The following is a 57,671-nucleotide window of genomic DNA, read 5'->3' as shown; positions in this document are numbered from 1 at the left end:
ACCCAATCAATTGTAGCTCCTCATGATTCAACCTTTAAAGGCTTTATGAGCAAAGTGGATAATGCGCGGGATTTTTTTGAAGTCCATCTTCCTAATCGCATTAAGCACCTCTGCAATTTTGATACCTTGAAGTTGGCCAGTGCTTCATTTGTGGATAAAACATTGCGCTCTCGTTTCTCGGACATGCTCTATTCCGTTCAAACACTCAGGGGGAAGGGGTATTTTTATTTCTTGGTTGAGCATCAATCTTCCCCCGATAAGCTGATGGGCTGGCGGCTGATGCATTACGCATTTTGCGCAATGAATCAGCATTTGCAGCAAGGGCACCAAACTTTGCCGCTGGTGGTTCCCATCCTGTTTTATCATGGTAATCAATCTCCTTATCCTTACTCCCAGTCATGGACGGATTGCTTTGAGTGGTCTGATTTAGCGCATGATTTGTACTGTAATCCACTGCCATTAGTGGATGTCACGGTGGCAAGCGACGATGAACTTGTGAATCACCGAAAAGTCGCCGCGATGGAGCTAGTTCTCAAACATGCTTCTTTGAAAGATGACCTGATGGTTCTATCAAAGCGCTTAGCGCAGGTAATCAAGGAGAACGAAAACCACCGTGATGACGTTATTTTAATCATCAACTATCTGTTTAGTGTGATGGATACGCCGACATACAAGAAGATAGTCAAAACATTAATAGAGAAAACAGAAGGATATCAGGAGACCGTTATGACAATTGCTGATCGATTAAGAAATGAAGGGCGAGAAGAAGCTCGACAAGAAGAGCAGGAGAAGGCCAAACAACGCACTTATGCCCAAGTTTTGACCAGCTTAAGTTTAGGTTTAAACATTGATGTTATTAGTCAAATTACAGGCTTATCCCCGACAGAAATCGAAGCAATGTATTAATACATAAAGAAAACTGAGTTCAGTGAGAAATTGAACTCAGTCATATTTTTAGTCGAATTTTCTTAGCGAGATTAAGCGTTAGCTAACTGACCTTTTGCTATTACCGATTGACGGTTACGCTCAAGTTCCAATGCGCCTAAGTGGGACAGCACACAGAAGATAATGCAGCAAACAATCCCCCCTAAGAGCAGATAGAAACCTGCATGCCAACCCATACGGTCAACCACGAAACCAAATAAGCTAGTACCTAATGTTGCGCCAAGGATATAGCTCATAAAACCACGTAGGCCGACGGCTGAACCAACTGCGAAGCTTGGCACGATTTCCATTGTTTGTACTGATGCTAAGAACTGAGGCACATAGATTAAGCAACCAACGACTGCTGCAAAGAAGGTGACGACAGCTAATGATTGGCTCTGCCAGTAACCGATGAGGCAGAAGAAAATCAGTGTCATACAAACAATAGCTAACGGCATTCTACGACCTTTAAATAGTTTGTCCGTTAACCAACCAGCTAATAAAGTGGATGGAATCGCTGCCCATTCGAAGAATAAAAATGCAACGCTCATCTGATCTTTAGAGAAGTTTTTCTCTGTCAGCAGGTAGATTGGTAGCCAGCTGATCACGCCGAAACGTACCATATACACAAAGACGTCAACGAAAGAGATATACCACGCATTTTTGTTTTTCAGTACATAGGTACAGAAAATTTGGAAGGCGCTCATATTCTCCGGTGATTGTTCTTTTTGCGCTGAAGTCAGGATCACTTTTTCTTCTGGCATCATTTGGTCAAGCGCAGGTAAACCCTCTTGTTTTGGGGAACCTTTACCTAATACCAACACAATTCCTGCAAATAAAATCGCAATACAAGCGGGAACCATGTAGCTCGCACTTTGCCAGTGCTCAGTGCCTAATACGGCGAAAGCAGCACCGACGATTGGGGCAACAATACCACCACCCACGTTATGAGAAATATTCCAGAATGCACCGATACGGCCACGTTCACGACGCGGGAACCAGTTTGCAATGGTGATAAATGACGGACCCACACCCATGCCTTGGAACATACCATTAAGCACTACAAAACCAACGAATAACCAGAATGCGTTACTAAACCCCATTCCGAAGTTGACAATGGCGCACAGGATCAAACCAAATGCCATAAATGCTTTTGGGCTGGCTTTATCGGCAAGGCTACTCATCACGCCTTTACTGATCCCGTAAGCAATGAGCATACAGCTAGTTAGTAGACCAATTTGGGTGGTACTTAAATCTAAGTTTTCTTTCAAATACGGGGTAGAGAGCGTGAAGTTGTTACGGACAATATAGTAAGCCAAATAACCTAAGAACACGCTGAGTAGTGCTTGAACGCGATAGCGTTTATAGGCGGCAGGAACTTTTTCTGGTGCAATTTGTTTTTTTGCCGTGGCTGGCGTTAAAAATGACAGCATAGGTTCACCTGTGAAATAGAGTAAAAAGAAATTCCCTGATGTTTTTTGTCGTTTTATTTCTGACAGACTCATCATGTTCTTGTTGAAAAAATATCGCAATATGAAGGGTTTGGGTCAAAATTGACCCAATTTTGTATAGTGACGAGTCAAATTGACCCATTCATAAATTAACGGGAATGGATTTCAAAAAACGCGCAACTAAGGGTTGATTTAATCGCGTAACAATGAGAATAAAGCGGGTAAGTTTTGTCGTGTGCTCATAAATCCGAAAAGGGTAAAATTTGTCTCAAATGCACTTTTTGACAAACTCACATTATTGTTACTTTCTTTGATATGAATCACATCTACCCAGGGGATGACTACGCTTATGAGATTAATAACACCAATTCGTCCACTGATAATGCGGCTCTGTTTTTTTATTATCTTGCTAAACAGCGTGGGAATTAGCCATGCGAAAAATGATGAGTTGGTGATAGCGACAACATTCTCACCCGAAGCGACACAAGCGATAGTCACGAATTGGAATGTGCGAGAGGATGCAATACCCATCCGCACGATTAATCGAACCAGTGCCTCATTAGAGCGCTTGTTAGATACCGATGCTTTGGAAAATGTCGATTTAATTCTGACCTCCTCGCCGATGCTGATGCACCATTTGCAGCAGCATAATCGGTTGAGTGCATTGCCGGATATTCCTGAGTATTCCCAGCGCTTAATTCCTGAATCTTTAAAAGGTTCCGTTGCTGCGGTGGCATTTTCTGGATATGGCATTTTGACCAACCGAAAGTGGATGGAGCAAAACAAATTACCCATTCCTAAGACATGGGATGACCTGACAAATAGCCAATATCAAGGCTCGTTACTGATAAGCAGTCCATCTCGTTCTGATACCTATCATTTAATGATTGAGTCGTTATTACAGCAGCGGGGATGGGAAGATGGATGGCGCATTTTACTGGGAATGTCGGGGAATTTAGCCACTGTATCATCACGCAGTTTTGGGGTAGCCGATAAAATCAAAGTGGGGCTAGGTGGGGCTGCACCGATTATTGATAACTACGCGAATGTGCTATTAGCTGACCCTGAACTCGAGTTTCACTATCTGCCTGATTCAGCCACATCGCCGACGTTTATTGCGATCACTCGCCATAGTTTAGCGCCAGAGAATGCGCGAAAGCTGATTGATTTTTTACTCAGTGAACAAGGGCAAAAAGTGTTTGCAGACAGCAGCACAGGGAAATACCCAGTTACTCCTCTTGAGGATGACAACCCTCGAAAAGCGCAGCAAAGCCAGCTATTAGATTCGCCTAAACCGCTGGATGTCCAGTTGGTATTACAGCGCCAGCGATTAGTTCAACAACTGTTTGATGCGGCGATCACGTTTCGTTTAACGGAATCGAAAGATGCTTGGCGTGCGGTGTATATGGCGGAAGCTAAGCTAAAGCACTCTTTACCAGAGGTTCGAGCGCTACTGACGGCGATGCCAGTCAGTGCGAAAGAAAGTGAAGATCCTGCTTATTATTCGCGTTTTGAAGATAATCGCAAAGCGGAAGAGGAATATATGCGCTGGCAGCATTTCTTTCAGGAACAGCAACGTCAAGCCATCAGTGTATTGGAAGCGATTAAATGAAAACATCGATAGTGAAATTGATGGGGCGCTTCAGTATTACGGCTATTTTACGTGGCGCCTTTATCGCGGGCGCTTTGATGACACTGATCGTCAGTTGCGTCAGCTTATATGCATGGCAAGAGCAAAATAAGCAGATCCGCTACGCACTTGGAGACTATTTTCCCAAAATGCAGGCTTCATTTTTGATTGAAGGGCAGCTAAATACCTTAGTCAATGAATTGAACGAATTTTTAAAAGCGCCAAATACAGCGACGAGATTACAACCACGCAATCAGATCACCGCACATTTAGCGCAAATAGCCGCTTTTAATCAGCAATTGAATGGGCAGGATCAACAGCAAATCTCTGTCATTTTGACCCAAAGTCAGGATCTTTTACAGCGCTTGGATAAGGCACTATATGCCCTGTTTTTAGCACGGGAAAAAATTAATACATTATCTTCTCGGATCAACTGGTTACATGACGATTTTAGTACGGAGCTCAACTCGTTATCGCAAGATATTAGCCTACAACAAGGCTCTTTACTGGACAAAATTGAGCAAGATCCTCTTCAAGCCAAAGGGTTACAAAGTCGGCTACGTAACGTGCAAGGAGAGTTGCAGTTAATTTATACACTGGCGCGTTTGGAAGAGCAGATCACCAATATTTTGACGGGGCGCTTGAAGGATATTCAAGGGGATGATGCTTTTGATGAGCCCATCGATGTTAACGGCTATGCCCGTTATTTAGGGTACTTAAAAACGAATTTAGCTGCCAATGAAGAGGCGTTGAATTTATATCCAAGTTCAGTGACGCTGCGTCAAACCATCGATGAGTTGTTAGATATCGGTCTTTCGGATAACCAAATGCTTGAAGTCCTGCAAAATTATCAAACGGCGAAAAGAGCCTTAAATGAAGCGACGACCGAAAAAGAGCGAATTTTGGCTGATTTTCGCTCTCAGCTTGATTTGCAACTTGGGAGCAGCCACTTTCAGCTACAAACGCTAAACCAGCGTTTAGCGAACATTATGTCGTGGAGTGGCACAATTATTATTATTACCGCAGGGTTGGCATTACTGTTGGTATTGCTGTTCAATATGCTGTTTATTCGTCCTCGTTTGGTCAAACGTTTTACCGCATTAAACCAAGCAGTGGCTCGGATCAGTATTGGGGATTTGACGACCCATATTCCTGTCGAAGGTCGTGATGAGTTAGGGCGAATTGGCACGCTGTTACAGCGCAGTATTGCTCAAATCAATCAACAGAAAACCCAGCTAGAACAAGAGATTGCAGAACGTAAGGCAATAGAGGAAAACTTACGAACTACGCAAAACGAGCTGATCCAAACGGCAAAACTCGCCGTCGTGGGGCAGACGATGACCACCTTAGCTCACGAAATTAACCAACCGCTAAATGCGCTCTCTATGCACCTGTTTATGGCGAAAAAAGGGTTGCCAGAGCAAGATAATGACACCTCGTTGATGGCGATAAATAAGTCAGAGCAACTTGTGGCTCGAATGGATGGCATTGTGCGCTCACTGCGTCAATTCGCTCGTAAGCGTGATGATAATGAGCAATTACAACCTGTGAATTTACGCCAATCAATTCAAAGCGCTTGGGATGTTCTGAAGCTTCAACATAAAACCCGCAAAGTGATATTAAGTTATCCAGATATATTGCCTAAGGTGCTGGGAGATGAAATTGGTATTCAGCAGGTGTTGGTTAACTTGCTCTCTAACGCGCTTGATGCCAGCCCCACAGAAGCAGAAATCACCGTTGATTACAGTGAAACCGCGGATAAGTTGCTGTTGACCTTGTGTGATAACGGGACGGGTTGGCCATTGCATTTAGCGGATACATTAATGAAACCCTTTACGACAAGCAAAGAGATTGGGCTGGGGGTTGGGTTATCCATTAGCCAATCGATTATGCAGCAAATTGGTGGCGAGTTGAGAATCGCTTCTACACTGCGTGGAAATGGGTGTGTAATTTTAGAATTTAAAAAGGTACTTGAAGATGCTTGATGACAACCATGACATATTGCTGATTGATGATGATAAAGATGTATTGGAAGCGTATTGTCTGCTACTCGAACAAGCAGGGTACCGAGTTTATGCATGTGATAACCCATTGACAGCAAAAGAGTTAGTTCACCGCGATTGGTGCGGCATTGTTCTTAGCGATGTGTGTATGCCGGAATGTTCGGGCATCGAGCTGATGACACTATTTCTCGCTAAAGACAAACATCTCCCTGTGGTTTTGATCACCGGGCATGGGGATGTACCAATGGCGGTGGAAGCAGTCAAAATGGGGGCATGGGATTTTCTACAAAAACCCATTAACCCAGAATATCTTTTAGAGCAAGTTGCCAAAGCGCTGGCGGCACGGAAACAGCGTGTATTGCAGCGCCGGTGGGGCAAAAACCAATTGATGCTCAATTTTGTAGGGAGCAGTGAGTGGTCTTTACAAGTTCGCGGGCAGCTTCAAGGGTTATCGGAAACCCTTGCCGCAGTGTTCTTACAAGGAGAGTTAGGTAGTGGTCGCACTTACTTAGCGCGCTATCTGCATCAAATTAGCACACCACAGCAAGCGCCATTGGTGATCAAAACATTATTAAATGAGCAAGAAGTTCCTGTTGAAGCATGGGTCTCTGAGGCGCGCTCAGGCACATTGGTGATTAAGAATATTGAGTTACTCCCTGTGAACCAACAGCGTTATTTGGTTCAGCATTTACAGCAAGACCAACGGGAATTTCGCTTGATTGGGATCTCGGATCAGCCGCTGCTTACTTTGACTAAACAGCAGCAGATTATTGCAGAGCTTTATTATTATTTTTCATTAACTCAGGTGAATTGCTTACCGTTATCCCTGCGTAAAGCGGATATTCCGGTTTTATTCCAACACTATTTAGAGCTGGCTTGTACTCGATTGAATCAGAAATTGCCTGAACTGGATGAGTCTTTTATCAAAAAACTGAGTCGTCGTCATTGGCCTGGAAATGTAACGGAGTTAGCCAACGCAGCGGAGCTGTACGCGGTTGGCATTATGCCAATGGGGGAGACAGCGAATCCGTTATTAACGTCGGTAGCGCCAACGGCATTAGATCAACAAATTGAAAATTATGAACGGCAGATTATTACGGAAGCTCTGAATATTCATCAAGGACGAATTAACGATGTGTCGGAATATCTGCAAATGCCACGGAAAAAACTCTATTTACGGATGAAAAAGTACGGATTAGACAAGCACCATTATCGGACTTAAATTATTGGAGATAAATAGAGAGAAAGTTGCAGGGATTGACCTGCAACTTAAAATTTCAGTGAATTACAGAAGGGGAATGGTCTCTTCGATGGCTTTCAGCAGTAAGTTTCTATCGTGGCGATAAGGAATATCATCAGCCTCTAATACTCGCTGAGTCACTTTGCGTTCTTGGCGGATTGTCGTGACATCGGTGCGTGGCCCTACAATCACCGCATCGATTTTCTTGCGCCCAATATAACGCTCCATCATGACTAGTTTTTCAGGAAGTGTGAGGCTGGCAGCGGAGGTGCTAATTTCCTTCCCTAAATTACCGATATACACCATCGGCGCTTGGCTCTCTTTCAGGGCGCAGGCGATATCATCGAGTAATAACAGGGGCATTAAGCTGGTAAAAAAACTTCCGGGGCCGATTAAAATCAAATCTGCTCGATGGATAGCATCAAGGGCTTCGCTGGTCGCTTTAACGGGAGGGTATAAACGCAATTCTTGCGGTAACTCCTGCAAAGCATCCACGTTAACTTCACCGTAGACTTCATTTCCCATATCATCAATAGCCATCAGGTCTACCGGTGATTCAGACATCGGGATTAATTGCGCATCCACTTTCAGCATATTGCGGATTAAATTGATGGCTTCAGGTGGGCGAACACTTAAATGGTCAAGGGATTTCAGCATTAGATTACCGAGATTATGTCCTGATAATTCCCCTGTACCTGCAAATCGATATTCAAACATCTTAGAGGCAATAGATGGCTCAGTAATCAACTGATTCAAGCAATTACGCATATCACCCCAAGCAATTCCTCCTTCAGAGCGACGAATTCGCCCTGTAGAGCCACCATTATCCGTGGTGGTGACAATGCCAGTTAAACGGGAGCCTAAAGATGAGAGAGAAGACATCACTCGACCAAGTCCATGTCCGCCCCCAAGGGCGACGACGTGATTAAGATTTGTCAAACTACGGTTTGGCATAGTGTTCCTATTTAAACAATCAATCTATTTAAACTGTCAATCTAGCTAAATTATCAATCTAGAATCAGTGCTAAAACAAAATTGGCGCTAATCTATCATAAAACACCATCTGAAGTTTACTTGCTGTGATAAAAAACAACAAAAGAGAATATTCTCGATCGGTATCACAAATTTCTTGATTATGTAGCTAAGCGTAATTAACTAGAACGGTATGAAAATAAAGGATATAGATGGGAGATTATCAACGCTTTCTATAATCAGATTAAATAGCGCTGTTTATTGCGGGGTAACAGGAATTAATATTTTTTGAACTCGCGGAATTTAAGTGCGTATTTTACCCTCTAGGTGTCATTTTGATTCATTTCGATAATGATTCGATGGTGATGTAGTCATTTCAGTAATTCGAGACATCATATTTATGGATTCTTAGGGTTATCTATCAAAAAACGCGGGATAAAACTGATCTACAACAAACAATGTGCACAGAATTAACCTCATTTTGACGAGATATTGACAGATAGGCGTTTATCATCACATGGAAATAGCAAAAAATTATCCGTAATAATAAGGACTTCTGAGCATAGCGGTTGTTTTCTGTAAGTCGTTGTATATTAAGTTATATATCGTTTTTGGATTCGCTTTTTCATTTGCAATGGGCTAAAATCCTTACAGAAAATAAGTGAACCCAGTGATGAGTGTCTTAACTCTTTAGGCTTAATCAGCTCACGGGGTTCCAGATAAAACTCCTAGCCTTTGTGTCTAAGTTCTCCTGAATATGATGCTCTGGCCGTGACCTTGAGTCACCAGGGTGCAAGATAGAAATGTCTGCATCTCCCGTATTTGGAAAGGTGTGAATATGCAGCAACTTGTCGATCAATTTGACCGAAAATTTTACTATCTTCGTTTATCTATCACTGATGTTTGCAACTTTCGTTGCACATATTGCCTGCCTGATGGCTACAAACCGAGTGGTCGCCATGAATTTCTGACGCTTGATGAAATCCGTCGAGTGAGCCGCGCTTTTGCTGAGTTAGGGACTGAAAAAGTCCGTATCACTGGCGGTGAGCCAACGATGCGTAAAGATTTCACCGATATCATCGCCGCTATCAAAGAAAATAACTCCATCAAAAAAATCGCCGTAACAACCAATGGTTATCGGATGGCTCGTGATGTGCAAGCATGGCGAGATGCTGGTTTGAATGCAGTAAACGTGAGTGTGGATAGCCTTGACCCTCGCCAATTTGCGGCGATCACTGGGCAAGATAAATTTTTCCAAGTCATGAAAGGGATTGATGCTGCATTTGATGCTGGCTTCGAAAAAGTTAAAGTCAATGCGGTCTTGATGAAAAACGTCAATGATATCGCCCTCAAATCTTTCCTCAATTGGATCAAACACCGTCCAATTCAACTGCGTTTTATTGAACTCATGGAAACAGGGGAAGGCAGCAGCCTATTCCAACGTTACCATGTGTCTGGTGAAACCGTTCGTGATCGCCTTATCGCAGAAGGCTGGTATATGCAGCCACGTTCTCGTAGCGACGGTCCCGCCCAAGTCTTTAGTCACCCTGATTACCAAGGGGAAATTGGGCTGATCATGCCGTACGAGAAGGATTTTTGCCAAAGCTGCAACCGTCTCAGGGTCTCTTCTTTAGGCAATCTGCATTTGTGTTTATTTGGTGAAAATGGCATTCCACTGCGTGATTTACTGGGCGATGAAAACCAGAATGAAGCCCTAAAAGCACGTATCCAGAGTGGCTTAATGTCTAAGCGAGAAACCCATTTCCTTCACCAAGGCGACAGCGGGATCACCCCGAATCTTTCCGTTATCGGCGGTTAATAACTTTTTGATTTTCAGGAGTAATTATGTCCCAACTGACCCACCTCAATGCGTCGGGCGAGGCGCACATGGTTGATGTATCAGCCAAAGCGGAAACCGTCCGTGAAGCACGCGCAGAAGCGTTTGTGACGATGAACCCAGAAACTTTAGCCATGATTGTGGATGGCAGTCACCATAAAGGGGATGTCTTTGCGACGGCACGTATCGCTGGGATCCAAGCAGCAAAAAATACGTGGCAGTTGATCCCGCTGTGCCATCCTTTGCTACTGACCAAAGTGGAAGTCACCCTAGAAGCTGAGCAAGCCCATAACCGTGTACGCATCGAAACTTGTTGCCGATTAACAGGGAAAACGGGTGTCGAAATGGAAGCGTTAACGGCGGCTTCTGTCGCAGCATTAACTATCTACGACATGTGCAAAGCGGTACAAAAAGATATGGTTATTGGGCCTGTGCGTTTATTAGAAAAAACGGGCGGAAAGTCCGGTCATTTTAAGGTGGAAGCATGATCACTGTCCTCTTTTTTGCTCAAGTTCGTGAGTTAGTTGGCACTGACCGCTTAGAGTTAGCAGCGGAGTACCCAACCGTAGAATCTTTGCGCCAAGCATTAACTCAAAAAGGTGATCGCTGGGCGCTGGCTTTGGAAGATGGCAAATTATTAGCTGCGGTTAATCAATCGTTTGTTTCTGCGGACCATCCCCTGAATGCGGGCGATGAAGTGGCTTTCTTCCCACCAGTTACAGGGGGATGACCATGGACAATACCCATATTGCGGTACAAACCGAGAATTTTAGTGTTGGCGAGCAGTATGCGTGGCTTGCTGAATGTGACAGTGATGGCGCCGTAGTGACATTCACAGGTAAAGTCCGTAATCATAATTTAGGGGACAGCGTAGCGGCATTGACTCTCGAACACTACCCTGGAATGACAGAAAAAGCCTTAGCGGACATTGTGATGCAATCTCGCGAGCGCTGGCCACTGCAACGCGTGAGTGTGATCCACCGGATAGGTACCTTACAACCCGGTGAAGAAATTGTATTCGTAGGCGTGACCAGCGCACATCGCAATGCAGCATTCCAAGCGGCTGAATTTATAATGGATTACCTGAAAACCAAAGCACCATTCTGGAAAAAAGAGTCTCTCCCTGATAATGAACGCTGGGTGGAAGCCAAAGAGAGTGATGAAGCTTCTGCAAACCGTTGGTAGTCTTAAACTGTTACGCGGAAAATGCGAATAAGCCGAATGGTAATGTCAAAATATTGTGATAAACTTTGGAACAAATTTGTCCGATCACAGTAAGGATTACTCTGTTGGTGGTTTTGCTGGGTCGATTTTTCTTAAAATGGAAGGGTAACCATCATGGGTCAATTTGATCAACGTAATGATTCTCTTGTCCAGAATGCCAGCACTGGCGTTCAGGCATTTATGTCGCAAGTCTACGGTTGGATGACCGTCGGGTTATTACTGACAGCTTTTGTTGCTTGGTACTCCTTAAGCAGCGGTCTGTTTTTCACTATCGCAACTAACAAAGTTCTGTTCTTTGGAATGATCATCGCTGAACTTGGTTTAGTGATGGGGCTGTCTTTCTTACTGCCTAAAATGAGCGGTGCGATTGCAACTGGGATGTTTATGCTCTACGCATTACTGACTGGTTTAACTATCTCCGTTATTTTAGCGGTTTATACTGGTGAGTCTGTTGTTGGGACGTTTATCATTACCGCAGTGATGTTCGGCGCGTTAAGCTTCTACGGTTACACGACTAAGCGTAGCTTAACAGGGATGGGTAACTTCCTGTTTATGGCGCTGATTGGTCTGGTTGTCGCTTCTCTGGTTAATATCTGGCTGCAAAGCTCTATGATGTACTGGGTGATCACTTACGGTGGTGTATTACTGTTTGCTGCATTAACTGCTTATGACACTCAAAAACTCAAAGAGATGGGTGAGCAAATCAACCAAGATGACAGAGAAAATATGCGTAAGTACTCCATTATGGGTGCGTTATCTCTGTACTTAGATTTCATCAACCTGTTCCTAATGTTACTACGTATTTTCGGTGACCGCCGTTAATTACTAATCAAGCTGATTGAAAATATGAAACCCCGCAATAAGTTAATTGTTGCGGGGTTTTTTTATGGTTCTTATCTGGCAGTTAAGCGATTTTTTTGCGAAATAAGTAATAAGCCAGAGAGCTGGTTACCAGGAAGATAATCAGAAGAGGCCATAAGCTATGAAATACCACGGAAAAATCAGCATCTTTAAGGTAAATCTGCTTAGTGATATCCGTAAAGTGGCGGATGGGATTCACCCACGTAATATCCTGTAGCCAAACGGGCATATTCTCGACGGGAGAGATATAACCGGATAGCAACACTGCGGGCATCATAAACACAAACACGCCAATAAACGCTTGCTGCTGAGTTGAGCACAATGCGGAGATGAGCAGACCAAATCCCACGAGTGATAAACCATAAAAAATCATCGTGCCATAGAACAGCAATAGTGAACCGGCGAACGGGATTTTGTAGCAAAAAATCCCAATCACTAGCACCAATGTTGCTTGTGCAGTGGCGACGACTAAGGCAGGAATCGCTTTGCCAATAAAGATTTGCCATGTGGTTAGCGGCGAAACTAATAGTTGGTCGAGGGTTCCTTGTTCTCGTTCTCTTGCAATAGACAACGAGGTGACGATTAGCACTCCTATCGTCGTAATCAATGCCACTAATGATGGCACAATAAACCACTTATAGTCTAAGTTTGGGTTGTACCAGTTGCGAACAATCAGTTCACTGTTATTGGGCAGTACTTGGGTTTGTGTGAGCTCCTGCTGATATTGCATGACTATCTGTTCAATGTAATTAGCCGCTATTTGGGAGCTATTTGAGTTTCGTCCATCCAATAGCAACATCATATTTGCGGTATGATGGCTGGCGATATCAGCGCTGAAATTTTGATTAAAACGGACGACTAACAAGGCTTTACGGTTATCTAGCGTTTCTCGAATCTCAGGTTCATTTTTCAGTAACAGCACATGGGAAAATGCACTGGCTTTTGCTAAGCGTTGAGTGAGTTCAATCGAATGCTCGCCATTATCTTGGTCAAAAATGGCAATGGTGGTGTTAGTGACTTCTAAGGTCGCCGCCAGTGGGAAGAGGATCATTTGGAAAATGACAGGCATGATTAAAATAATTCGCGTCTGTTTTTCCTGCAATAGTGATTGCAACTCTTTCATAATTAAGGTGTAAAGACGATAAAACATAGTTCACCTCAATCCAAACGGCGACGCGTTTTCAGCGCCGTTAAGCCAATGAATAATATCGCTGAAGCAATCAGCAATAAGAAATCGGTGAGTAACACCCAATAGATATCTCCCGCTAAAAATAAGGTTTGTAAGCTGCTGACAAAGTAGCGAGCGGGAATGAAGTAAGTCACTACTTGAATAAATACTGGCATGCTATCAATTTCAAAAATAAACCCTGAAAGCATAATGGCAGGTAAAAAGGCCGCATTCAGCGCCACCATCGCCGCATTGAACTGATTGCGGGTAATGGTTGAAATCAGTAATCCCATTCCTAATGCGGTGGCCAAATAGAGGCTGGTTATCACAAATAAAATCAATAAAGAGCCACGATAAGGAATATCGAGCACGAAGGTCGTCACCAACATACACAGCACCATGACGAACGATCCAAGAATTTGATAGGGCAATAATTTGGAAAGCAGTAATTCAGTGCGAGTGATTTGGGTGGAAAGCAGTGCTTCCATGGTGCCCCGTTCCCATTCTCGGGCTATCACCAGTGAAGTTAAAATGGCACCTACGACGGTCATAATGATGCTAATGGCGCCTGGAATAATAAAATGTTGGCTGAGTGCCGCTTCGTTAAACCAATAGCGCATATTGAGTTCGATAAGCGGGTCGGTGGGATAACCTTGATTTTCACCTTGTTGGATAAGCCATGTATGCCAAACCCCTTTGGTGTAGGCTTGCACAAAATTGGCGGTATTGGGTTCACTTCCATCGGTGATCACTTGGATTGCCGCATGTCCATCAAGGCGAGAAAGTTGCTCTGCAAAATTGACGGGGATCACCACAATGCCGCGAATTTCGCCCGCTTGCATTTTATTAATCAATAAATTGCGATTATCGCTAATGGTGGCATCAATAAAGGGAGAGCCGGTAAAGGTATCGACTAATTCACGAGCGGGTTGGCTTTGTTGATCCATTAGGATACCCACTCGTAATTTACTGGAGTCTAGATTGATCCCATAACCGAAAATAAATAGCAGCATCAGTGGGATAACAATGGCTATTAAGGAGCTACTGGGGTCTCGAACTATCTGCTTACTTTCCTTCCAACAGAGGGCTTTCAGCCTGCGCCATGAAAAACCAGAGGCGGTTGTCTTCATTGTGCCTCCCGCTGTTTATCGTAGTTGAAAATTAATTCAATAAAGGCATCTTCCATGGATGGATTCGGATTTTCTGTGCTGGCGACCTGTTTTTTTAGCTCATCTGGAGTGCCTGCGGCAATAATTTTTCCGTGATAAACCAACCCGATACGATCGCAATATTCCGCTTCATCCATAAAGTGGGTGGTGACCATGACGGTGACCCCCTTGTCTACCATACCATTAATGTGTAGCCAAAATTCTCGCCGAGTTAGCGGGTCAACTCCCGAAGTGGGTTCATCTAAAAACAGGATATCCGGTTCATGCATCAGTGAGCAGGCGAGGGCAAGGCGCTGCTTATAACCTAGCGGAAGTGAGTCAGTAATCTGGCTGATAATGGGAGTAAAATTAAACGCGTTGATCATCTCCTGCATTTTGGTGGCTTGTTGTTTATGATGCAAACCGTATACACCGGAGAAAAATTTTAAGTTTTGCCCAACTTTGAGGTTGCCGTAGAGGGAAAATTTTTGTGCCATATACCCAAGGTGCTGACGGGCTTTGTTTGAACTGGTTTTTAAATCCATACCAAGCACCAGAGCTTGTCCATCCGTGGGTTTCATTAATCCACACATCATCTTAAAGGTAGTGGATTTGCCTGCGCCGTTAGGCCCTAATAATCCAAAAATTTCACCCCGTTTTACCTGAAAGTTAACGGTATCCGTCGCGGCAAAATCCCCGAATTTTTTGGTCAGGTTGCGGGCTTCAATGACGGTTTCATTGGGAGCGGGTGGAATTTGTGGCACGATAGCTGCGAGTTCAGAACGATGGGATGGTCCGCCACCTAAAAGGTCGATAAACGCATCTTCAAAGCGTGGCTGGGCTTCAATCAGCGTTTGATCTCTCATATTTAACGCATTAAGTAAATTCTCTTGGGATGCATGAGGTTTTAAAATTAAGCGAATATAGCGCCCTTGGATCACGCCATCGGTGGTTTCGGGTAACACTAAGGCATTTTGTAGAATGGTGCGTTTTTGTGTTGGGGGAACATCGAGTAAAAATGAGCGTCCCGCCATCTTTTGGGTGAGTTGCTCGGGTTTTCCGCTATACAGAAGTTTGCCTTCATTGAGTAGTAGCACCTCTTTGCACTGCTCTGCTTCATCCAGATACGATGTGCTCCAGAGGATCAACATACCATCGTCAGCAAGGGTGTGCACCATTTGCCAAAGTTCTCGCCTAGCAATAGGATCTACGCCGACACCCGGCTCATCCAGCAGTAAAACTTTCGGCTTACCTAATAGCGTGCAGGCGAGTCCCAATTTTTGTTTCATTCCCCCTGAAAGCTTACCGGCAAGGCGAGCAGTAAATGGGGCTAGGCTAGTAAATGCGAGTAATTGTTTATAAGTTTGTTGGCGCTCTTCACCAATAACGCCGCGCAGATCGGCATATAAATCAAGATTTTCTTGAACCGTTAAATCTTCATATAAACCGAATTTTTGCGGCATATAACCGAGGTTTGCCCGCACTTCGATACTGTCTTTAATAGGGTCTAATCCCATTAAGTGGATTTGCCCTGAATCGGGTTTGAGTAGCCCCGCCAGCATGCGCATTAGCGTCGTTTTCCCTGCACCATCGGGGCCGACTAACCCCGTCACGGAGCCGCCGTGAATTTCGGTAGTTAGGCTTTCAACCGCAGGGTTATTTAGCCCAACAAAGCGTTTTTCGACGTTTATTAATGAAATCACGCTGTTCGATGAGTGAATATCTTGCTGAGCCATAATGCGCCCTATTGCTGAGGTGTCGCAAATTCAACGGTGACAGGCATTCCTTGACGCAGTTTATCGTTAGGATCATCGACAATAATTCGTAATCGATAGACTAAGTCGGTACGTAAATCCGGTGTTTGTACACTTTTTGGGGTAAATTCGGCCGTAGGGGAGACAAAACCAATCGTACCATGGTAAGGGGTATTGGGCTGGCTATCCGTAAAGAGTAAGACTTTACTACCAGGAACCGCATCACCTAAATGAGCTTCACTCACATAGGCTCGCACCCAAACAGGGTGAGTTAATGTCACGCTAAAAACGGTATTACCTGCACCAATGATGGTGCCAGGTTCGATGGCACGAGTCAGGATTGTGCCGTCAGATGGGGCGATAAGCTGGGTGTCTGAGAGATCAAGCTCAGCTTGAGCAACGGCAGCTTCTGCTTGTAGCCATTCCCCTCGGGCTGCTGCTATCTCTTCTTGGCGAAATCCGCTCTGATATTGGTTGAGTTTATCTTGGGAAGCTTTTAATGCGGCAAGCGTTTGATTTCGATTGTTTTTGGCATTATCTAAGTCATTGGCAGAAATCAGTTTTTGTGCCGCTAAACCTTGCTGACGTTTGTAAAAATTATCCGCATATTGCCAAGCGGCTTGACGCTGAGCGACTTCAGATTCGACTTGAGCAATTTCTTGTGTCCGGTAGCCTTTCTCTTTGAGTGCTAACTGTGCTTTAGCGCTATCTCGCAGCCCTTTAGCTTTATTTAACGCGTTGATGTACGGCGCATCATCCAATTTACCAAGTCGTTGCCCAGCAGTGACTTTCGCCCCTTCATCAACATCTAAAGAGGCGAGTTTACCATTGACTCGAAAACTAAGGTTAACTGTGCGCACATCCACATTCCCGTATAAGGCGAATGTCTTATCCTTAAGTGACTGATAATAATAGCCTCCAGCAATAGTGGCAATCAGCATGATAAGCAGTAATATAACCAATGCACGGCGTTTTGTGTTCATAGCTAACCTTAGTGACGGATAAAAACATTACTCAGGATTATGATTTAATTTAATCCATATATCATATCACTTTTCTGCTAGTTGGCGATGGCGTAACCCCAATAATAAAATGTCGATATGCTCAATAAGAACCTGATTAATAATTTTAAATTCGCTTTCGTTGATGTGCTTCCAACCGGTTTGTCTGAGTAAGGTTTCTCGCGCAATGCGGAATGAGAGGGTTTCACCTAAAATGGCGTGCGTGTGGATCAAGGTCGCTAGATTATTAGGGTCGGCGCCGATATAAATAGAAATTAAGCGATTGAGCCGTGAGTGAATGGGTCCTAACGCTTGTTCGTGGATCAATCCATACGCTTCGGTTGGGTTCAGCTGCTCGCGAGCTAGAATGCGCGAGAAGCTTAAGTTTTCTTTTTTAAGTTGGAAAAAATTGTACGAAATAATGGTTTTTTTCAGTAATTCGAGCGCTTCTTCAGGAATTTGTGACTCTGCGGGTTGGCTAATAAAGTTATCTATTTGAGTGATAGTTTCAGCGAAACTCTCTTTGATATTATTGGCAATTTGCTGAGCAACCGCGAGATATAACCCTTCTTTAGATCCGAAATAATAGGAAATAGCTGCGATATTTTGCCCAGATGCTTGGGCAATTTGGCGGGTGGTTGCCCCGTCGATACCTTGTTCTCCATAAACATCGGCAGCGGCGAGAAGAAGTTGGAGTTTGGCGCTCTCTCCGCGTAATGTTGGCGACGAATTTGTGTTCATAAACATTCCTTTTGATTCAGAATTAAATAATTTTTAGCATGCTCTTAGTTGGCATTTATTCATTGTGCAGGATGAAAACGGATGTATCTTTAGTTTTGTGTACGTATATATACTATATAAAGCAGATTTTGTATTAGTTTATTCATCAATCTAAATTAATATATTTATCACGGTCAAATGATGGTAGAATTTTTGCGTGTCGCATGGCAGTTTGCGCTTTTCTTCTATTGAATATCGAATCTTCCCCCCTAGAGCTGCCCAGTAAATTGAAGCGGTGGAGCCCGGAGTAATTAATTTGACTAGTTTTTCTGACCTCGCGTTAAACGAGGAAATCTTGCGTGCCATTAATGAATTAGGCTATGAAAGTCCTACGCCTATTCAACAACAAGCTATTCCTGCTGTTTTAGCGGGCAAAGACCTATTAGCCAGCGCTCAAACAGGTACGGGTAAAACAGCGGGTTTTACTTTACCTATTTTGCAAAAGCTGGTGGACAATCCACGCGGTAATAACCGTCGTCCTATTCGCGCATTGATTTTAACCCCGACCCGTGAACTTGCGGCTCAAGTGGCTGAAAATGTAAAAGAATATAGCCGTCATTTGAGAATTCGTTCATTTGTTGTGTTCGGTGGCGTCAGTATTAACCCGCAAATGATGAAACTGCGTGGTGGTGTGGATGTGTTGATCGCAACACCGGGTCGTTTATTGGACTTGGAACATCAAAACGCGGTGGATTTATCGCAGGTTGAAGTTTTCGTCTTGGATGAAGCTGACCGTATGTTAGATATGGGCTTTATTCACGATATTCGCCGTGTGATCACGAAATTACCTAAAAAGCGCCAAAATCTCCTGTTCTCCGCGACGTTCTCTGATGAGATCAAACAGTTGGCGAGCAAGTTATTGAACAATCCAGTTTCCATTGAAGTGGCTCCGCGCAACTCAGCTTCTGAGCAAGTAACGCAGTATGTTCATTTAGTGGATAAAAAACGTAAAGCTGAGTTACTCTCGTTTATGATTGGGCGTGAAAACTGGCAGCAAGTTCTGGTATTTACGCGTACCAAACATGGCGCTAACCGCTTAGCTGAGCACTTAAACAAAGATGGTGTCAAAGCGGCGGCGATTCATGGTAATAAGAGCCAAGGCGCTCGTACCCGTGCTTTAGCTGATTTTAAATCCGGGGATATCCGTGTCTTAGTGGCGACAGATATTGCGGCTCGCGGCTTAGATATTGAACAGCTACCTTATGTGGTTAACTTTGAGCTGCCTAATGTGGCGGAAGATTATGTTCACCGTATTGGTCGTACTGGACGTGCGGAAGCCACGGGTATGGCGGTATCTTTGGTGTGTATCGATGAAGCGAAACTGCTTAAAGATATTGAGAAATTATTGAAAAAATCCATCCCACAGATGGAGATTGAAGGCTACGAGCCAGACCCATCAATCAAAGCTGAGCCGATCCAAAAGCCTTCTCAGCGTAATGATCGTCGTGGTTCTGATAGTCGCCGCGGGTCTGATAACCGTCGTGGTTCTGACAACCGCCGTAGTTCTGAGGATAGCCGCGGTGAGCGCAGCAATCATTCAGGCCACAATAGTAATAAAGGTCCGAGCCGTCCTCGTCGTCAAAATGCGAATTCCGAGAAAGGTCAGTCTGAATCCACTTCAGGTTCACCGTGGAAAAATGCACAAAAACGCGTTAGACAAGGGCGTAGTGATAGCTAATGCGTGTGCTACTCGCCCCGATGGAAGGGGTACTCGATTCTCTGGTTCGCCGATTATTGAGTGAGGTGAACGACTACGACTTGTGCATTACTGAGTTTGTGCGAGTTGTCGATACTTTGTTGCCGGCAAAAACGTTTTATCGGTTATGCCCGGAATTGCAACAAGGTAGCCGGACGCCATCGGGAACGTTAGTGCGGGTGCAGCTATTAGGGCAACATCCTGAGTGGTTGGCTGAAAATGCCAACCGCGCAATTGAATTAGGCTCTTGGGGCGTCGATCTCAATTGCGGTTGTCCATCAAAAACGGTAAATGGCAGCGGTGGCGGTGCGACGTTATTGAAGCAGCCAGAGCTTATCTATCACGCCGCTAAAGCTATGCGAGCGGCTGTACCGAAAGATTTACCCGTTTCTGTGAAAGTCCGTTTGGGTTGGGATAGCAGCCAATTTGCTCATGAAATTGCGGATGCTGTACAGCAAGCCGGGGCGACCGAACTGACGGTTCATGGGCGCACAAAGGAAGATGGCTATAAAGCGGAATGTATTAACTGGCAGGCGATTGGTGAGCTTCGTCAGAAACTGTCGATTCCGGTGATTGCCAATGGCGAAATCTGGGATTATGAAAGTGCTAAACGCTGTATGGAAATCACTGGGTGCGATTCGATTATGATTGGTCGAGGTGCTTTAAATACGCCGAATTTGAGCCGTGTGATCAAACACAATGTCGCGAAGATGCCTTGGGAACAGGTCGGGAAAATACTCTTTAAATATACGGAACTAGAAAAACTGGGTGATACAGGGCATTACCACGCAGCTCGTATCAAACAATGGCTGAGTTATTTACGTAAAGAGTACCAGCAAGCGGATGAACTGTTTTCTCAAGTGAGAGCGTTGAAAACGGCGGAGCAAATAGCGGATGTTATTGCGCTACATGTGGAGCAGCTTTCTGTCGTATCATCTTAACATGATGAAATTTGCCAAAATTTGAGATTAGGTCTTTAATTACTATGTATGGTGGTGACTAGTATGGTGGTGATTAATTCAAAATATTGTCATTACCGTATGTCATGATTAAAGAGTCTATATCGTGTAACAAAGTTATTGTGCTAGGAAATTTAGAGCAACAGAGATATTGGAGGCCTCAAATGGGCGTTATTGCTTGGATTATCTTTGGTTTAATCGCAGGTGTTTTAGCTAAATGGTTAATGCCTGGAACCTATCAAATGGGTTTTATCATGACGACTGTATTGGGGATCGTCGGGGCGGTTGTCGGGGGATACATCAGCACATTCTTTGGTAAAGGCAAGGTGGATGGCTTTAACTTCGGTAGTTTTGTTGTTGCCGTGATCGGCGCCATTGTCGTGCTATTCCTTGCGGGAATGTTTATTAAGTAGCATTTCTCAAATAGTTATCTTGAGGAAAAAATGCTTTTTAACTGCACAATCAAATATTTATTAAAGCCACCTATTATGATGTTCGCTAAATAATGAGTGGCTTTAATTTTTTAATTTTCACATGGTTCCATGAATTTATGTATTGAAGATTTATCAAATGCAGTAATTTCAAATAACTGAGTCAATAATCTATCATCATGAACTGTATTCCAAGTGATACAGTTATTTTCAATTAATGTAAGAGAAAATTTCACTACAGAATTATGTGTCTCAGTGTAATGATTAAATTCAATAGCACGATATGAGTATAAGTAAAAAGCCATGTTATCTAAGTTTGTTGTATTATAACATCCTAGAATACAAAAATTTGGAGACTGGTTAATGGCTGGATGGATATCTTTTGTTTGCTCCCATTCTATTTGGCGCTTTAAACTTTTTAAAAATACGTTAGATATGACTTTGTGTTCTGTTGGGTTCATTAGTTTTCCCTCATATTTTTCTAGCTGAAATATCAATAATATTATCAATATAATTAAGTAGAAGATTTACTTCATCTAACATATCAAAACATAGGCTAATATCTAAATCATGGTGGTCTTTTATTGATGTTATTTTTGTGGTTTTTATTTTGTATTGTTTTATTGATGATGTTAATTTTTTATCTTTAGAGTCAATGAATAGAATATAATGATGTAATGATTGTATTCTACTATGTAACTTCCTTCTATGCATTTCTTCATGAAAGGTATTTTTATTATGAACTTCAGATAAGTGTTTATAATAATCATTAAGTAGCTTGGATAGCTTCTCCTTATGAAAATAAATAGATACCTTACGATTAAATTTAATCGTTAATCTTGATGTTTGTAATAGAACCCATAAAGTTGCGGCTGTACCGACAAAGGTAGAGATCGTCCCTAGGTTTATTACCCAGAGTTCCCATGATGTATTCATTTTTTATTAGCTCCATAAAAATAGAGTAATAGAAATCTTAATTAATTAGATTGATTTTTTATAATATTAGATTTAAATAGAACAAACAAATCCCCTCATAATTAACGCGTATTTATGAGGGAATAAAAATGATTAAGGTTCGATTGGTAACCCGTTGTCTTGTCCCCATTGCGCCCATGAACCATCATAGAGGCGCACATGTGGGTTACCTAATAATACCAATGCCAGTAAAACTACGGCAGCAGTCATGCCAGAGCCACAGGTTGTGACTGTTGGTGCGAGAATATCGACACCTTGCTGCGCAAAAATAGCTTTTAATTGTTCGGGGGATTTATATTCCCCATTATCCACTAATAAATCCCAAGGCACATTTTTACTGCCTGGAATATGCCCCATCCTTAAACCTGGGCGAGGTTCAGGAGCTTGAGCCAGAAAACGGGCAGCTGCACGCGCATCAATAATTTGGATTTTACCTTCAGTGGCAACCTCTAACATTTGCTGTTGATTCAGCGCATTAGCATCTTGTCTATCAGCAATAAAGGTTTGTGCGGCGGGTGGGGTGACTTTACCAGATTGAGTTGCGAAACCAGCTGCTTTCCATGCGTTAATTCCACCGGCTAAAATTTTAACCTGTTTACAGCCTAAAGTGCGGAAAGTCCACCATGCACGCGGAGATGAAAACAAATTATTTTGAGCGTAAATAATGACTTGCGTTTGATTATTAATCCCCATCGCTCCAACAGCTTGGCTAAATGTGGCGGCGTCAGGGAGCATATGGGGTAAGTCGCAGCTCTTATCGGCGATTTCATCTTGATTAAAAAATTGAGCTTGGGGAATGTGCTCATCAAGGTAGCTTTGGTAGCAATCATAAGGGGCGGTAGGTGGTGGCGTAGAGACATCAAGCACAATAATATTACTGTCTGAAAGATGTGAATTTAACCACTCTGGTGTTACAAAATAATCGTTGTACATCATAACTCACCGTCCCGTTTGATTAATAATGGATGATTACTGGATCTGATTAGGTGCAGGTAATATCGATGGCGATTGAGCCTGATTTTGCTCTAAAGGTGTGGTGGAGCGGGTATAAATATTCATCCCGGCAAGCACAATACCCCCAATAGAACTCAATGCGCATAATGCGCACAGTGCGATGACGACTTTTTTCATTTTTATTAGCCTGATTTGACACGAAGATGCCAAAGTATAACTGGATGGTGATAGCAAACAAGTTTTACGGGATATTTTCTTGGCTCGATTTGGTGTTTTGCGAAAGGCTTTCCAGAATTTGTGTATAATGGAAATTAATACAGTAGTTTTGCGAAGGGTTTCGCAAAAGAGAAACAGGGGCTTTCCTGCCTCTTTTTTGATTAGCTATCATCTCCTTTTTACTTGGTCTTCTGCGTATCTATGTCTCTGTCAAATAAAATCAAAGAACAAATAACTCAATGGTATAAGGGGTTATCTAACCAAATCGAGGGGTTCGTCTCTCGGGCACCTCAGCGGCAGATGATTGCTGAAGTGGCGAAAAATTTGTCGGATGCAGAAGGGCGTCATTTAGTGATTGAAGCACCCACTGGGGTGGGAAAAACCTTATCCTATTTGATACCAGGCATTGCGGTAGGGCGCGAAGAAGGTAAAACTTTGGTCGTGAGCACCGCTAACGTTGCCCTCCAAGATCAAATATTCAGTAAGGATTTGCCATTACTGAGCAAAATTATCCCTGACTTAAAATATACAGGCGCATTTGGGCGGGCGCGTTATGTGTGCCCCCGAAACTTAGAAGCTATTTGTGCCGCGGAAGGGGAACAAATTGATTTAATGCTGTTGGTGGAAGACAAAACTGAAATTACCAACAGCGAAGAGAGAGCGCAATGCCAGCAATTACGCAATGATTTTCATAGCTTTGCTTGGGATGGGCTACGCGACCACCATAAAAAGGCATTTAGCGATAGTTTATGGCGTAAAGTCAGCACCGATAAAATGAATTGCCTTGGGCGTAATTGCCAGTTCTATCAACGATGCCCTTTTTTTATTGCGCGCCGTGAAATTGAAGATGCGGATGTGGTCGTGGCTAACCATGCTTTAGTGATGGCTGCGATGGAAAGTGAGTCGGTATTACCGGATCCCAAGAAATTACTGTTGGTTCTCGATGAGGGGCATCACGTTCCCGATGTGGCGAGAGACGCTTTAGAAGTTGAAGGGGAAATTACGCTAGTTCAGCTTACCGCGCAGGTGGATAATTTTATTCATCATGTCGGGCAGTATGTTGCGCAGTTTCGTCCAGCAAAACCACCTAAGTTGACTAATCCTGATAAGCTACAACAACATGCTGAAAAATTACGCGAGTGTTTCCGTGATTTTTCACTGTTAGCGAACGGGCTATTACCTGAAACATCCAAAGAGTCAGAATATTTGTTCCCAATGGGGATTTTGCCCGAGGTAATGCAGCAATGTTGCCTAGAGCTATTTAAGCTGACGGATGCGCTACGTGGGCTATCAGAGGCGATTCTCAGTGACTTAACGGAACAAACAGCAAAGCAAGATATTGTGCGTTTACATCGCTCCATTTTAGTGACAAGCCGAGCGATGGGCTATTTTGAAAATATGACCAAATTATGGCGCTTAGCCTCGCTTGATCAAAGCTCTGGTGCGCCCGTTTCGAAATGGCTTAGCCGCCATTATGAGAAAAATCAATCCCGGATTTTTATGCATTGCGCAGGGATCCGCGTAAGTGAACAGCTGCAACATTTGTTATGGAAAAATGTGCCTCATATTGTAGTGACATCGGCAACACTTCGCTCTTTGAACAGCTATTCACGTTTTATGGAGTTAACGGGATTATCCGAAAAGAGTGATGACCGTTTCGTGACGCTCACCTCACCGTTTAATCATGTTGAGCAGGGTAAGTTGGTGATCCCCAAAATGCAGCATGAGCCAACTATGGCAAATGAAGCTGAACATTTAAAAGAGATGGCAACCTATTTTCGTCATCAATTTACGCATAGTGATCACCATGGGGTCTTGATCCTATTTAGTAGCCAGCGAGCGATGGAAGGGTTTCTGGAGCATGTGAAAGATTTGCGTTTACAGCTATTAGTGCAGGGGGATCAGCCACGTTACCGGCTAGTGGAGAAGCATTGTGAACGTATTAAACAAGGGCAAAAAAGCGCGTTAATCGGCTTACAATCATTTGCGGAAGGGTTGGATTTAAAAGGGGAATTTTTAACCCAAGTGCATATTCACAAGATTGCGTTTCCGCCTGTGACAAATCCAGTAATTATTACTGAAGGTGATTGGCTGAAGTCATTAAAGCGTTATCCATTCGAGGTACAAAGTTTACCTAGCGCTTCATTTAATTTGATCCAGCAAGCAGGGCGTTTGATTCGAAGTCATGAGTGTTATGGCGAAATTATCATTTATGATAAGCGCTTATTAACCAAAAGCTATGGTAAACGTTTATTAAATTCGTTACCCATTTTCCCTATTGAACAACCTGAAATGCCAACATCAGATAAGTAGGGCGATAAATAAATTGAGACCACCGAAGTGGTCTCATGGTCAATATATTGACTCTGTTTTACGACACTACTCAATATTGGCTTCTAATAACCACAGGAATTTATCCAGATCGCGAGATGCGGCGGTAAACATATCTGCGGTATTTTCATCTTCAACTTCATCGATAGCTTTACGAATATCATTTGCAACAACAGCATATCGTTCAGCTAATGCTTTTAAATGGTCTTGTACAGAATGAATATCCAATGGATAAGCTTCTAATGATGTAAACTTATTGACTTGTTGTGATGTTCCTGTGGCGATGCCACCTAGCTGAACCGCACGCTCAGCGAATTCATCCAAGTGCCCAATGATGCTATCTCTAAAGCCATCTAACATCTCATGCACTGCGATAAAGTTGCGACCGCGCATGTTCCAATGTGCTTGTTTAGTGATTAAAGAGAGATCGGTGAAATGGATAACCATCATGTTTAAGATACCGATGGTTTCTAATTTTACACTATCTTCAATATCATTACGGGTATATAAAAGTTCAGTTGAAGAGGTTTTAAATAATTTTGCAGTATTCATAGAATTTCCTCTCTTAAATATAATTAACTCAATTGTCTTGTCTGCTTATAAATATAGAGTGTAAAGCTAAGAATGTCATAAAGTAATAATCTATTACTTTAATAGGCAGGACGATGATATTTTTTTTGGGCGTTTATTTAGATTTTACCAATCGAATCTATCGATGTGACATTTCAAATAAATGAAGATTACCTTACAAGATAATGAAATAAAAAATGAACAAAGAAAAAAAGTAAAAAAGCTAATAGAATTGCCTATTAGCCTTTAATAAAAGTGAAGATGACGTAATTATTTACGATACTTTTTCAATCTTTGATTTGGGTACCGAAGTGGATGTTGAGCCAATAGACGCGCATACAATACACAACAGCGCTAACCATTGTGTCATCGTTAAATGTTCTTGTAGGAAGACAATGCCTAAAAATGCTCCCATGCAAGGCTCTAGACTCATTAGAGTACCGAAGGTTTTTGCGGGCAGCTTGGTTAACGCTATCATCTCTAATGTATACGGAAATGCGGTAGACAAAATAGCAACCCCTAAAGCCAAAGGTAGAATGGCTGGGTCAAACATCGCTTCAACCCCGGTTTGCATTAATCCAATCGGGAAGAAAATCAGCGCAGAAATCAACGAACCCACAGCAACCGTTGCGGCACCATAACCTGCGCCAGCGCGTTGACCAAAGATAATATAAATCGCCCAGCAGACACCGGCACCTAAAGCATAAGCGGCACCAACGAGATCGAGAGAGTCAATGTTATTGCCAATAGGCAGTAAGAATAGCAACCCAGCAATGACAAGCCCAATCCATAAAAAATCAATAGGGCGGCGAGAAGAGAACATCGCAACGGCTAATGGGCCCGTAAACTCAAGTGCGACCGCAATTCCTAAAGGGATACGCTCAAGCGCTAAATAAAACAGGTAGTTCATGGTTCCGAGAGATAAACCATAAGCAAGCAGTGGTCCCAGAGAGCTTTTTCTAAAATTTAAACGCCATGGTTTAAAGATCACACACAAAATAATCGTGGCAAGCAACAAACGTAAACCGGTAACACCTGGTGCGCCGATAAGTGGGAACAATGTTTTAGCTAAAGAGGCACCACTTTGGATTGACATCATTGCCAGTAATAGCAAGCCTATCGGTAATAGCGGAAAAGCACTCTTTTTAGTATCGGCAGACATGAATAAAAAACCTCAAAAAAACGTTAGGAACGTCGATAAAACCCACACGGTATATACAGATAAAATGGGTAAATCTAAATAATAATGGTGGTTTGTTGGGATATTTACCCTAAGCCAGCAAATTGGCGTGAATTATCTCACAGAATTCATGCAGATTATATTGCTTTGTTGAGAGCGAAAAATTCATCATATTATTTAATATTGGATAACGACTAAAAATAAAATATTGTGAGTTGAGCTTCTTTGAGGGTACCGTATAATTTTGCGCTTACAAGAATGATAATAGGAATGAAAATAGAACATGAAAAAAATTAAAAGCGTCGCGGTTTATTGTGGTTCAAGCATGGGGACGAATGAAATTTATCAAAAACAAGCCATTGAGTTTGCAAAAGAGCTGGTAAAGCGTGATATCGCTTTAGTCTACGGTGGTGCGAGTGTTGGGCTGATGGGAACCGTTGCCGATACGGTATTATCTTTAGGCGGCAAGGCTATTGGTGTGATCCCATCCCTGCTTGAAGAGCGTGAAATCTCGCATAAAAATCTGACCGAACTGTACAAAGTTGACACCATGCATCAGCGCAAAAGCAAAATGATTGAACTTGCTGATGGTTTTGTCGCAATGCCTGGTGGATACGGCACTTTAGAAGAATACAGCGAAGTGTTCACATGGAGTCAAATTGGTTTACATACTAAGCCTTGCGGATTATTCAATATTAATAATTACTGGCAGCCTCTGATTGATATGACCAATAAAATGGCGGATGAGGGCTTTTTACATGAAAAATATCGTCATATGGCGATTGTGGAATCATCCCCAGCCAGTTTATTAGATCAATTTGAAACGTATATTGCACCACCAGTGAAAACTTACGACTAACTTATTCGGGTAGCTTTATGATCAGAAAAGCAAAAAAAGAGGATTTATCAGCAATTCTTGCGCTCTACCAAATTTTATTTGCCGAGATGGCTAAGTTTGATCGTGAAAGGTTACAAGCCGCGGAACAATCGAGTGAGTTTGTTGAAAATGCCATTGAGGATAATAAGTTTCATCTTTTAGTGGTTGATCATGAAGGTGAAATCAAAGGTTTTTGTATTGCTCAAAAACAAACGGCAGATCCTTATAGTTGCATTGTGCCAAGGGATTTCGGTTATATTTTTGATTTGGTCATCTCTCCCGACTTTCGAGGTGAAAAAGCAGGTAAACAGCTCTTAGATGGAATGAAAGAGTGGGCTAAGTTGCAGAAATTTAGTCACTTAGAACTTTCAGTATTAGCGCAAAACCACCAAGCTATTAAGTTTTATGAGCGCGAAGGATTAGCCGAAGTATCCCGTACCATGGGGATCGCGTTGTAAATTTTAAGCTCTCCGTTATTGGGGAGCTTTTTATAGTATTAGCCCCCAAGGTATCATGAACAAATCATATCTTTTTCAGAAAAAGCGGCTCAAAAATCAGCACAAGATCTAAACGCGGGATTATGGCATAATGCGCGGCTATTTATTCTTATCAGACTTCAAGTCGGCGAGATAAGGGCTATTACGCCAATCTCGGGGCGACTCTACAAAGATCAATTTAAGGCATCGCAGTGTTAACAACCAACAATATCACTATGCAGTTTGGCAGTAAGCCGCTGTTTGAAAACATCTCAGTTAAATTCGGTACCGGTAACCGCTACGGTCTGATCGGCGCTAATGGTGCGGGTAAATCCACATTTATGAAAATTCTGGGTGGAGATTTAACGCCAACCGCAGGGAATGTGAGCACCACGGATCCTAACGAGCGTTTAGGTAAATTACGCCAAGACCAGTTTGCATTCGAAGAGTTTACTGTTCTCGATACCGTTATCATGGGACATGCTGAGCTTTGGGATGTAAAGCAAGAGCGTGACAGAATTTATGCGATGCCAGAAATGAGTGAAGAAGATGGCTATCGCGTTGCAGATCTTGAAGTGGCTTACGGTGAAATGGATGGCTATAGCGCGGAAGCGCGTGCGGGTGAGCTGCTATTAGGCGTCGGTATTCCGGTTGAGCAACATTATGGTCCAATGAGCGAAGTCGCGCCGGGTTGGAAACTGCGTGTGCTATTGGCTCAGGCATTATTTGCTGATCCAGATATTCTGTTACTTGATGAACCGACGAACAACTTGGATATCGATACCATCCGTTGGTTAGAACAAGTGCTGAATGACCGTAACTGCACCATGGTTATCATTTCCCATGATAGACACTTCTTAAATACCGTTTGTACGCACATGGCGGATTTAGATTACGGTGAGCTGCGTTTATTCCCGGGTAACTACGATGAGTATATGATTGCGGCAACCCAAGCGAGAGAGCGTCTGTTATCTGATAACGCCAAGAAAAAAGCGCAAATTGCTGAGTTACAATCTTTCGTTAGCCGTTTCAGCGCTAACGCATCAAAATCTAAACAAGCGACTTCTCGTGCTCGTCAAATTGATAAAATTCAATTAGATGAAGTTAAAGCCTCTAGTCGTCAAAACCCATTCATTCGTTTTGAACAAGAGAAAAAACTGTTCCGTAATGCTTTAGAATTAGAAGCGGTCACTAACGGTTACGATCAAGGTCCTCTGTTTAAAAACGTGAACCTATTAATGGAAGTGGGTGAGAAAATGGCGGTTATCGGTGCTAACGGTATCGGTAAAACCACATTCTTAAAAACCTTAGTCGGTGAGCAACCTGCGACAAGCGGAATCGTCAAATGGTCTGAAAACCATAACATTGGTTATTATGCGCAAGACCACGCAGAAGACTTCGATACTGACCTGAACGTGTTTGACTGGATGAGCCAGTGGAAAAGTGAAGGGGATGATGAGCAAGCGGTTCGCAGTATTTTAGGTCGCTTACTATTCTCTCAAGACGATATTAAGAAAAAAGTGTCGGTCTTATCAGGTGGTGAGCAGGGTCGTATGTTATTTGGTAAGTTGATGATGCAACAGCCAAATATTTTGATTATGGATGAACCGACCAACCACTTAGATATGGAATCCATTGAATCATTGAACTTAGCATTGGAAATGTATCAAGGAACGCTGATTTTCGTTTCCCATGACCGTGAGTTTGTGAGTTCACTGGCAACTCGTATTCTTGAGATTAAAGAAGATGAAGTGATTGATTTTAAAGGTACTTATGACGAGTACCTGAAAAGCCAAGGTGTTGTTATCTAATCTTGTTTGAATAAAAAAATAGCCCCGCTGGTGTGATACCCGAGGGGCTATTTTTATTTAGCTGTTCAAAATGGCAGAACAGCCTCAAAATTAGTTTTTCTTCACAAACTCAGATTTCAGTTTCATTTGACCGAAACCATCGATTTTACAATCGATATTGTGATCGCCTTCCACTAAACGGATACCTTTAACGCGGGTACCGATTTTCAGCATTGAAGAACTACCTTTCACTTTAAGATCTTTGATTACGGTAACAGTATCGCCATCAGCTAATAAGTTGCCATTAGCATCTTTTACGATGAGTTCATCAATGTCAGTAACTGGCTCAGCATCATTCCATTCGTGCGCGCACTCAGGGCAGATGTACATATCGTTGTCAGTATAGGTATATTCAGACTGACATTTTGGGCAAGGAGGTAATGACATATTTATATTCTCAGTAATGACTGACACAGTCATAGTTCAAATCAGTAGGGATAACGAGGTTCCCCGAAAGGGGGATAGTATAAGACCAAAGACAAGATAAATGAATTTTTAGGAATATTCCTAATTTTGTATCTTAAAAAATGGCGAGACTTGGCTCGCCATGAAGAATCTTAAGAGCAAACCTCACAATGAGGGTCTTTATTGAGTTTAAATTGGCGAAAATCCAGCGTCATCGCATCAAATAACAGCACTTTTCCAACATTGACTTTGCCGTACTGGGCTAGCAATTTGATGGTTTCCATCGCTTCTAATGTGCCAATTGTCCCCACCAGCGGCGCCATGACGCCAGCCTCTACACATGTCAGGCTATTTTCTCCAAACAGTCGGCTTAGGCAGTGATAGCAGGGCATTCCTTCTTCATAGGTAAATACGGAAAGTTGCCCTTCCATACGAATTGCAGCACCCGAAACAAAAGGAATTTTGTGTTTAAAGCAGAGGCGATTAAGCTGCTCGCGAATGGAAACATTATCCGTGCAATCTAAGATCACATGATGCTGTTGAACTAATTGTTCTAGCTCAGGATCATCCAATTGCGCGTTAACAGTATCAATCTGGATATGAGGATTGATGGCCGCTAGCTGCGCTTTTGCTGAATCTACTTTAGGTTCACCGATAGTCGCGTCGCGGTGCAGGGTTTGGCGCTGCAAATTTGATAGGGAAACCGTATCAAAATCTACGAGGGTTAAATAACCGACACCCGCGGCGGCGAGGTATTGTGTCGCCGCGCAGCCAAGTCCACCAAGCCCAACGACCAAGGCTTTACCTGCCTTCAGCTTTTCCTGTCCGTCAAAATCGAAGCCGCGTAAGATAATTTGGCGGTTATAACGTAGCATTTCCTGATCAGTCAGTTCTTGCACAGTCTTACTCACTTTTTAATAAGTAATTGAACATTTCCACATCAACCATTTCACCTGCCGCCACTTTTCCACGCTCACGTTCTAATACAATAAAGCAGTTTGCTTGGCTAAAAGAACTGAAGACATGTGAGCCTTGGTGCCCTGTAGTCGCCACTTGTAGCTGACCTTGTTCATTGACGCTTAAAATGCCTCGTTGGAAATCAAGGCGTCCAGGTGATTTTTTCAGTGGTGTAGTGACAGGAACTTTGAAGCGGACAGGGGCTTTCCATTGGGTATGGCCGCTGAGGCGAGCAATTAATGGCTGAACTAATTGATAGAAAGTCAGCGCGGCAGAGACAGGGTTACCTGGTAAGCCACAGAACCACGCGGAACTTAGCTTGCCAAATGCGAAAGGTTTACCTGGCTTGATAGCTAATTTCCAAAATCCAATCTCACCCAGTTCATCCAAAATTTGTTTGGTGTAATCCGCTTCGCCGACAGAGACGCCGCCGCTGCTGATGACTAAATCAGCACATTGGTTAGCTTCAATAAAGGTTTGCTTGAGTTTTTCTGGTGAGTCGGGGATAACGCCAAAATCCAGCACTTCGCAATTGAGTTTTTCTAACATTAAGCGAACGGCAAAACGGTTTGTGTCATAAATTTGCCCCTCAGCCAGAGGTTCGCCTACTGCTTGAAGCTCATCACCGGTTGAGAACACGGCAACTTTCAAACGGCGCTGGACTGTCACATTCGCAATTCCAAGAGACGCTATCAATGGTAGCTGTGTGGTGGAGAGTAAGGTTCCGGCAGGGAATACCGCACTACCTTGGGCAATATCTTCACCAGCTTTACGGATATTGTTTCCTTGCTTGAAGCTTTCCGTAAAAATAATTCCTTGATCAGTTTGTTCTGTGGCTTCTTGCATGACAACGGTATCAACACCTTCAGGAATAGGCGCTCCCGTCATGATCCTTACACAGCTACCTGCGGGTAATTTTCCTTCCATTGGGTTGCCAGCAAAGGATTTTCCAGCGACGGGCATCGGGGTTTTTCCATCCCAATCAGCAAAGCGAAAACCATAACCATCCATCGCTGAGTTATCAAACGGCGGGACATTAATGGGAGAAATGAGGTCTTCGGCAATAATACGTTGGGCAGATTCAGTTAGTGGAATGATTTCAGTGCTTGTGACAGTTGCGGTGTTTGAAAGTAATTTTTCTAATGCAAGCTCTAGTGAAATCAAACCGTTAGTATGACACTGGTCCATAAATCGTTACCCCTTAATCTTGTTATTGGCCTTCGAGGCTTAAAATAAATTGTTGGCGGTATTATGTCAGATATAGCGCATTGGGTGAATGAATAGAAATTGATTACTGATAGCTTTTGGGTGGATAGTTTGTCTCATTTGGGTCACATATTGCGTTGTTTTAATGAATCCGTTATCGAAGAACACGATTTTTGCTAAAACAGAGCTACCAAAAAGGCTAAAATAAAGGGTGTTATTAATCGCATTTAAATAATGAAATAGTTATTTAAATGGCAAGGAGTATTCTGGATCGAGTCGCGCGATAACCTGCAAATATTTCATGCTGTTGATAGATGTATTACTGGATTATCTGCACTTGCTGCTTTAGAGTACCGCGCACACCTGCATTTTTATAAAAATAGCGTTATACCATCTGTGGAGGATCCTATGTCATCTCTGAGTAAAGAGGCCGAATTAGTTCATGCTGCTTTGGAAGCAAGAGGGCTTGAAACCCCGTTACGTATTCAACCAAAATCCGGTGAGGATCGTAAGCAACTGATTGAAGGGCATATGACCGAAATTATGAAGTTGCTGAACTTAGATTTAACCGATGATAGCTTAGCGGATACCCCGCGCCGTATCGCAAAAATGTATGTGGATGAGATTTTTTCGGGCCTTGACTATGCAAACTTCCCAAAAATCACATTAATTGAAAATAAAATGAATGTTGATGAAATGGTTACTGTGCGTGATATTACTCTGACCAGTACTTGTGAACACCACTTTGTGACGATCGATGGTAAAGCGATTGTGGCATACATCCCTAAAGATAAAGTGATTGGTTTATCGAAAATCAACCGTATTGTGCAGTTTTTCTCACAGCGCCCACAAGTTCAAGAACGTTTAACTCAGCAAATTTTAGTAGCTCTGCAAACGTTATTAGGCACCATGAATGTCGCGGTTTCTATTGATGCAGTTCATTACTGCGTGAAAGCTCGTGGTATACGTGATGCAACCAGTGCAACAACCACCACATCATTGGGTGGGCTGTTCAAGTCTAGCCAAAATACACGTCAAGAATTCTTACGTGCGGTTCGCCATCTCTAATTTATGACCTCAACCGTTTCAGTTGCCCCTAAAAGCCGTATCGGGCAACTTGATACAGTACGTGGCATTGCTATCCTCGGTATTTTATTACTGAATATCTTTGGATTTGCTTTACCACAAGCGGCCTATCTTAATCCCTATTACACCCCCGAAGTATCATCCTCTGATGCGGCGGTTTGGGTATTTTTTAATCTTTTCTTTCAAGGGAAGTTTCTGGGAATTTTTTCCTTACTTTTTGGTGCCACATTAGGCTTGCTAAGTTATCGCTCAATATTATGGCAACGTAGCCGACTGATTGTTTTAGCGATTATTGGCTTGATTCATGGAATTGGTTTTTGGGATGGGGATATTCTTCTCGCCTATTCCTTGACGGGGCTGGTTGTGATAATGGTGTTGCCACACTATGCGGCTTCCACATTATTCAAAATTGCCATTTCTATCTATTTGATTGGTTTGGTTATTTTATTTGCCATCGGCAGTAATGTGGTGGATACCAGTTTTTGGCAGATCACTGCAGACCAAGCGTTTCTTGATGCTTGGCAACATCGCATTGGTGGAATGACGGGGATCGCATATCGCACAGGTGAAGTGGCGATGATGGTTGAGTTATTGGTTATTCAGTATGGCTGGCAACTGGTTGCGATGATGATCCTAGGGGCGTTGCTACTGAAAAATGGTTGGCTAAAAGGGCAGTTTGCTGAGCAGCATTATCGTCGAATGGCCATTGTATTAATCCTCCCCACCGTAGCTATCCAGTCAGTGGCTCTGTATGTTCAAAGCCTTTTTGGTTGGCGTTATTTTGATACCTCGATTGTTGGCTATATCATTAATGAGCTATCGGTGCCGTTTCAGTCTTTGGGCTATATTGCGCTAGTTTATGGTTTTTGGGGGATATTTAGCCGAAGTGTGCTCGCGAAAGCCTTGCAAAATGTGGGGCGGATGGCGTTGAGTAATTACTTACTTCAAACACTGATTTGTACCACTATTTTTTATCATTTGGGTTACTTTTATCAGTTTACCCGAGTGGAGTTGTTAGCGTTCATTCCACCCATTTGGTGTGCTAACTTGCTGTTTTCTTATTGCTGGTTGCGCTTCTTTGAGCAAGGGCCAGTGGAATGGTGTTGGCGACAACTGACAGATAAACTTTTTTATCTTTTAAATCGACATTCACCATCTGAACATTAATTGAGTTTATTCAGTTCATCAGGGGTAACTGCTGGATAGCCCTTTGTGCCATCAGGCATTTTTATTGGAGCAGGAATGGATTCTTGTTCCCCTAAAAATTTAGGTTCACGCTGGAGAATATAGAGATCAGCAAGCGCACCTAAGCGGGCAAACACTTCACGTATCCGCACTTTAAACATGCCTTCCGGCGTAGGTACCGCTAAACATTGGGCATCAATCCCTTTGTGCTTAGCAATGAATAGCGCTCTTTCGCAATGAAAACGCTGGGTGATAATGGTGAAGTTATCGGTATCGAACACTTTTTTCGTACGAACTACGGAGTCTAAGGTTCTAAAACCTGCAAAGTCGAGCACGATTTTTGAGGCGGGAACGCCCGCTTTGATGAGATCTTTACGCATGGCGATAGGCTCATTGTAATTGTGTGTGCCGTTGTCACCGCTCAGGAGTAAATATTTTACTTTACCGCTATGATAGGCATCCGCAGCGCCTTTAATTCGATATGTGTAATAGAGGTTAGTGGCTCCGGAGGCATAATATTTAGATGTGCCGAGAACCATCCCAACATCGCGGGCAGGCAGTTGCTCTACATCTTCATAGATATAGGGTGCAGTTTCCCAACTGATCCAGCGGTCGAGTAAAATAACAGTGGCGAAAGCTATCCCTGCCAGTATTAATAGACCATAAAGCAGACGTTTCCTCATGTCCTCGCCTTGAATAATTAATGCCTATAATAATTAGTGCTAACAATTAATAGGCTACTTGACTTAATTTCGTGACGCAAGTCGCGTAACGTAAAATCGTGTCAATATGGCATCGAATTGAAAAACAATAAGATGCCGTATGTTGGTTTATTCGTTCGGTAGTCCACCAAAACAGAGTAATGGACTGATGGTGTTTCTATCGACGGATTTTTGTTTATCAACCACATAAAATGATTTTGGGTAAGTGATCACCCAAACGTTATCAGTTTCAGCAATCCCTTGAATATATTCACCATTGGTTGGGACCGGCAGAACATTTTGGATATTCAATGTCTTGAGGCTGGTGGAGACCAGTGGAACCTGGGCTTCACTAGGGTATTGTGGCAAATAGTAAGCTTGGGTTAACGCCGTATTGATGCCATATCGACCATACTGTATATCGCTATTATTTCCACACCAATGATATTCTGTGATAGGCGAGGCTGGTGCTGTGACATGAGCGAGAATAAAGCGGGTATCTGTCACCATCCAGATGGATTGGCTATCTGGTGTGAAATAAAATTCTCTAACAGAATCATAATAATTCTCTACCGTAAACCAAGGTTTTGCACTAAATGTAAGTGTTTGAGTATCTAACAGATAGGCAGCTTGGGTGACATTATCATACAGCGCTAGATGTTTTTCATCGGGGGACAGTGCTGCTGGCATCTGAACGCCGAAAGCACCTTGATACTCTTGGCTATCAGGGAAGGTAAGCTTTTTCTCGACGGTATTATTTGAAAGGTTAATCACCGCGATACTGTTTTCTACGCCGCTTGTGACAAATGCACGTGGGCTATTTTTCATCACATAAATTTGGCGAGGGAAAAAGCTAGTTTCAATATTGGCCTCTACTTTTTGCGCGTCGATATCAATCACACTCACGCTGTTTGGTTGAAGCGAAGCAACATACAGTTTCTTTCCATCGTTACTAAGTGCTGCGCCATAGGCACCCATTCCACGGCAGCGATTAGAGCTACAGCCTGTTTCATTTTTGGGTAATGGAAGCTGAATAGTAAACAGCAATTTCCAATCATCTTTGGCTGAAGAGTAAGCGCTAACTAGGTTGGCTTCTTCGTCTGTGATAAAGATCCTCTGGTGGGCATCATCACTGAGAATAAAGCTCGGTTCAATTAATTCAGGGGCTTGAATTTGAATACCAGCAACTTGCTCTTCAGATTGTGTGGCGGGGAGTGATGCAAGCTCCTCTTCAGCAGCCTTTTCCATTACTCGCTTAGCTTGCTCTGCTTTGGCTGAATTAAGCTCTTTATCTAGCTCTTGAAAGATGAACTCACGCTCAGCAACAAGATCTTCATCAGTCGAAAATGATTGCTGGTGGATAACGAATGCTAAAATTCCCCCCATGATTAACACAACGAGTAAATCTAACACGTACTTTTTGGCAGGAATGAGAACGAAAGCAAAGCCAATTACGGCACCTGCAAGCGCGCCACTAATATGAGCAGCATTATCCACCCCCGATTGCATCCCGTTAATTAAGGTTAATGCAATCATGGCAATAATATTGTAGAGAGGGCGCTTAAGGGTATCGCGAGCGTCTTTAGTGAGGTCTGGGTTATTGAGCTGTTTTAAGAGTTCAATCACTGATGCAGCGGCGAGACCCATAATCGCCCCAGACGCGCCCAAGCTGACAGTAATATAGACGGTATTATCATTCTGTAGCAGGCTGCTCCATGACATTATGTCAAAGCGACGCATTGCGCTGTTTAAGGCTTCTTGGTATTGCCAAGCTGCACTGACAAACGACCCTACAATCCCTGCAAATAGATAGATTGCAAGATAACGAAATTTGCCAAAAGCGCGTTCACATTCAATACCAATTACCAGTAAGGCAAGGGTATTTAGCCCTAAATGTAACCATCCGGAATGTAGCACTATGCTAATAGGATAACGCCACCAATCACCGGTGAGAGAAAGCTGATAGACGCTTGCTCCGAAGAGCAACAAATTGTATTCCTGAGATTCAAGAGGGGCAGCAAAGTTAAGCTGATAAAAATAGACACCAATATTAAGAATCGCAATAAGCAGTGTGAGTGCTATCGCCCATAGGGAAAACTTGCGAATATTTTTTTGGGGCGCAGATTCAGGCGGCGTTGATTCAGGTATGGTTGGCTCTGACATGAGCGAGTCCTATGTAAACCGGTTATGTTTGCATCTTAAATAACTCTGGCGGCTATCTCAATCGCAAGTTATAGAAACGGGATACTTTCAGACAATGTTGAAATATAGAAAACAGAGAAAATAAAAAAAGAGCACCGAAGTGCTCTTTAATTTAGTAATTACAATTAGTTAGAATGAAGTTCGTTTATAGACACGATATTCTGGTTTCCAGAAATTGTGCTCAATAGCTTCATCTAATGCGCTATCTGATGTCATGGTCGCCACGCCTTGAACTTGCGCTTCTTTAGCCACTTGTTTTGCTATCACGCGGGAAACATCTTGGATCTCGGATAACAGTGGTAACAGTGGACCTTCACCCTTTTGTGCCAGTGGTGAGCAGCTTGCTAACGCACGGCTTGCTGCCATCAACATGCCATCAGTCACACGTTTTGCACCGGATGCAATCACGCCTAAACCAATACCAGGGAAGATATAGGAGTTGTTGCATTGCGCGATAGCAAAGATTTTGTCTTTATAAGCCACCGGTGGGAATGGACTACCTGTTGCCACTAATGCCTGACCTTCAGTCCAGTTGATAATATCTTCTGGACGCGCTTCAACACGGGATGTCGGGTTAGATAATGGCATCACGATTGGGCGAGGGCAGTGCTTGTGCATCTCTTTGATGATTTCTTCGGTGAATAAACCCGCTTGACCAGAAACACCAATCAGTACTGTTGGCTTCGCATTACGCACAACATCTAACAGTGAAATAGAGTCACTGTTGACATCCCAATCTTGCAAGTTAGCGCTGTTTTGCGTCAATTTGCTTTGGAAATCCAGCAAGTTTGGCAGTTTGTCTGTCAGTAATCCGAAGCGGTCAACCATGTAGATGCGTGCACGCGCTTCTTCATCGCTCAAACCTTCAGATTTCATTTGGGCAATAATTTGCTCTGCAATACCACATCCCGCAGAGCCTGCGCCCAAGAATGTGACGCGTTGGTCGCTCAATTTGCTACCCGCCGCATGGCTGGCGGCAATTAAGCTACCAAGAGTAACGGAAGCGGTGCCTTGGATATCATCGTTGAAGCAGCATAGCTCATCGCGATAACGGTTTAGTAATGGCATCGCATTTTTCTGTGCAAAATCTTCAAATTGCAGCAGCACATTTGGCCAGCGGCGTTTTATGGCTTGGATAAATTCTTCAAGGAACTCATCGTATTCTTCGCCAGTAATGCGCGGATGACGCCAGCCCATATACAGTGGGTCATTCAGGCGTTGTGGGTTGTTGGTACCCACGTCAATAACAACTGGCAAGGTATACGCAGGGCTAATACCACCACAGGCGGTATACAGGGATAATTTACCGATTGGAATACCCATACCGCCGATACCTTGGTCACCGAGACCAAGAATACGCTCGCCATCTGTCACAACGATGACTTTTACGTTTTGTTTGGTGGCGTTTTGCAGCATGTCATCGATGTATTCACGGTTTGGATAAGAAATAAACAAACCACGCGCACGGCGATAGATATCAGAGAAATGTTCGCAAGCTTCACCTACAGTAGGGGTGTAAATGAGTGGCATCACTTCAGTTAAGTGTGCATCAATCAGGCGATAAAATAGGGTTTCGTTGGTGTCTTGAATATTACGCAGGTAGATATGCTTATCAATATCTGTTTTAAAATCAATTAATTGGCGATAAGCACGTTCAACTTGTTCTTCAATAGTTTCAACTTGTTCAGGCAGTAAGCCATACAGGTTAAAATTAGCGCGTTCTTCTTCTGTAAAGGCGCTTCCTTTATTCAGTAAAGGAAATTCGAGTAAGATTGGACCAGCGTAAGGAATGTATAGGGGACGTTTTGTTTCGTGTTCATGTTCCATGAAATATCACTCTTCGGACGATTAGTAAGCAACAGTCAGGTTAGATCCTAAGCTAAACAAAAAATATGTACAGTAAATAATGCTACAAAACAGTTAAATTTTTTACTGAATATTATGGTTTATATGATAAGGAAATTATTCGCAGAAGGGAATTTTAGACGGGATTTGTTTTACTATTACAACGAGTGGATCACGCTTATTCAAGTTCACTGTTATTTTTATCTCAATATCAATTTTTTCAAGGCAATACGCTTTTTGTTATAGATTAAATTAATTTAACTGTTTAGTGGGAAATCAGTGCTTATGGTGCGGTAAGTCGGTAGATGCTGATCCTGCTAAATATATTTTTATATATCATATATTTCCGCATGTTTTTAATTCATTTAGTTTTAATTTTCTTTTTATAAAACTATAAGATTGGTGGCTTTTATGATAAGGAATTCCACGTTAATTATTTTTATGCTCTTTCTATGTGCTTGTCATGGTTCAAATGATGTAAATAAAAATAATGTTATTGAACATGGTAATCCCTATGGTGAATATCAAAATAAAGAACCCTCTAGGTTTCTTATTGCATTACAATTTATGTATCTTTCTGAATTTAAAAAAAGTTCAAGTTTAATGAAAAATCATGATTACAATAAACAGGCTTATGGAAAGATTGTTTATGATTTTATTAGTTTAAATAAGAAGTGTTTTGATGAAGGAATTGGTTATAAAGAAGCAAGTAAACTTTACTATGATTCACTGGATAGGTCTAACATACCTCATGACGCATGGTTTTTTAGTCATATTTTTAATGCGTTAGATGAGAAAGATAGTGAGATAATATGGAAAGGATATTTATATACAATAAATAAAGGCGGGAGAAAGGAAGAAACAGCAGTATTAATGAAAATATGGTATTCAATGATTAGAGAAGCGACAAATTCATCATCAGAGAAACAAAAGGAAAGTATAGCGTGGTTATCGATAGTGAGAAAAATGCCAGTGATGAATAGTATCGAAAACACAATTAGTGAGATATGGACTAACGCTGTTATTGCTAACATTATGGAGGGAGATTAGTGGAGGTAATATGGTGTCAAAATAAAAAATTATTGTTATGTTTTATTTTGTTATTTTTATCCTTTCAATCTATAGGTTCGGAGCCTAAGAAAGATAATGTATCTATTTTTAACATAATTATCCTTGAATATATAAGAGTGACTATGGATGAGTATAAACAACCATTGTCAAAAGAAAAAATGGATGAAGTCCATTATGAATCTGCATTGGCATATGTGAATTACTTAAAGTCTTGGTTTGAATTAAATAAAGGTGTAGAGGTTAGAACGGAAAGAATTAATTTTAACGAGGCTAAAATTATCAATGAAAATGGATTTAAAGCAGCGAAGTTACCCTACGATGCATGGTTTTTTGCTGATATTTATGATGTTTTTGATGAAAATGAACGAAATAAATTTTGGAGGGAAATGAACTCTAATTCCGAAAGGGAATCCGAGGAGAAAATATTTGTTGATTTGTGGTTTAAAATGAAGACTGAGGCAGAAGGCACTTCAATTGAAAAACGTAAAAAAAGCCAGCGATGGTTAAAGAGAATGAGGAAAATCCCCCTAGTTATTGAAATTGAGAAAACCATGACGATGGTTGAAGATAGTTTTCGTTATAAAAAATAAGTTTTTGAAAAATTTGGAGACGTAATATGCCAATGAAATTTATTTTTTTTATATTTATCTTGTTAATTTCAACTTTATCGATGGCTGATAATCGCCCCGGTTTTGTTTGTGGTAAATTTAACGATACAGTCATTGAAGTGCCTAGCAGCTATGTCTACTCCTTTGCAGAATATGAAGGTTATAGCTATTTTGACCCAAGGTTTCTAGAAAATAAAAAAGGTTGCGATGCAAATTTTCGAGTTTTGCCATTAGTAATGAGTTGGCCTGAAATGAAGCCTTTTGATAGAAATGAAAATGGAAAAAATAAAAAACTTAGATTTTCTATAGAACCACTAGATGGTGATCCTAAAGGTTATCTTGAGTATAAAAGGTATCTATATCTTGATAGTGGTGAAGGAAAGTATAAGGGAGATATCTCATACAATGAAGAATTAGAGCTTTATTTTAATGAGGTCATATTTAGATTCAATAATAAGTATAATCAATTTAAGGAATATAAAAGAGGTTATTATTGGGGGGTGGATAAAGAGTCGATTAATATTTTATTTGACTGTGCATGGATATCTGGTGATGGTATTTATAGTCGATGTGATGCGGTTTATTTGATTCCTGAAATCGGTGTTAAAATTAAATTATTAATAAATTATAAAGATTTAAATGTGTGGAATGAAATAATGGGTGATGTAAATAAATTTATTTATAAATATATGAAATTATAAGGTGTTAGATATGAAAAATAAACATTATAGACAAGGGTATCTTAGATTAACAAAAAGAGAAGCAGTAAAGGCACATAAAATTTTAACTCTAAGCAGAAAGCCAGAACTAATGTATGAATATTTAGCGAGTAAGGGGGATCGGTATGCAGTTCTAGCAAATAGTGTTGTTAAAGGTGACTCTTTTTCAGGTAAATTTGCATTAAACTACTTAGAAGAGATCATGATTGAAAAAGGCATTGTAGTTAGTCGAGAGAAGTTCGAAGAAATACGTTTTGATATGGCTTTTTTTTATTCATATACACTTCAAAATAGATTTACGGATGGTATTACCGAGATATATGGAGATATAAATCATGAAGAAGTGATGTGGTTCCATGAGTTCGTTTTTGATATGCATAAGTTACCCGCGGAAGCGTGGACCTTGCAGCCTGTTTTTAATGTCATGCCAGGCTATGAAAATAAAGAGAGGTACTGGCAAAAGGTATTGAATGCTGTAGGTGAGCCAGATAGGGAAATAGAGTTAAGCTTAAGTACTATGAATATTATGTATGAAGGTTTGTATGATGCGACTGAAAGTGAAAAATCCGAAATTCATAGTTGGATTAAAAGAGTAATAGATATAGACAGTGCCATTGATGGTGTCGTGATAAGTTTGAAAAATACGTATGGATTCTTTGTATCACCTACATTAGAAGTCGATCTGGATGATGCTCAAGCACTTGTGTATGAAACGGGAAATCCATTAATTGATAGAGGAACAAATCGATTATCATTTTGGGATCTACCACCTCAGAGTCGTTATGAATATTATTTACAACCTGATTGGGTTGGCCAGACAGAGTTTGAACACTTTGATCGCCTTTCTGAATATTACCTTGAACGCCCCGCCTATATATTGCCAGAAACCGGATTATTTGATTCTCCATCGGTCAATTACAGCCCCAACGTTAATAAATACAATGTCATGATAGATGATGTTGTTGGCAACATTCCTTCTGCTGGCTATTCTAATGATCATGCACCAATTGAAATAACATCTTCAGGGCACCGAGGATACCCTGTGAGTGTATATAGACCGAATGATTTTCAAATAGGTGAGTGTCAAACGGATCGAACCGTTGATAGCTTAAGAGACCACATGTCCTCCATGAATCACTCATCAAGTTCTTTTGATAGAGATTTTAGAATACCGCAAGCACCAAGTATGCCTGAATTTAACTACAGTGGTGGCTATAGCAGCCCATCATCCAGATTCTCATTTTAATATTATTAACACTCAATAACGTTTTAATAAAAAACGGCGGTTATTGAAGTTGATAAACTCACAATAACCACCGTCTTAATTTTGAATATTTAATTTGTTTTCAATTAAATATGGTTTAAATGAAATAACGTTTAAATGGACTCATCCAAATAAATGCGTTCCACTTTTGGGCAACCTAACGCGTGCAAGGTATTTTCTGTTGTACACCACTGCTGTACCGTTGCATCTTGTTTTTCCACTAACACAGCTTGTTCGATGGCATGAATATCTTTACCCGCTAAATTCACCATAATTAGCGCAGCTTGTAATGGTGGTAAGCTTGGGTTGAACGCAGCATTTTCAGCGTAACGACCTGTAAACAGAGAGCCATCTTTTAACTGCACAGCAATACCGGAGTGAGATTCGCTGTATGGTGCGTGAGATTGGTTCGCAGCTTCAATCGCAGCAGATAACAATCTATCGCGACTTTGGTTTTGATAACCATGGTTAACATTGTCGAGCAGCAATGTGGTGATATTCAGATCCGATGGACCGAATGAATCAGGTAAATAATCATGAAGTGTAGCTGCTTGGCGTTTTGGTAAATGCACCATGATCTTACCGCCTTCACGCAGCTCATTCATAAACTGTCGGCAGTGACCGCAAGGCGTGTAGTTGACGGTAATAGAGGTTAATTGCTTTTCGCCTTTTAGCCACGCATGGGTAATGGCACATTGTTCAGCATGGATAGTTTGACCAATAGAAACATGGTTAAATTCCATATTTGCGCCGAAATAGAGATTACCGCTGATCCCGCAAGCGATTGCGCCTACATTAAAGCGAGAAATTGGTGTGACAGCGTAAGCCGCTGCGAAAGGTAATAATGAAAAAGCGAGTTCGCTGTCCGTGCATCCACTCTCAGCTTTAATATGCTTAACTTGCTCAGCGGTCAACATAGCTGAGAAATCGGGTTTGTCCATAATAGGCTTTAGGACAGACTGTAACTTTTCTGGAAGTTCGGCCCAAGCGGCCTTGAATCTTGAATGCATGAGTAACCCTCCCTATTTAATTGTTTTCATTCTATTCAATTAATAGGGTGATTGGATGTGATCGCGATCACTTCATGAATGCAATCAATGAAACAAATTCATTAAATGAGAGATGTATCTCAAGTTTTTACACTGAAATTTGCATAAGAGAGGTAAATAACCTCTCTTATTGATTTAGTTTAGCTAAATAAGTGAAGAATAACAGGGAAGATAAAAGGCGCAATTAACGAGGTGATCACCCCGCAGGTCATTAACGCTAATGAACTGTAAGCCCCTTCAATATAGTTAACTTCCGCACAACGCGCAGTTCCCAAAGCGTGAGAAGCGGTACCCATCGCCAAGCCTCGTGATGCATGGGTGCGAATACGCAAAACATCAAATAGGCTATGACCGAACATCGCCCCTAAAATCCCGACAAAAAGTACGCAAGCGGCACTAATTGCTGGGATGCCTCCGACTGAATCGGCGACAGCCATCGCTATCGGCGTCGTCACTGATTTAGGTAATATTGAACCTGCAATATCCGGTGTTGCCCCTAGCCACAGTGCAATAGTTGCTCCCGTAAACATCGCCACAATACTGCCAGCAAAACAGATACTAAATAGGGATTTCCACTGTGCTCTAATCTGGTGCATTTGCTCGTAGAGCGGAAAGGCGAGGGCGACAACGGCCGGCTGTAATAAATCATTGAGTATTTTACTGCCCGCAAAATAGTGCTCATAAGAGGTATTCGTCAGGATCAGCAGCGGAATAATGATCGCGATAGTTAACAATAATGGATTCAGAATGGGCAATTTGCACTTAATTGACAGCGCTCTTGCCAAATAGAAAACAACGATAGTTAATGGTAGTGACCACCAAATATGTTCTAACATCACTCTTTCCCCTTGGTTTTATCATTATCGATGGTTGAAGAAATGGGTTCTTCAGGAGGAAGAGGAACTTCATCAGGCTTCACACCCACGATTGGGCGTTCTTTATGGATATAGTTTGAGCTGACCGCGACAACAATCATGACAATGAGCGTGCTGGCAATACAAGAGACGACAATTGGGATCATCTGTTGGCTGAGTAAATCATAATAATTCATAATCCCCACACCGATGGGAACGAATAAAATCGTCATGTTTTTCAGCAGGATGCTACATCCAGGTTTTGCCCAGTGAGCAGGGATTATCTGTAATGCTAGCAAAACAAACAGCAGCAACATTCCGACAATACTGCCGGGAATGGAAAAAGGAAGCAGTTTGGAAATCACATTTCCGATGATCAGGCAGAGGTAAAGTATTGCGAAGGCTCGCAAATATTGCCATCCGGTGTTCAATACTTGTTTTAATGACATGGGACTTGTCCTATTACTCGACAGGCATTCATCATACAATTAACTTGAAAATTGTGCCAGAGATCACAAATAAAAACCCATAAAAAAACGGAGCTCACTAAAGTGGCTCCGTTTTGTACTGATATTGGCTAAGTTTGTTGCTCAATTTTCAGAGCGACAATCAATGGCTTATTTAACCTGCATACCTAGTTGTGCGCCATTATCTGGGCTCAGTAGGTAAATGTCTTTACCACCAGGACCTGCTGCCATCACCATACCTTCGGAGATACCAAAGCGCATTTTACGCGGAGCAAGGTTTGCCACCATCACGGTTAAACGACCTTCCAAGACTTTTGGATCTGGATAAGCGCTACGGATACCAGAGAATACTTGGCGAGTTTCACCGCCGATATCTAACTGTAACTTCAGTAGCTTATCTGAGCCTTCAACGAAGTCTGCTTGTTTGATTAGCGCAATGCGTAAGTCAATTTTAGCGAAATCATCGAATGTGATGGTCTCTTGAATTGGGTCATCCGCCAGAGGGCCGGTCAACTGCTTAACTGGTTGAGCACTTTGTTTGGAGGCTTCTACCATTGCTTCTGCTTTTGCTAATTCAATACGGTTAAATAACGCTTTAAATGGCGCTACGTCGTGGTTCAGTAATGGCGTGTTGATGGAATCCCACGTTAATTCAACTTTCAGGAACTCTTCCACGCGCTTGGTTAAGCTTGGCAGAATTGGTTTCAAGTAAGTCATTAATACTCGGAATAAGTTGATACCCATCGAGCAGATATCTTGCAGCTCTTGGTCTTTACCTTCTTGTTTCGCAATGACCCAAGGTGCTTTCTCATCCACATAGCGGTTTGCAATATCCGCTAATGCCATAATTTCACGCACGGCTTTACCGTATTCACGATTAGTGAAATCGTCACCGATCACTTTTGCCGCATCAACAAATTGTTGGTATAGCGCTGGTTCCGCTAAGTTTGCGGATAATTTTCCAGCGAAACGTTTAGCAATAAAACCTGCGTTACGTGAAGCTAAATTCACCACTTTGTTAACGATATCGCTGTTCACACGCTGTACAAAATCTTCTAAATTCAAGTCGATATCGTCGATGCGTGAAGAGAGTTTGGCTGCATAGTAATAACGTAGGCAGTCAGCATCGAAATGATCTAAGTAAGCGCGAGCGGTAATAAATGTGCCGCGAGATTTAGACATTTTTGCACCATTAACGGTGACATAACCGTGAACAAACAGGTTAGTTGGTTTACGGTAGTTGCTGCCTTCTAACATGGCTGGCCAGAATAGGCTGTGGAAATAGACGATATCTTTGCCAATAAAGTGGTAAAGATCCGCTTTGGAATCTTTGTTCCAAAATTCATCAAAGTTTAAATCGCTGCGTTTGTCGCACAGGTTTTTAAACGAGCCCATATAGCCGATTGGCGCATCCAGCCAAACGTAGAAATATTTACCCGGAGCATCTGGAATTTCAAAGCCGAAATACGGGGAATCACGGGTGATATCCCACTGTTGTAAGCCAGATTCAAACCATTCTTGCATTTTGTTAGCCACTTGCTCTTGCAGTGCGCCAGAGCGAGTCCATGCTTGCAGCATGTCGCTAAATGCAGGTAAATCAAAGAAAAAATGTTCAGTTTCACGGATAACTGGCGTTGCGCCTGAAACCACTGAGCGTGGGTTGATCAGGTCAGTTGGGCTATAGGTTGCGCTACAAACTTCACAGTTATCGCCGTATTGGTCTTCCGCTTTACATTTCGGGCAAGTACCTTTGACGAAACGGTCTGGCAGGAACATGCCTTTTTCTGGATCGTAAAGCTGTGAAATGGTTTTGCTTTTAATAAAACCATTACTTTTTAATTTGCCGTAAATCAGTTCGGATAACTGTTTGTTCTCTTCGCTATGGGTTGAGTGGTAGTTATCGTAGCTAATCTGGAAGCCTGCAAAATCGTCCTGATGCTCTTGGTTCATTGCAGCGATCATTTCTTCAGGCGTAATGCATAATTGCTGAGCTTTTAACATGATCGGTGTTCCGTGCGCGTCGTCAGCACAGATGAAATGAACCTCTTTGCCGCGCATTCGCTGATAACGGACCCAAATATCAGCCTGAATGTGCTCCAGAATATGACCGAGATGGATTGAACCGTTAGCATATGGTAACGCACAGGTTACCAGTAATTTATTCGCGACTTGAGACATAGTAACTTTCTTACTTCCATTATTAATAAAGGGTCTTTGATGTTAACCGATCAATAAAAATGTCGCTAGGGCAATAAAATATTAATCGGCAATTATTAGGAAAAAACGCTAGGTGGAAACAAATTTTTACTGTTTGTGGTTTTTCATTCGCTTGGCGGTCACTATTTTTTTCGTTCTCTGCTATCATGCAACGTAGTCAAAAATGTGTAGTTACAAAAAAGAAAATAAAGGAGCCGGGATGAACGATAAATCCCCCGAGCAGAACAAACCAGAACTGCTGACTGAACAAGTCTCCACTGTTTTGGCTTCATTTACACACCCAACTCTCAAGCGCAATCTGATTTCAATCAAAGCATTGCATCGTTGTGCACTGTTGGACAATGTGTTGCATGTCGAATTAGTTATGCCATTTGTCTGGAAAGGCCCATTCCAAACGCTGATCAGCGAAAAAACGGCTGAATTAAAGCAATTGACTGGTGCTCACGCCGTAGAATGGAAATTACGCCATGATATTACTACTTTGAAACGTGCCAACGATTTACCGGGCATCAACGGAGTGCGTAATATTCTAGCGGTGAGTTCAGGTAAAGGTGGTGTGGGTAAATCCAGTACTTCCGTGAACTTAGCGTTAGCATTGGCACAAGAAGGCGCAAAAGTCGGTATCCTCGACGCGGATATCTATGGTCCTTCAATTCCGAATATGCTAGGTACTACATTGGAGCGACCAACGTCTCCAGATGGTCAGCACATGGCACCGATTATGGCGTATGGCTTAGCCACTAACTCTATTGGTTACTTAGTCACTGACGACAACGCGATGGTATGGCGTGGTCCTATGGCGAGTAAAGCTTTGATGCAGATGCTGCAAGATACGCTATGGCCAGATCTGGACTATCTCGTTATCGATATGCCACCAGGAACGGGTGATATCCAACTGACGCTATCACAAAATATTCCAGTGACAGGCGCAGTCGTTGTGACCACGCCGCAAGATATTGCTTTAGTGGATGCGATGAAAGGGATTGTCATGTTCAAAAAAGTGAACGTACCAGTGCTGGGTGTTGTTGAAAACATGAGTGCGCATATTTGTAGTAACTGTGGCCATGTTGAGCCTATTTTCGGTACCGGTGGTGCAGAAAAACTGGCCGAAAAATATAATACCAAACTGCTAGGTCAGGTTCCGCTGCATATTTCATTACGTGAAGATTTAGACCGTGGTCAGCCGACCGTAATGCGCGACCCTGAAGGCGAGTTCGCCGATATCTATCGCGAAATTGCGTCTAACATCTCTGCATTGATGTATTGGGAAGGGGATAAGATCCCGACGGAAATCTCTTTCCGCGCCGTGTAATTAAATGGTATCGATAAAGGCTATTTGGTCAGTAATGACTAAGTAGCCTTTTTTATTGCCATAAAATCCGATTCTTTGATTGTTCTGATTTCTTCTCAGACTGTTCCTTTATTGTTGTAGGCTGCGTAGAATGTCACATAAATGAATTCCCTGGCCTGAAAATTAACGATATAGAAAATTCAGTCTTTATTCCGCTGGCGAATGCCTAAAAGGTGATTATGAAATTTTTAATTTTTATTGTCGTATTAGTGCTGATTGTTATTTATTTTTATAACCGTATCGTTGCACTACGTGAAGCTGTTGTTTCTAGCGAAACGGAGATTTCTGTTCAATTAGATCGCCGCGGTAAAGTATTTGATAGTTTACTGGCGACAGTCAAAAAATATTTAAGCCATGAAACAGAAGTCTTCACTAAAATTACCGAGCTGAGAAGCCAAGCACAAAATGCGACGGGGGATAAAGCCCGAGAAGCGGAAGATGCACTTTCTAAAATGGTCAGTAGTGGTGCTATCAATGTAGCGGTTGAAGCTTATCCAGAGCTAAAATCTGATGCAATCATGGCAAATTTACAAGAAGAGATTGTTTCTTCTGAAAACAAGCTCTCTTTTGCTAAACGTGGTTATAACCGTTCATTAGAAACGTATAATGCGTACATCGCTTCTATGCCTGCTGCATTAATTGTTGGCATTATTCCTAGCTTGAAAATCAATAAAGAATATTGGCGTTTAGACGAAGCTGACATCAAAACGGAAGAGTCTCGTCGCATTAACTTTGATTAAATGGATGTTGCCATTGGCAGGGTTTTATTATGGATTTTAGAAACGTTATACGTAAAAACAATATCCGTACTCGGTTAGTTGTACTGAGTTATATTGTGCTGATGTTAGTGATTGGTTTGCTGGCGGATACTGCAACCCATCCAGATGAGAGAATGGATTTTACCTCGAACCTGATAGCATTTGCGACATTACTACAACTGCCTGTGGCAACTTTTATTATTCTTGGGCTGACATTTTTAGGTCTACTTTATATTCATTTCTTCGGGCATAAATTGATGCTTGCCGGAATGAATGCGAAGGAAATCACCCAAGAAGGCGCTTCAACTCCTGAAGAAAGACAGCTATTTAATATTTTAGAAGAATTGAGCTTAAGTGCGACATTACGTTATGTACCGCGTCTGTATATTTTGGATACTGACGAACCAAATGCATTTGCGGCTGGCTGGAATTCTCGTAATGCTTTAGTTGGCGTCACGCGTGGTTTATTACAAACGCTAAATCGCCAAGAAGTTCAGGCGGTAATGGCCCATGAAGTGGGGCATATTATCCATGGTGATTCTAAATTAACGTTGTATGTGGGTATTTTAGCGAATGTTATTTTGACGGTAACGAACGTTTTTGCTCAAGTGTTTATTCGCTCAGCAGGGCGTAGCCGTAATAATTCAGCGAATAAAGCACAAACTATTTTATTATTGATGAATATCGTGTTGCCAATTATTACCAAAGTACTTTATTTTTATTTATCGCGTACCCGTGAGTATATGGCGGATGCGGCAGCGGTGGATCTAACCTCTGATAATCAAGCGATGATAAGTGCTTTGAAGAAAATTTCAGGGGATCATCAAAAGCATGATTATGATGATGAAAGCACAGGACAGGCATACAGACAGGCGGCATATATCTTTAATAAGGGGGATTCTGTGTTTTCAACCCATCCTTCTATAGAGAACCGAATTGCGGCCTTAGAAGGGCGTAAAGAATTTTAAGCTTAGCGCGAAGCTTACGCTTTGAAGAATAAAAATTGGGTGCGTTTTTTTATCAGTCTTTGACGAGATAGACTGGTACAGCGCACCATTACACCCTATAATTCCCGCCAACCATAACACTATGATGTTATGCACTTCATTTCTAAAATTTTTAACCAGGTTACCATTTTATGACTGACATATCGCATCACTGTACCATTGTAGGTATATCGGGCGCTTCTGCATCTGGCAAAAGCCTAATTGCAAGCACCTTATATCGGGAATTAAGAGAAAAGGTTGGTGATCATAATATCGGTGTTATTCCAGAAGACTGTTACTATAAAGATCAGACAGATATTCCTATGGAAGAACGACTAAAAGTGAATTATGACCATCCAAATTCAATGGATCACAGTTTGCTTTATGAACACCTCAAAGCACTGAAAAGTGGTCAAGCCGTCGAAATTCCTCAGTATGACTATGTCGCTCATACTCGCAAACAGCAAACCGTCAGTTTTAAACCAAAAAAGGTCATTATTATTGAAGGTATCCTATTATTAACAGACAAGCGTTTACGTGAAGAGATGGATTTCTCTATTTTTGTGGATACGCCGCTGGATATCTGCTTAATGCGCCGTATTAAACGTGATGTTAATGAAAGAGGAAGAACATTAGACTCCGTGATTGAACAGTATAATAAAACGGTTCGCCCAATGTTCTTACAATTTATTGAACCATCGAAACAATATGCCGATATTATCGTACCTCGTGGCGGTAAAAACCGTGTGGCGATTGATATTTTGAAAGCGAAAATTGGTGAATTTTGTCAGGACTGATAGCGTCAAATATCACCAGCGATAAGCTGCCATAAATATATAAATAATGAAGGGGGAAAGTGATCATGCGTCTTTGTGACCGCGATATAATTCAGTGGATGGATGAAGGTCGACTTGTTATTAGCCCGCGTCCACCGATTGAACGGATCAACGGAGCGACCGCGGATGTTCGTCTTGGAAACCAATTTCGTGTTTTTCGTGGACATACTGCGGCATTTATTGATCTCAGTGGACCAAAAGATGAAGTCAATGCGGCGCTAGACCGTGTGATGAGCGATGAAATTGTTCTTAAAGATGACGAACCTTTCTTCCTTCACCCTGGTGAATTGGCACTGGCAGTTACGCTAGAATCCGTCACGCTACCCGATAATTTAGTCGGTTGGTTAGATGGACGTTCTTCACTAGCAAGACTTGGACTAATGGTTCACGTCACAGCCCACCGGATTGATCCAGGCTGGCGCGGCCAAATTGTGTTAGAGTTTTATAACTCAGGTAAGTTACCTTTAGCATTACGTCCAGGCATGGTAATTGGTGCACTAAGCTTTGAACCGCTATCAGGCAGTGCAGATAGACCTTATAACAGCCGACAAGATGCAAAATATAAAAACCAACAAGGTGCCGTTGGTAGCCGTATTAGCCAAGACTAATACAGCAAGATAGCGAGCGACCTCTTCTATGGAGTTTGAAGAGGTCAGCAATCGCTAGCGTCAAGGAGTGACTGGCGAAAGGTGTGACAAATAAAGTAAAAGAGAGGGATGCATGAAACGGTTTTTAACGACGCTGATTATTTTACTTGTAGTGGTAGTGGCGGGGCTAACAGCTTTAGTGATGTTAGTGAACCCGAATGATTTTAGAGGCTACCTCGTTCAACAAGTTGAGAAAAAAAGTGGTTACCAACTTGATTTCAAAGGTGATATGCGTTGGCATGTATGGCCAACACTGAGCATCATTACTGGTCCAGTCTCAGTCACAGCACCTAACGCCAGCCAACCTATTTTAAGTGCTGAAAATATGCGCTTAGATGTGGATTTATGGCCACTAATTTCCCATCGACTGTCTGTTGAGCAAATTGTCATTGATGGGGCGGTAATTCGCAAAACACCTGAGAGTGAACCGATTACGACGGTTAACACTCCTGTTGCCCCTGGCGGTAGCCAAGCACCTTCCGATACAACAGATAAAAGCAAATGGTTACTCGATATCAGTAAAATTGATATCACCAACAGCTTAGTTATCTGGCAAACATCAAAAGATGAATACAACCTACGCAATATTAATCTGTCACTGAAAAAAAGTGATGATAAACAAGTTGCGATGAAATTCAGCGGTAATTTAAATAAGAACCAACAAGAATTTAATTTTGATATTAAATCAGATATCGATTTATCTAAATTATCTCAGCAGGTAAGTGGAAAAATCACGCAGTTTGATTATCAACTTAGTGGTGTTGATTTACCAGAAAATGGTATTAGCGGAAAATTCACCTCAGATTTTCTGTATACAAAAGCCAATTCAGGGGCGATTAGTCTTGAGAATCTTGCCATTCAGGCAAATGACAGCCAATTAGTAGGGACAATCAATGTCAATTTAACCGATATTCCTGATGTAACGGTGAATCTATCCTCGCCTACTTTGAATCTCGATACGTTAATTGGGCAGGCACCAGCTGCGGGTAAATCGAATACAGCCAATGCAGCTTCTGAAAATACCGTCAGTAATAATGAGCGTGTTGGCGTGAAGCCCGTTATTTCGGGTTCCAACATGCAGAAGTATGATTTAACGGGATTGAAAGGATTTACTGCTCAATTTGATGTCTCGATGGACACATTGATTTATCGCGGCATGTCGATGACCGGGGTAAAAATTAAGGGCGATAACCAAACACCACGTTTAACGATTTCTCAGTTAGAGGGTAATGCGTTTGGTGGACAATTTTCACTACCTGTGACCATTAACTACAACGCTATCCCTGCTCAGGTTTCAGCAAAACCTGTATTTAATAATATTAATCTTACTCCGGTATTAAAGGCATTTAGTATGCCTGAAAAACTGAGCGGAATTATTTCATTAAATGCTTCGTTATCAGGTACTGGCTACGATGATTATGCGGTTAAAAATCAGTGGCAAGGACCGGTTAATTTTGAACTGCGCAGTGCTAAATTGGCGGATTTAAACATTCCGCAATTGATCCAACAATCGGTGTCCCGTTTCACTAATAAAATCAATATGCCAACAGATACCAACAGCTTCACAGAAGTGGATTTATTCACTGTGTCGGGATATCTCAATAAAGGCAATATGAATATTTCCTCCCTTAAAGCAACGTCTTCACTGCTGAATATTACAGGGCAAGGGCGCGTGAATATTCCAAAAGAAACCATCGATGTTAATTTAGGCGTAAATATTCTTGGCGGATGGGCAGGGGACTCTCGTTTGGTTCAGCAGTTGCGTAGTATGAATATTCCACTACGTATTTACGGCGGTTGGAATAACTTACAGTACCAATTAGATGTGGAAAAATTACTACGTAATGAGCTACGAACTCAAGCGAAAGAAGCTATTGGTAGCTTCTTGAAAAAAGAAGAAAATAAAGGGCTAAATGATTTATTAAACGCGCTTTAACATATTATAAGACCGTCTTTTGTTATAAAACGAAGACGGTTTTTATTTAGTTATTATACAGTCTTAGTTATCCATAACCGTTTTCTGCGTAGTCCTGTTTTCTTCTCTCCTTTGCAGCATTTTTTTCAGAGAGATCATAATAACCTCTTTGCTGCTCTGTTTTTTTATCCTGTTGTTCTTCCACTAACAGCTCTTTAGAACTAGGTCTAGAATCTTGGAGTTTCGCCATTTCATTTTTTAGGTAATTAATTGAACCATTTTTTGATTTAAATGCTTTATCTAATGATTCCAGATCTATTTTTTTAGATTTATGGTGTTTATAACTTGAACTATCCAGCTTATTCTTAAGTTCTGTTATTTTTTCACCTAACTTATTTATTTGACTATTCACATCACTGAAAATAGTAGAGTCACTTGTAATTACATGTTGTGTAGAAATAGTTTCTCCAACAATGAAAATCGCTCTTATTGATGAAATGAGAGAGTTCACTTCATTATGAAGCTGTTTTATATCTTTCAGATGAACGGTTTTTTGATCCGTGGTGATTATTCTCACATGTTTAGCTTTTTTAGGGGAAGATGCATCACTGATAGAGTTCGCCGTTTTCAAAATAGGTTTAGGCATAGAAGTAGAATCATTATTTACACTTTTAGCTGAGCGTGAAAATTCAGTTGTCTTGCCTTGCTGATCAGTCACACTCATACGGCGAAGTTGGACTGGTTGGGTATTATTAATTGTAGTCATAGGTAGAGTCTCATTAAAGATTGATTATTAAACGATTTGAATTATTCAATACGCAAATAATTAATTCTTTAAAAAAACGCTACTACTTTTTAGTAATGGTTATACGGCAGTCATTTCCTCGACAAAAAAATACCGGCTCAATATTAAGATAAAAGCCGGTATTTAGATTGTATTAATCGTGACTTGTCTTAATCACACATTGCATTAACTAAGATTAGTCATCCACATAATCGTAGCCATCACCTACTGGTGCTGGTGGTGTAATCAAAACTTTATTCACGCGATGGCTATTCACCTCAAGGGGCTGGAAAATACAGCCATTGATTTCGACTTGCTCGCCCACTTCTGGAACGCGTTGTAAATGCTCCATTAAAAGACCCGCGATGGTTTCATACTCGCGCTTATCATCCAGCTCCATTGGGATATACATAATTAAATCTTCCAGTGGCATAAAGCCATTGGCAATCCATGTACCATCGTCCAATTTTTGAATGTCATGGCGGGAGTCATTTTCTTCATCGCCAACGGGTAAATTACCTGCGATAGTTTCCATCACGTCGGTTAATGTCACGATACCTTCGACTGAGCCGAATTCATCGACTACAAATGCAAAGTGGGTATGTGCTTTACGGAACTGTTCTAACGCTTTTAACAGTGATAAACCTTCAGGGAAAATAAGTGGCTGAGTAACCAGCGCACGTAAATTCAGTTGTTCACCACTAAGTTGCTGTTTGACTAAATCCAGCACATAAACCACGCCAATCGGGTCATCGCCGATACTTTCATCGACAACAACAAAACGTGAGTGTGGATTTTTTTCCATCAGTTCAATCAGTTCTGCAGACGATTTGTTAATATCCAAATAATCGACGTCGTGGCGGGACGTCATAATACTTTCGACGTTACGTTGCGCCATACCCAATACACGAGCAATCATTAAGCGCTCTTGTGGGTCAAACACAGATTGATTATCGGAGATTAAATCAGAGGTTCTTGCGTCTAATTCACCACGTTCAGTTTTACCACTTAAAATACGTAAGACAGCTTCTGCGGTACGTTCACGCAGAGGACGGCTACCTTTTAAGAATTTACGGCGGTTAAACTGCGCAAACTGGTTGAGCATCTCTATCATGATAGAGAAACCAATCGCTGCATACAGATAACCTTTTGGAATGGCGTAACCAAAACCTTCAGCCACAAGGCTGAAACCAATCATCAGTAAGAAGCTTAAGCACAAAATGACGATGGTTGGGTGCGCATTAACGAAGCTGGTCAGTGGTTTACTTGCCCAGATCATTAACATCATGGCGATAGTCACCGCTGCAACCATAACGCCGATATGGTCAACCATACCGACCGCAGTGATCACGGAGTCCAATGAGAACACCGCATCCAATACGATAATTTGCGCGACAACCGCCCAGAAATTGGAGGTTTTACGTTGGTTATTGGTATGTTCGTCCTTTCCTTCTAACCGCTCGTTTAGCTCCATGGTGGCTTTAAACAAGAGGAATATCCCCCCGATAAGCATTATCAGGTCTCTGGCACTAAATGGATGCTCAAATAGAGTTAGAATAGGTTGGGTCAGCGTGATCAACCATGAAAGGCTGAATAACAGGATGATACGCATTACCAGGGCACACGTTAACCCTGTGATACGAGCTCTATCACGCAGTTTAGCTGGGAGTTTATCGGCCAGAATGGCGATAAAAACGAGGTTATCAATACCAAGAACGATTTCAAGAACGATTAGGGTAGCTAAACCCGCCCAAATCGAAGGATCTGCGATCCATTCCATACAGTTTGTTTTACCTTCTGATATGACGGCTTATACCGACTGGTGAATAATGAGGTTTGTTGACTTAAATATCAATAAAAATTCATTCAAGTAGCGTGATATTTGGCAAAAAATGATTCGATTAGTTTATCGATTGCATCAATAACTACCATGGAGCGGCATCCTGAGTTAACATGTGATCCCGTTAACAGAATGTCAGCACAATCGAGGCTGACTTGGTCCTAATCAGACAGGAGTTTTTCATGTCAAAGCAGCAGATTGGTGTTGTCG

Annotated in this window: 54 protein-coding genes, 1 pseudogene and 1 riboswitch (2 of these 56 cut by a window edge); of the genes and pseudogenes, 29 read left to right on the top strand and 26 right to left on the bottom strand. The window is 42.0% G+C overall.

Going from position 1 to position 57,671, the window contains the following annotated elements; all coding sequences use genetic code 11:
• Positions 1-906, top strand: partial view of an Rpn family recombination-promoting nuclease/putative transposase gene (locus tag GKR61_RS00580; RefSeq protein ID WP_154599939.1) — the 3' portion only. 6 nt of this gene lie to the left of the window's left edge; the window shows 906 of its 912 coding nt (coding positions 7-912); its start codon lies beyond the left edge, outside the window; it ends in the stop codon at positions 904-906.
• A 71-nt stretch (positions 907-977) separates the two neighbouring features.
• Here the strand turns inward: GKR61_RS00580 and pgtP are convergent, their stop codons facing one another.
• Positions 978-2,357: a phosphoglycerate transporter PgtP gene (gene pgtP, locus GKR61_RS00575; RefSeq protein ID WP_036949779.1), complete on the bottom strand. Its 1,380-nt coding sequence runs from the start codon at positions 2,355-2,357 to the stop codon at positions 978-980.
• 400 nt (positions 2,358-2,757) lie between these two features.
• Between pgtP and GKR61_RS00570 the strand changes: the two genes are divergently transcribed.
• Genes GKR61_RS00570 through pgtA form a run of 3 tightly spaced genes read left to right on the top strand, consistent with a single transcriptional unit; the run spans position 2,758 to position 7,230 of the window.
• Positions 2,758-3,987, top strand: a complete 1,230-nt coding sequence (locus GKR61_RS00570) for an ABC transporter substrate-binding protein (protein ID WP_154639478.1) — start codon at positions 2,758-2,760, stop codon at positions 3,985-3,987.
• Complete coding sequence (gene pgtB, locus GKR61_RS00565; RefSeq protein ID WP_154639476.1) at positions 3,984-5,990, top strand: two-component system sensor histidine kinase PgtB; 2,007 nt, start codon at positions 3,984-3,986, stop codon at positions 5,988-5,990. The genes GKR61_RS00570 and pgtB overlap by 4 nt, the downstream gene beginning before the upstream one ends.
• On the top strand, positions 5,983-7,230 hold the full coding sequence (gene pgtA / locus GKR61_RS00560; RefSeq protein WP_154599901.1) for a two-component system response regulator PgtA: 1,248 nt from the start codon (positions 5,983-5,985) through the stop codon (positions 7,228-7,230). The genes pgtB and pgtA overlap by 8 nt, the downstream gene beginning before the upstream one ends.
• Before the next feature lie 63 nt (positions 7,231-7,293).
• Here the strand turns inward: pgtA and GKR61_RS00555 are convergent, their stop codons facing one another.
• Entirely contained in the window at positions 7,294-8,202 is a 909-nt protein-coding gene (locus GKR61_RS00555) for a gluconeogenesis factor YvcK family protein (protein WP_154639475.1), read from the bottom strand.
• Positions 8,203-8,933: 731 nt separating this feature from the next.
• Positions 8,934-9,069: riboswitch (molybdenum cofactor riboswitch) on the top strand.
• Between GKR61_RS00555 and moaA the strand changes: the two genes are divergently transcribed.
• The 5 genes from moaA (at position 9,059) to GKR61_RS00530 (ending at position 12,103) form a co-directional block, all read left to right on the top strand.
• Positions 9,059-10,039 carry a GTP 3',8-cyclase MoaA gene (gene moaA, locus GKR61_RS00550; RefSeq protein WP_036949769.1) on the top strand — a complete coding sequence of 327 codons (981 nt, stop codon included), beginning with the start codon at positions 9,059-9,061 and terminating at the stop codon, positions 10,037-10,039. (Overlaps the previous riboswitch by 11 nt.)
• Before the next feature lie 26 nt (positions 10,040-10,065).
• On the top strand, positions 10,066-10,545 hold the full coding sequence (moaC, locus tag GKR61_RS00545; protein ID WP_036949768.1) for a cyclic pyranopterin monophosphate synthase MoaC: 480 nt from the start codon (positions 10,066-10,068) through the stop codon (positions 10,543-10,545).
• Entirely contained in the window at positions 10,542-10,787 is a 246-nt protein-coding gene (gene moaD, locus GKR61_RS00540; protein ID WP_036949767.1) for a molybdopterin synthase sulfur carrier subunit, read from the top strand. Before moaC ends, moaD begins: the two co-directional genes overlap by 4 nt.
• Positions 10,788-10,789: 2 nt before the next feature.
• Positions 10,790-11,242, top strand: coding sequence for a molybdopterin synthase catalytic subunit MoaE (gene moaE, locus GKR61_RS00535; RefSeq protein ID WP_036949766.1), 453 nt, complete (start codon positions 10,790-10,792; stop codon positions 11,240-11,242).
• Between the two features lie 153 nt (positions 11,243-11,395).
• Positions 11,396-12,103: a Bax inhibitor-1/YccA family protein gene (locus tag GKR61_RS00530; RefSeq protein ID WP_036949765.1), complete on the top strand. Its 708-nt coding sequence runs from the start codon at positions 11,396-11,398 to the stop codon at positions 12,101-12,103.
• Positions 12,104-12,185: 82 nt separating this feature from the next.
• Here the strand turns inward: GKR61_RS00530 and GKR61_RS00525 are convergent, their stop codons facing one another.
• The 5 genes from GKR61_RS00525 to cecR form a co-directional block, all read right to left on the bottom strand.
• Positions 12,186-13,292 carry an ABC transporter permease gene (locus GKR61_RS00525; protein ID WP_036949756.1) on the bottom strand — a complete coding sequence of 369 codons (1,107 nt, stop codon included), beginning with the start codon at positions 13,290-13,292 and terminating at the stop codon, positions 12,186-12,188.
• Between the two features lie 8 nt (positions 13,293-13,300).
• Positions 13,301-14,440, bottom strand: a complete 1,140-nt coding sequence (locus GKR61_RS00520; RefSeq protein ID WP_154599902.1) for an ABC transporter permease — start codon at positions 14,438-14,440, stop codon at positions 13,301-13,303.
• Positions 14,437-16,194, bottom strand: a complete 1,758-nt coding sequence (locus GKR61_RS00515) for an ATP-binding cassette domain-containing protein (RefSeq protein ID WP_108479398.1) — start codon at positions 16,192-16,194, stop codon at positions 14,437-14,439. The genes GKR61_RS00520 and GKR61_RS00515 overlap by 4 nt, the downstream gene beginning before the upstream one ends.
• A gap of 8 nt (positions 16,195-16,202) precedes the next feature.
• Entirely contained in the window at positions 16,203-17,195 is a 993-nt protein-coding gene (gene hlyD / locus GKR61_RS00510; protein ID WP_108479399.1) for a secretion protein HlyD, read from the bottom strand.
• 66 nt (positions 17,196-17,261) lie between these two features.
• Entirely contained in the window at positions 17,262-17,960 is a 699-nt protein-coding gene (gene cecR, locus GKR61_RS00505) for a transcriptional regulator CecR (protein ID WP_036949750.1), read from the bottom strand.
• Between the two features lie 289 nt (positions 17,961-18,249).
• On the opposite strand from cecR, the gene rhlE reads away from it, so the two are divergent.
• The 3 genes from rhlE (at position 18,250) to GKR61_RS00490 (ending at position 21,061) form a co-directional block, all read left to right on the top strand.
• A complete protein-coding gene (gene rhlE, locus GKR61_RS00500) occupies positions 18,250-19,671 on the top strand; it encodes an ATP-dependent RNA helicase RhlE (protein WP_036949747.1) in 1,422 nt (473 codons plus the stop codon).
• Complete coding sequence (dusC, locus tag GKR61_RS00495) at positions 19,671-20,630, top strand: tRNA dihydrouridine(16) synthase DusC (protein ID WP_036949744.1); 960 nt, start codon at positions 19,671-19,673, stop codon at positions 20,628-20,630. The genes rhlE and dusC overlap by 1 nt, the downstream gene beginning before the upstream one ends.
• A 182-nt stretch (positions 20,631-20,812) precedes the next feature.
• Complete coding sequence (locus tag GKR61_RS00490) at positions 20,813-21,061, top strand: GlsB/YeaQ/YmgE family stress response membrane protein (RefSeq protein WP_036949742.1); 249 nt, start codon at positions 20,813-20,815, stop codon at positions 21,059-21,061.
• A gap of 110 nt (positions 21,062-21,171) precedes the next feature.
• Here GKR61_RS00490 and GKR61_RS00485 read toward each other — a convergent pair whose 3' ends face one another.
• The 4 genes from GKR61_RS00485 to GKR61_RS17555 all read right to left on the bottom strand — a co-directional run bounded on the left by GKR61_RS00485 (position 21,172) and on the right by GKR61_RS17555 (position 23,185).
• Entirely contained in the window at positions 21,172-21,540 is a 369-nt protein-coding gene (locus GKR61_RS00485) for a hypothetical protein (protein ID WP_036949740.1), read from the bottom strand.
• Between the two features lie 10 nt (positions 21,541-21,550).
• Complete coding sequence (locus tag GKR61_RS00480) at positions 21,551-22,015, bottom strand: hypothetical protein (protein WP_154599903.1); 465 nt, start codon at positions 22,013-22,015, stop codon at positions 21,551-21,553.
• Positions 22,016-22,147: 132 nt separating this feature from the next.
• On the bottom strand, positions 22,148-22,987 hold the full coding sequence (gene sseA, locus GKR61_RS00475; RefSeq protein ID WP_154599940.1) for a 3-mercaptopyruvate sulfurtransferase: 840 nt from the start codon (positions 22,985-22,987) through the stop codon (positions 22,148-22,150).
• Between the two features lie 36 nt (positions 22,988-23,023).
• A complete protein-coding gene (locus GKR61_RS17555; protein WP_187369806.1) occupies positions 23,024-23,185 on the bottom strand; it encodes a hypothetical protein in 162 nt (53 codons plus the stop codon).
• Between the two features lie 240 nt (positions 23,186-23,425).
• On the opposite strand from GKR61_RS17555, the gene dinG reads away from it, so the two are divergent.
• Complete coding sequence (gene dinG / locus GKR61_RS00470) at positions 23,426-25,537, top strand: ATP-dependent DNA helicase DinG (protein WP_154599904.1); 2,112 nt, start codon at positions 23,426-23,428, stop codon at positions 25,535-25,537.
• Positions 25,538-25,603: 66 nt separating this feature from the next.
• On the opposite strand, the gene dps is transcribed toward dinG, so the two are convergent.
• Both dps and rhtA read right to left on the bottom strand, forming a co-directional pair.
• Positions 25,604-26,107, bottom strand: coding sequence for a DNA starvation/stationary phase protection protein Dps (gene dps, locus GKR61_RS00465; RefSeq protein ID WP_036949728.1), 504 nt, complete (start codon positions 26,105-26,107; stop codon positions 25,604-25,606).
• Between the two features lie 292 nt (positions 26,108-26,399).
• Positions 26,400-27,287 (bottom strand): threonine/homoserine exporter RhtA, encoded by an 888-nt coding sequence (gene rhtA, locus GKR61_RS00460; protein ID WP_036949726.1) that lies wholly within the window; start codon positions 27,285-27,287, stop codon positions 26,400-26,402.
• A gap of 301 nt (positions 27,288-27,588) precedes the next feature.
• On the opposite strand from rhtA, the gene GKR61_RS00455 reads away from it, so the two are divergent.
• From GKR61_RS00455 to GKR61_RS00445, 3 genes are all read left to right on the top strand, one after another.
• Positions 27,589-28,164: a TIGR00730 family Rossman fold protein gene (locus GKR61_RS00455; protein WP_036949723.1), complete on the top strand. Its 576-nt coding sequence runs from the start codon at positions 27,589-27,591 to the stop codon at positions 28,162-28,164.
• A 17-nt stretch (positions 28,165-28,181) separates the two neighbouring features.
• Positions 28,182-28,640, top strand: a complete 459-nt coding sequence (locus GKR61_RS00450) for a GNAT family N-acetyltransferase (RefSeq protein ID WP_036949720.1) — start codon at positions 28,182-28,184, stop codon at positions 28,638-28,640.
• A 230-nt stretch (positions 28,641-28,870) separates the two neighbouring features.
• Complete coding sequence (locus GKR61_RS00445; protein ID WP_272537342.1) at positions 28,871-30,469, top strand: ABC-F family ATPase; 1,599 nt, start codon at positions 28,871-28,873, stop codon at positions 30,467-30,469.
• A 90-nt stretch (positions 30,470-30,559) separates the two neighbouring features.
• Here the strand turns inward: GKR61_RS00445 and GKR61_RS00440 are convergent, their stop codons facing one another.
• The 3 genes from GKR61_RS00440 to moeA all read right to left on the bottom strand — a co-directional run bounded on the left by GKR61_RS00440 (position 30,560) and on the right by moeA (position 33,058).
• Entirely contained in the window at positions 30,560-30,895 is a 336-nt protein-coding gene (locus GKR61_RS00440) for a zinc ribbon domain-containing protein YjdM (RefSeq protein ID WP_036949717.1), read from the bottom strand.
• A 170-nt stretch (positions 30,896-31,065) separates the two neighbouring features.
• Entirely contained in the window at positions 31,066-31,812 is a 747-nt protein-coding gene (gene moeB / locus GKR61_RS00435) for a molybdopterin-synthase adenylyltransferase MoeB (RefSeq protein WP_071992127.1), read from the bottom strand.
• A 4-nt stretch (positions 31,813-31,816) separates the two neighbouring features.
• Positions 31,817-33,058 carry a molybdopterin molybdotransferase MoeA gene (gene moeA / locus GKR61_RS00430; protein WP_154639474.1) on the bottom strand — a complete coding sequence of 414 codons (1,242 nt, stop codon included), beginning with the start codon at positions 33,056-33,058 and terminating at the stop codon, positions 31,817-31,819.
• A 426-nt stretch (positions 33,059-33,484) separates the two neighbouring features.
• Here moeA and folE point away from each other — a divergent pair, with 426 nt between their 5' ends.
• Together folE and yeiB are read left to right on the top strand one after the other, a co-directional pair.
• Positions 33,485-34,144, top strand: a complete 660-nt coding sequence (gene folE, locus GKR61_RS00425; RefSeq protein WP_036949713.1) for a GTP cyclohydrolase I FolE — start codon at positions 33,485-33,487, stop codon at positions 34,142-34,144.
• 3 nt (positions 34,145-34,147) lie between these two features.
• Positions 34,148-35,329, top strand: coding sequence for a DUF418 domain-containing protein YeiB (gene yeiB, locus GKR61_RS00420; protein ID WP_154599906.1), 1,182 nt, complete (start codon positions 34,148-34,150; stop codon positions 35,327-35,329).
• On the opposite strand, the gene sanA is transcribed toward yeiB, so the two are convergent.
• The 4 genes and pseudogenes from sanA to GKR61_RS00405 all read right to left on the bottom strand — a co-directional run bounded on the left by sanA (position 35,326) and on the right by GKR61_RS00405 (position 40,077).
• Positions 35,326-36,030 carry an outer membrane permeability protein SanA gene (gene sanA, locus GKR61_RS00415; RefSeq protein WP_154639473.1) on the bottom strand — a complete coding sequence of 235 codons (705 nt, stop codon included), beginning with the start codon at positions 36,028-36,030 and terminating at the stop codon, positions 35,326-35,328. The two genes, yeiB and sanA, sit on opposite strands and share 4 nt — an antisense overlap.
• 147 nt (positions 36,031-36,177) lie before the next feature.
• Positions 36,178-37,026 (bottom strand): YncE family protein, encoded by an 849-nt coding sequence (locus GKR61_RS17635; protein WP_230082516.1) that lies wholly within the window; start codon positions 37,024-37,026, stop codon positions 36,178-36,180.
• 294 nt (positions 37,027-37,320) lie between these two features.
• Positions 37,321-38,211, bottom strand: a pseudogene (locus GKR61_RS17630) (rhomboid family intramembrane serine protease); the annotation flags it as partial.
• A gap of 168 nt (positions 38,212-38,379) precedes the next feature.
• Positions 38,380-40,077 carry an NAD-dependent malic enzyme gene (locus tag GKR61_RS00405; protein ID WP_154639472.1) on the bottom strand — a complete coding sequence of 566 codons (1,698 nt, stop codon included), beginning with the start codon at positions 40,075-40,077 and terminating at the stop codon, positions 38,380-38,382.
• A gap of 429 nt (positions 40,078-40,506) precedes the next feature.
• On the opposite strand from GKR61_RS00405, the gene GKR61_RS00400 reads away from it, so the two are divergent.
• From GKR61_RS00400 to GKR61_RS00385, 4 genes are all read left to right on the top strand, one after another.
• A complete protein-coding gene (locus GKR61_RS00400; protein ID WP_154639471.1) occupies positions 40,507-41,145 on the top strand; it encodes a hypothetical protein in 639 nt (212 codons plus the stop codon).
• A 143-nt stretch (positions 41,146-41,288) separates the two neighbouring features.
• Positions 41,289-41,756 (top strand): hypothetical protein, encoded by a 468-nt coding sequence (locus GKR61_RS00395; protein WP_230083101.1) that lies wholly within the window; start codon positions 41,289-41,291, stop codon positions 41,754-41,756.
• A 26-nt stretch (positions 41,757-41,782) separates the two neighbouring features.
• Entirely contained in the window at positions 41,783-42,475 is a 693-nt protein-coding gene (locus GKR61_RS00390) for a hypothetical protein (RefSeq protein WP_154599909.1), read from the top strand.
• A gap of 10 nt (positions 42,476-42,485) precedes the next feature.
• A complete protein-coding gene (locus tag GKR61_RS00385; RefSeq protein ID WP_154599910.1) occupies positions 42,486-43,739 on the top strand; it encodes a serine protease in 1,254 nt (417 codons plus the stop codon).
• Positions 43,740-43,870: 131 nt separating this feature from the next.
• Here the strand turns inward: GKR61_RS00385 and cdd are convergent, their stop codons facing one another.
• The 4 genes from cdd to metG form a co-directional block, all read right to left on the bottom strand.
• The gene (cdd, locus tag GKR61_RS00380; protein WP_154599911.1) at positions 43,871-44,767 is read right to left on the bottom strand and encodes a cytidine deaminase; all 897 of its coding nucleotides are present in this window, start codon (positions 44,765-44,767) and stop codon (positions 43,871-43,873) included.
• A gap of 179 nt (positions 44,768-44,946) precedes the next feature.
• A complete protein-coding gene (locus GKR61_RS00375; protein ID WP_036949690.1) occupies positions 44,947-45,642 on the bottom strand; it encodes a CidB/LrgB family autolysis modulator in 696 nt (231 codons plus the stop codon).
• The gene (locus GKR61_RS00370; protein WP_036949689.1) at positions 45,642-46,109 is read right to left on the bottom strand and encodes a CidA/LrgA family protein; all 468 of its coding nucleotides are present in this window, start codon (positions 46,107-46,109) and stop codon (positions 45,642-45,644) included. The genes GKR61_RS00375 and GKR61_RS00370 overlap by 1 nt, the downstream gene beginning before the upstream one ends.
• A gap of 168 nt (positions 46,110-46,277) precedes the next feature.
• Complete coding sequence (metG, locus tag GKR61_RS00365) at positions 46,278-48,305, bottom strand: methionine--tRNA ligase (RefSeq protein WP_154639470.1); 2,028 nt, start codon at positions 48,303-48,305, stop codon at positions 46,278-46,280.
• A gap of 238 nt (positions 48,306-48,543) precedes the next feature.
• Between metG and apbC the strand changes: the two genes are divergently transcribed.
• The 6 genes from apbC to asmA all read left to right on the top strand — a co-directional run bounded on the left by apbC (position 48,544) and on the right by asmA (position 54,858).
• On the top strand, positions 48,544-49,656 hold the full coding sequence (apbC, locus tag GKR61_RS00360; RefSeq protein ID WP_006662269.1) for an iron-sulfur cluster carrier protein ApbC: 1,113 nt from the start codon (positions 48,544-48,546) through the stop codon (positions 49,654-49,656).
• Positions 49,657-49,874: 218 nt separating this feature from the next.
• Positions 49,875-50,435, top strand: coding sequence for a LemA family protein (locus GKR61_RS00355; RefSeq protein WP_006660137.1), 561 nt, complete (start codon positions 49,875-49,877; stop codon positions 50,433-50,435).
• Between the two features lie 29 nt (positions 50,436-50,464).
• Positions 50,465-51,421 carry a zinc metalloprotease HtpX gene (gene htpX, locus GKR61_RS00350; RefSeq protein ID WP_154599912.1) on the top strand — a complete coding sequence of 319 codons (957 nt, stop codon included), beginning with the start codon at positions 50,465-50,467 and terminating at the stop codon, positions 51,419-51,421.
• 170 nt (positions 51,422-51,591) lie between these two features.
• A complete protein-coding gene (gene udk, locus GKR61_RS00345) occupies positions 51,592-52,236 on the top strand; it encodes a uridine kinase (RefSeq protein ID WP_036949681.1) in 645 nt (214 codons plus the stop codon).
• A gap of 65 nt (positions 52,237-52,301) precedes the next feature.
• Positions 52,302-52,883, top strand: coding sequence for a dCTP deaminase (gene dcd / locus GKR61_RS00340; protein WP_036949679.1), 582 nt, complete (start codon positions 52,302-52,304; stop codon positions 52,881-52,883).
• Positions 52,884-52,995: 112 nt separating this feature from the next.
• A complete protein-coding gene (gene asmA / locus GKR61_RS00335; protein ID WP_154599913.1) occupies positions 52,996-54,858 on the top strand; it encodes an outer membrane assembly protein AsmA in 1,863 nt (620 codons plus the stop codon).
• Positions 54,859-54,925: 67 nt separating this feature from the next.
• Here the strand turns inward: asmA and GKR61_RS00330 are convergent, their stop codons facing one another.
• Together GKR61_RS00330 and GKR61_RS00325 are read right to left on the bottom strand one after the other, a co-directional pair.
• Positions 54,926-55,603 carry a hypothetical protein gene (locus tag GKR61_RS00330; protein ID WP_108478981.1) on the bottom strand — a complete coding sequence of 226 codons (678 nt, stop codon included), beginning with the start codon at positions 55,601-55,603 and terminating at the stop codon, positions 54,926-54,928.
• 214 nt (positions 55,604-55,817) lie between these two features.
• On the bottom strand, positions 55,818-57,401 hold the full coding sequence (locus tag GKR61_RS00325) for a TerC family protein (protein ID WP_036949673.1): 1,584 nt from the start codon (positions 57,399-57,401) through the stop codon (positions 55,818-55,820).
• A 242-nt stretch (positions 57,402-57,643) separates the two neighbouring features.
• Between GKR61_RS00325 and gndA the strand changes: the two genes are divergently transcribed.
• Positions 57,644-57,671: the start of an NADP-dependent phosphogluconate dehydrogenase gene (gene gndA / locus GKR61_RS00320; protein ID WP_108478980.1), read on the top strand. It continues 1,379 nt past the right edge of the window; only the first 28 of its 1,407 coding nucleotides appear in the window; its start codon is at positions 57,644-57,646; its stop codon lies off the right edge, out of view.

Origin of the sequence: Providencia sp. wls1916 (genome assembly GCF_009706585.1) — a bacterium.
In the GTDB taxonomy this organism is placed as follows: Bacteria; Pseudomonadota; Gammaproteobacteria; order Enterobacterales; family Enterobacteriaceae; genus Providencia; species Providencia lanzhouensis.
This window is presented reverse-complemented; position numbering and strand designations above follow the sequence as displayed.

Bases quoted from the DNA above. Each gene is read 5' to 3' on its own strand.
- GKR61_RS00555 (WP_154639475.1), bottom strand. From the start codon at position 8,202: ATGCCAAACCGTAGTTTGACAAATCTTAATCACGTCGTCGCCCTTGGG.
- dps (WP_036949728.1), bottom strand. From the start codon at position 26,107: ATGAATACTGCAAAATTATTTAAAACCTCTTCAACTGAACTTTTATAT.
- GKR61_RS00370 (WP_036949689.1), bottom strand. From the start codon at position 46,109: ATGTCATTAAAACAAGTATTGAACACCGGATGGCAATATTTGCGAGCC.
- pgtP (WP_036949779.1), bottom strand. From the start codon at position 2,357: ATGCTGTCATTTTTAACGCCAGCCACGGCAAAAAAACAAATTGCACCA.
- GKR61_RS00485 (WP_036949740.1), bottom strand. From the start codon at position 21,540: ATGAACCCAACAGAACACAAAGTCATATCTAACGTATTTTTAAAAAGT.
- GKR61_RS00520 (WP_154599902.1), bottom strand. From the start codon at position 14,440: ATGAAGACAACCGCCTCTGGTTTTTCATGGCGCAGGCTGAAAGCCCTC.
- moeA (WP_154639474.1), bottom strand. From the start codon at position 33,058: ATGGACCAGTGTCATACTAACGGTTTGATTTCACTAGAGCTTGCATTA.
- cecR (WP_036949750.1), bottom strand. From the start codon at position 17,960: ATGTTTATGAACACAAATTCGTCGCCAACATTACGCGGAGAGAGCGCC.
- GKR61_RS00330 (WP_108478981.1), bottom strand. From the start codon at position 55,603: ATGACTACAATTAATAATACCCAACCAGTCCAACTTCGCCGTATGAGT.
- GKR61_RS00515 (WP_108479398.1), bottom strand. From the start codon at position 16,194: ATGGCTCAGCAAGATATTCACTCATCGAACAGCGTGATTTCATTAATA.
- cdd (WP_154599911.1), bottom strand. From the start codon at position 44,767: ATGCATTCAAGATTCAAGGCCGCTTGGGCCGAACTTCCAGAAAAGTTA.
- GKR61_RS00440 (WP_036949717.1), bottom strand. From the start codon at position 30,895: ATGTCATTACCTCCTTGCCCAAAATGTCAGTCTGAATATACCTATACT.
- asmA (WP_154599913.1), top strand. From the start codon at position 52,996: ATGAAACGGTTTTTAACGACGCTGATTATTTTACTTGTAGTGGTAGTG.
- dusC (WP_036949744.1), top strand. From the start codon at position 19,671: ATGCGTGTGCTACTCGCCCCGATGGAAGGGGTACTCGATTCTCTGGTT.
- GKR61_RS17555 (WP_187369806.1), bottom strand. From the start codon at position 23,185: ATGAAAAAAGTCGTCATCGCACTGTGCGCATTATGCGCATTGAGTTCT.
- yeiB (WP_154599906.1), top strand. From the start codon at position 34,148: ATGACCTCAACCGTTTCAGTTGCCCCTAAAAGCCGTATCGGGCAACTT.
- apbC (WP_006662269.1), top strand. From the start codon at position 48,544: ATGAACGATAAATCCCCCGAGCAGAACAAACCAGAACTGCTGACTGAA.
- moaC (WP_036949768.1), top strand. From the start codon at position 10,066: ATGTCCCAACTGACCCACCTCAATGCGTCGGGCGAGGCGCACATGGTT.
- GKR61_RS00450 (WP_036949720.1), top strand. From the start codon at position 28,182: ATGATCAGAAAAGCAAAAAAAGAGGATTTATCAGCAATTCTTGCGCTC.
- dcd (WP_036949679.1), top strand. From the start codon at position 52,302: ATGCGTCTTTGTGACCGCGATATAATTCAGTGGATGGATGAAGGTCGA.
- GKR61_RS00455 (WP_036949723.1), top strand. From the start codon at position 27,589: ATGAAAAAAATTAAAAGCGTCGCGGTTTATTGTGGTTCAAGCATGGGG.
- rhtA (WP_036949726.1), bottom strand. From the start codon at position 27,287: ATGTCTGCCGATACTAAAAAGAGTGCTTTTCCGCTATTACCGATAGGC.
- GKR61_RS00530 (WP_036949765.1), top strand. From the start codon at position 11,396: ATGGGTCAATTTGATCAACGTAATGATTCTCTTGTCCAGAATGCCAGC.
- GKR61_RS00405 (WP_154639472.1), bottom strand. From the start codon at position 40,077: ATGGAACATGAACACGAAACAAAACGTCCCCTATACATTCCTTACGCT.
- metG (WP_154639470.1), bottom strand. From the start codon at position 48,305: ATGTCTCAAGTCGCGAATAAATTACTGGTAACCTGTGCGTTACCATAT.
- GKR61_RS17635 (WP_230082516.1), bottom strand. From the start codon at position 37,026: ATGGGTGCCTATGGCGCAGCACTTAGTAACGATGGAAAGAAACTGTAT.
- folE (WP_036949713.1), top strand. From the start codon at position 33,485: ATGTCATCTCTGAGTAAAGAGGCCGAATTAGTTCATGCTGCTTTGGAA.
- GKR61_RS00395 (WP_230083101.1), top strand. From the start codon at position 41,289: ATGGATGAGTATAAACAACCATTGTCAAAAGAAAAAATGGATGAAGTC.
- sanA (WP_154639473.1), bottom strand. From the start codon at position 36,030: ATGAGGAAACGTCTGCTTTATGGTCTATTAATACTGGCAGGGATAGCT.
- GKR61_RS00480 (WP_154599903.1), bottom strand. From the start codon at position 22,015: ATGAATACATCATGGGAACTCTGGGTAATAAACCTAGGGACGATCTCT.
- htpX (WP_154599912.1), top strand. From the start codon at position 50,465: ATGGATTTTAGAAACGTTATACGTAAAAACAATATCCGTACTCGGTTA.
- pgtB (WP_154639476.1), top strand. From the start codon at position 3,984: ATGAAAACATCGATAGTGAAATTGATGGGGCGCTTCAGTATTACGGCT.
- moaD (WP_036949767.1), top strand. From the start codon at position 10,542: ATGATCACTGTCCTCTTTTTTGCTCAAGTTCGTGAGTTAGTTGGCACT.
- GKR61_RS00400 (WP_154639471.1), top strand. From the start codon at position 40,507: ATGATAAGGAATTCCACGTTAATTATTTTTATGCTCTTTCTATGTGCT.
- GKR61_RS00390 (WP_154599909.1), top strand. From the start codon at position 41,783: ATGCCAATGAAATTTATTTTTTTTATATTTATCTTGTTAATTTCAACT.
- udk (WP_036949681.1), top strand. From the start codon at position 51,592: ATGACTGACATATCGCATCACTGTACCATTGTAGGTATATCGGGCGCT.
- pgtA (WP_154599901.1), top strand. From the start codon at position 5,983: ATGCTTGATGACAACCATGACATATTGCTGATTGATGATGATAAAGAT.
- GKR61_RS00490 (WP_036949742.1), top strand. From the start codon at position 20,813: ATGGGCGTTATTGCTTGGATTATCTTTGGTTTAATCGCAGGTGTTTTA.
- GKR61_RS00525 (WP_036949756.1), bottom strand. From the start codon at position 13,292: ATGTTTTATCGTCTTTACACCTTAATTATGAAAGAGTTGCAATCACTA.
- sseA (WP_154599940.1), bottom strand. From the start codon at position 22,987: ATGTACAACGATTATTTTGTAACACCAGAGTGGTTAAATTCACATCTT.
- GKR61_RS00325 (WP_036949673.1), bottom strand. From the start codon at position 57,401: ATGGAATGGATCGCAGATCCTTCGATTTGGGCGGGTTTAGCTACCCTA.
- hlyD (WP_108479399.1), bottom strand. From the start codon at position 17,195: ATGAACACAAAACGCCGTGCATTGGTTATATTACTGCTTATCATGCTG.
- GKR61_RS00375 (WP_036949690.1), bottom strand. From the start codon at position 45,642: ATGTTAGAACATATTTGGTGGTCACTACCATTAACTATCGTTGTTTTC.
- GKR61_RS00570 (WP_154639478.1), top strand. From the start codon at position 2,758: ATGCGGCTCTGTTTTTTTATTATCTTGCTAAACAGCGTGGGAATTAGC.
- GKR61_RS00355 (WP_006660137.1), top strand. From the start codon at position 49,875: ATGAAATTTTTAATTTTTATTGTCGTATTAGTGCTGATTGTTATTTAT.
- dinG (WP_154599904.1), top strand. From the start codon at position 23,426: ATGTCTCTGTCAAATAAAATCAAAGAACAAATAACTCAATGGTATAAG.
- GKR61_RS00385 (WP_154599910.1), top strand. From the start codon at position 42,486: ATGAAAAATAAACATTATAGACAAGGGTATCTTAGATTAACAAAAAGA.
- moaA (WP_036949769.1), top strand. From the start codon at position 9,059: ATGCAGCAACTTGTCGATCAATTTGACCGAAAATTTTACTATCTTCGT.
- moaE (WP_036949766.1), top strand. From the start codon at position 10,790: ATGGACAATACCCATATTGCGGTACAAACCGAGAATTTTAGTGTTGGC.